Source organism: Caballeronia sp. RCC_10 (assembly GCF_041360715.1).
Taxonomy (GTDB): domain Bacteria; phylum Pseudomonadota; class Gammaproteobacteria; order Burkholderiales; family Burkholderiaceae; genus Caballeronia; species Caballeronia grimmiae.
This window is the reverse complement of the sequence record NZ_JBFUPT010000006.1, coordinates 57,037-113,807: the sequence shown is the minus strand read 5'-3', so window position 1 is coordinate 113,807 and position 56,771 is coordinate 57,037. Positions and strand designations below refer to the sequence as shown.

The 56,771-nt window shown below is 62.6% G+C and carries 51 protein-coding genes and 2 pseudogenes (2 of these 53 only partly in view); 34 read left to right on the top strand and 19 right to left on the bottom strand.

The window, feature by feature from the left end; translation table 11 throughout:
• Together AB6804_RS13830 and AB6804_RS13825 are read right to left on the bottom strand one after the other, a co-directional pair.
• Positions 1–781 carry the 5' portion of a dihydrodipicolinate synthase family protein gene (locus AB6804_RS13830; protein ID WP_370886907.1) on the bottom strand. 143 nt of this gene lie to the left of the window's left edge, so the window shows 781 of its 924 coding nt (coding positions 1–781); its start codon is at positions 779–781; its stop codon lies beyond the left edge, outside the window.
• Positions 782–836: 55 nt separating this feature from the next.
• Positions 837–2,420, bottom strand: a complete 1,584-nt coding sequence (locus AB6804_RS13825) for a UxaA family hydrolase (protein WP_370886906.1) — start codon at positions 2,418–2,420, stop codon at positions 837–839.
• 113 nt (positions 2,421–2,533) lie between these two features.
• Between AB6804_RS13825 and AB6804_RS13820 the strand changes: the two genes are divergently transcribed.
• Positions 2,534–3,466 (top strand): LysR family transcriptional regulator, encoded by a 933-nt coding sequence (locus AB6804_RS13820; RefSeq protein ID WP_370887041.1) that lies wholly within the window; start codon positions 2,534–2,536, stop codon positions 3,464–3,466.
• A 36-nt stretch (positions 3,467–3,502) separates the two neighbouring features.
• Here AB6804_RS13820 and AB6804_RS13815 read toward each other — a convergent pair whose 3' ends face one another.
• On the bottom strand, positions 3,503–4,033 hold the full coding sequence (locus AB6804_RS13815) for a hypothetical protein (protein WP_370887040.1): 531 nt from the start codon (positions 4,031–4,033) through the stop codon (positions 3,503–3,505).
• A 181-nt stretch (positions 4,034–4,214) separates the two neighbouring features.
• Between AB6804_RS13815 and AB6804_RS13810 the strand changes: the two genes are divergently transcribed.
• The gene (locus tag AB6804_RS13810; RefSeq protein WP_370886905.1) at positions 4,215–4,847 is read left to right on the top strand and encodes a YceI family protein; all 633 of its coding nucleotides are present in this window, start codon (positions 4,215–4,217) and stop codon (positions 4,845–4,847) included.
• Positions 4,848–5,003: 156 nt separating this feature from the next.
• On the opposite strand, the gene tdh is transcribed toward AB6804_RS13810, so the two are convergent.
• Together tdh and AB6804_RS13800 are read right to left on the bottom strand one after the other, a co-directional pair.
• A complete protein-coding gene (tdh, locus tag AB6804_RS13805; protein ID WP_370886904.1) occupies positions 5,004–6,035 on the bottom strand; it encodes an L-threonine 3-dehydrogenase in 1,032 nt (343 codons plus the stop codon).
• Between the two features lie 76 nt (positions 6,036–6,111).
• Entirely contained in the window at positions 6,112–7,314 is a 1,203-nt protein-coding gene (locus tag AB6804_RS13800; protein WP_370886903.1) for a glycine C-acetyltransferase, read from the bottom strand.
• A gap of 133 nt (positions 7,315–7,447) precedes the next feature.
• Here AB6804_RS13800 and AB6804_RS13795 point away from each other — a divergent pair, with 133 nt between their 5' ends.
• Entirely contained in the window at positions 7,448–8,050 is a 603-nt protein-coding gene (locus tag AB6804_RS13795; protein WP_370886902.1) for a helix-turn-helix domain-containing protein, read from the top strand.
• Positions 8,051–8,187: 137 nt separating this feature from the next.
• On the opposite strand, the gene AB6804_RS13790 is transcribed toward AB6804_RS13795, so the two are convergent.
• Positions 8,188–8,376 (bottom strand): CsbD family protein, encoded by a 189-nt coding sequence (locus AB6804_RS13790; RefSeq protein ID WP_035962850.1) that lies wholly within the window; start codon positions 8,374–8,376, stop codon positions 8,188–8,190.
• Between the two features lie 252 nt (positions 8,377–8,628).
• On the opposite strand from AB6804_RS13790, the gene AB6804_RS13785 reads away from it, so the two are divergent.
• A complete protein-coding gene (locus tag AB6804_RS13785) occupies positions 8,629–8,985 on the top strand; it encodes a DUF2471 family protein (protein ID WP_035962849.1) in 357 nt (118 codons plus the stop codon).
• A gap of 48 nt (positions 8,986–9,033) precedes the next feature.
• On the opposite strand, the gene AB6804_RS13780 is transcribed toward AB6804_RS13785, so the two are convergent.
• Complete coding sequence (locus AB6804_RS13780) at positions 9,034–10,470, bottom strand: DUF2252 domain-containing protein (RefSeq protein ID WP_370886901.1); 1,437 nt, start codon at positions 10,468–10,470, stop codon at positions 9,034–9,036.
• A gap of 199 nt (positions 10,471–10,669) precedes the next feature.
• Between AB6804_RS13780 and AB6804_RS13775 the strand changes: the two genes are divergently transcribed.
• Positions 10,670–11,695, top strand: coding sequence for a tyrosine-type recombinase/integrase (locus tag AB6804_RS13775; protein WP_370886900.1), 1,026 nt, complete (start codon positions 10,670–10,672; stop codon positions 11,693–11,695).
• A 30-nt stretch (positions 11,696–11,725) separates the two neighbouring features.
• Here AB6804_RS13775 and AB6804_RS13770 read toward each other — a convergent pair whose 3' ends face one another.
• A complete protein-coding gene (locus AB6804_RS13770; RefSeq protein ID WP_370886899.1) occupies positions 11,726–12,922 on the bottom strand; it encodes a DNA-binding protein in 1,197 nt (398 codons plus the stop codon).
• Between the two features lie 1,730 nt (positions 12,923–14,652).
• Between AB6804_RS13770 and AB6804_RS13765 the strand changes: the two genes are divergently transcribed.
• Positions 14,653–16,017 carry a replication initiation protein gene (locus AB6804_RS13765; RefSeq protein WP_370886898.1) on the top strand — a complete coding sequence of 455 codons (1,365 nt, stop codon included), beginning with the start codon at positions 14,653–14,655 and terminating at the stop codon, positions 16,015–16,017.
• Positions 16,018–16,043: 26 nt separating this feature from the next.
• Here AB6804_RS13765 and AB6804_RS13760 read toward each other — a convergent pair.
• The 3 genes and pseudogenes from AB6804_RS13760 to parA all read right to left on the bottom strand — a co-directional run.
• Positions 16,044–16,925 (bottom strand): annotated as a pseudogene (locus AB6804_RS13760) (ParB/RepB/Spo0J family partition protein); the annotation flags it as partial.
• A gap of 77 nt (positions 16,926–17,002) precedes the next feature.
• Positions 17,003–17,108: pseudogene (locus AB6804_RS13755) on the bottom strand (chromosome partitioning protein ParB); the annotation flags it as partial.
• Between the two features lie 27 nt (positions 17,109–17,135).
• Positions 17,136–17,795, bottom strand: a complete 660-nt coding sequence (gene parA / locus AB6804_RS13750; RefSeq protein WP_035962842.1) for a ParA family partition ATPase — start codon at positions 17,793–17,795, stop codon at positions 17,136–17,138.
• Positions 17,796–18,058: 263 nt separating this feature from the next.
• Here parA and AB6804_RS13745 point away from each other — a divergent pair, with 263 nt between their 5' ends.
• Entirely contained in the window at positions 18,059–20,488 is a 2,430-nt protein-coding gene (locus AB6804_RS13745) for a GNAT family N-acetyltransferase (RefSeq protein ID WP_370886897.1), read from the top strand.
• Here the strand turns inward: AB6804_RS13745 and AB6804_RS13740 are convergent.
• Positions 20,485–21,030, bottom strand: coding sequence for a hypothetical protein (locus AB6804_RS13740; protein ID WP_370886896.1), 546 nt, complete (start codon positions 21,028–21,030; stop codon positions 20,485–20,487). The genes AB6804_RS13745 and AB6804_RS13740 overlap by 4 nt on opposite strands.
• 101 nt (positions 21,031–21,131) lie before the next feature.
• Positions 21,132–21,932: an IclR family transcriptional regulator gene (locus AB6804_RS13735; protein ID WP_370886895.1), complete on the bottom strand. Its 801-nt coding sequence runs from the start codon at positions 21,930–21,932 to the stop codon at positions 21,132–21,134.
• 214 nt (positions 21,933–22,146) lie between these two features.
• Here AB6804_RS13735 and AB6804_RS13730 point away from each other — a divergent pair, with 214 nt between their 5' ends.
• Genes AB6804_RS13730 through AB6804_RS13715 form a run of 4 tightly spaced genes read left to right on the top strand, consistent with a single transcriptional unit; the run spans position 22,147 to position 25,741 of the window.
• Positions 22,147–23,196 (top strand): aldo/keto reductase, encoded by a 1,050-nt coding sequence (locus tag AB6804_RS13730; protein WP_370886894.1) that lies wholly within the window; start codon positions 22,147–22,149, stop codon positions 23,194–23,196.
• Entirely contained in the window at positions 23,193–24,041 is an 849-nt protein-coding gene (locus AB6804_RS13725; protein ID WP_370886893.1) for an amidohydrolase, read from the top strand. Before AB6804_RS13730 ends, AB6804_RS13725 begins: the two co-directional genes overlap by 4 nt.
• Positions 24,042–24,092: 51 nt before the next feature.
• Complete coding sequence (locus AB6804_RS13720) at positions 24,093–24,836, top strand: SDR family oxidoreductase (RefSeq protein ID WP_370886892.1); 744 nt, start codon at positions 24,093–24,095, stop codon at positions 24,834–24,836.
• A gap of 56 nt (positions 24,837–24,892) precedes the next feature.
• Positions 24,893–25,741, top strand: coding sequence for an ureidoglycolate lyase (locus tag AB6804_RS13715; RefSeq protein WP_370886891.1), 849 nt, complete (start codon positions 24,893–24,895; stop codon positions 25,739–25,741).
• Between the two features lie 69 nt (positions 25,742–25,810).
• Here AB6804_RS13715 and AB6804_RS13710 read toward each other — a convergent pair whose 3' ends face one another.
• On the bottom strand, positions 25,811–26,248 hold the full coding sequence (locus AB6804_RS13710; RefSeq protein ID WP_035962834.1) for a PaaI family thioesterase: 438 nt from the start codon (positions 26,246–26,248) through the stop codon (positions 25,811–25,813).
• 227 nt (positions 26,249–26,475) lie between these two features.
• Between AB6804_RS13710 and AB6804_RS13705 the strand changes: the two genes are divergently transcribed.
• A complete protein-coding gene (locus tag AB6804_RS13705) occupies positions 26,476–28,017 on the top strand; it encodes a methyl-accepting chemotaxis protein (RefSeq protein ID WP_370886890.1) in 1,542 nt (513 codons plus the stop codon).
• Here the strand turns inward: AB6804_RS13705 and AB6804_RS13700 are convergent.
• Positions 28,005–29,126 (bottom strand): AGE family epimerase/isomerase, encoded by a 1,122-nt coding sequence (locus tag AB6804_RS13700; RefSeq protein ID WP_370886889.1) that lies wholly within the window; start codon positions 29,124–29,126, stop codon positions 28,005–28,007. The genes AB6804_RS13705 and AB6804_RS13700 overlap by 13 nt on opposite strands.
• Before the next feature lie 103 nt (positions 29,127–29,229).
• Between AB6804_RS13700 and AB6804_RS13695 the strand changes: the two genes are divergently transcribed.
• From AB6804_RS13695 to AB6804_RS13665, 7 genes are all read left to right on the top strand, one after another.
• Positions 29,230–29,913: an MgtC/SapB family protein gene (locus tag AB6804_RS13695; protein ID WP_035962831.1), complete on the top strand. Its 684-nt coding sequence runs from the start codon at positions 29,230–29,232 to the stop codon at positions 29,911–29,913.
• A gap of 134 nt (positions 29,914–30,047) precedes the next feature.
• Positions 30,048–30,746 carry a hypothetical protein gene (locus AB6804_RS13690; protein ID WP_370886888.1) on the top strand — a complete coding sequence of 233 codons (699 nt, stop codon included), beginning with the start codon at positions 30,048–30,050 and terminating at the stop codon, positions 30,744–30,746.
• A 162-nt stretch (positions 30,747–30,908) separates the two neighbouring features.
• Positions 30,909–31,061: a hypothetical protein gene (locus AB6804_RS13685; RefSeq protein ID WP_167569254.1), complete on the top strand. Its 153-nt coding sequence runs from the start codon at positions 30,909–30,911 to the stop codon at positions 31,059–31,061.
• A 253-nt stretch (positions 31,062–31,314) separates the two neighbouring features.
• Positions 31,315–31,932 carry a flavin reductase family protein gene (locus AB6804_RS13680; protein ID WP_370886887.1) on the top strand — a complete coding sequence of 206 codons (618 nt, stop codon included), beginning with the start codon at positions 31,315–31,317 and terminating at the stop codon, positions 31,930–31,932.
• 241 nt (positions 31,933–32,173) lie between these two features.
• The gene (locus tag AB6804_RS13675; protein ID WP_244795429.1) at positions 32,174–33,352 is read left to right on the top strand and encodes a glycine betaine/L-proline ABC transporter ATP-binding protein; all 1,179 of its coding nucleotides are present in this window, start codon (positions 32,174–32,176) and stop codon (positions 33,350–33,352) included.
• A complete protein-coding gene (choW, locus tag AB6804_RS13670) occupies positions 33,345–34,247 on the top strand; it encodes a choline ABC transporter permease subunit (RefSeq protein ID WP_244795430.1) in 903 nt (300 codons plus the stop codon). Before AB6804_RS13675 ends, choW begins: the two co-directional genes overlap by 8 nt.
• Before the next feature lie 7 nt (positions 34,248–34,254).
• A complete protein-coding gene (locus tag AB6804_RS13665; protein ID WP_035962824.1) occupies positions 34,255–35,247 on the top strand; it encodes a GlxA family transcriptional regulator in 993 nt (330 codons plus the stop codon).
• Positions 35,248–35,260: 13 nt separating this feature from the next.
• On the opposite strand, the gene AB6804_RS13660 is transcribed toward AB6804_RS13665, so the two are convergent.
• The 3 genes from AB6804_RS13660 to AB6804_RS13650 all read right to left on the bottom strand — a co-directional run bounded on the left by AB6804_RS13660 (position 35,261) and on the right by AB6804_RS13650 (position 37,593).
• Positions 35,261–36,022 (bottom strand): class II aldolase/adducin family protein, encoded by a 762-nt coding sequence (locus AB6804_RS13660; RefSeq protein WP_370886886.1) that lies wholly within the window; start codon positions 36,020–36,022, stop codon positions 35,261–35,263.
• A gap of 47 nt (positions 36,023–36,069) precedes the next feature.
• Positions 36,070–37,161, bottom strand: coding sequence for a GlxA family transcriptional regulator (locus AB6804_RS13655; RefSeq protein WP_370886885.1), 1,092 nt, complete (start codon positions 37,159–37,161; stop codon positions 36,070–36,072).
• A 117-nt stretch (positions 37,162–37,278) separates the two neighbouring features.
• Complete coding sequence (locus AB6804_RS13650; protein ID WP_370886884.1) at positions 37,279–37,593, bottom strand: hypothetical protein; 315 nt, start codon at positions 37,591–37,593, stop codon at positions 37,279–37,281.
• 382 nt (positions 37,594–37,975) lie between these two features.
• Here AB6804_RS13650 and AB6804_RS13645 point away from each other — a divergent pair, with 382 nt between their 5' ends.
• The 8 genes from AB6804_RS13645 (at position 37,976) to fdhA (ending at position 46,646) form a co-directional block, all read left to right on the top strand.
• Complete coding sequence (locus AB6804_RS13645; RefSeq protein WP_370886883.1) at positions 37,976–39,370, top strand: L-serine ammonia-lyase; 1,395 nt, start codon at positions 37,976–37,978, stop codon at positions 39,368–39,370.
• 28 nt (positions 39,371–39,398) lie between these two features.
• Positions 39,399–40,643: a sarcosine oxidase subunit beta family protein gene (locus tag AB6804_RS13640; protein ID WP_035962815.1), complete on the top strand. Its 1,245-nt coding sequence runs from the start codon at positions 39,399–39,401 to the stop codon at positions 40,641–40,643.
• Positions 40,644–40,657: 14 nt separating this feature from the next.
• Positions 40,658–40,957 (top strand): sarcosine oxidase subunit delta, encoded by a 300-nt coding sequence (locus AB6804_RS13635; protein WP_035962813.1) that lies wholly within the window; start codon positions 40,658–40,660, stop codon positions 40,955–40,957.
• Entirely contained in the window at positions 40,954–43,956 is a 3,003-nt protein-coding gene (locus tag AB6804_RS13630) for a sarcosine oxidase subunit alpha family protein (RefSeq protein ID WP_370886882.1), read from the top strand. Before AB6804_RS13635 ends, AB6804_RS13630 begins: the two co-directional genes overlap by 4 nt.
• Positions 43,946–44,599: a sarcosine oxidase subunit gamma gene (locus AB6804_RS13625; protein ID WP_370886881.1), complete on the top strand. Its 654-nt coding sequence runs from the start codon at positions 43,946–43,948 to the stop codon at positions 44,597–44,599. The genes AB6804_RS13630 and AB6804_RS13625 overlap by 11 nt, the downstream gene beginning before the upstream one ends.
• Entirely contained in the window at positions 44,596–45,030 is a 435-nt protein-coding gene (locus tag AB6804_RS13620; RefSeq protein ID WP_370886880.1) for a dihydroneopterin aldolase, read from the top strand. Before AB6804_RS13625 ends, AB6804_RS13620 begins: the two co-directional genes overlap by 4 nt.
• Positions 45,027–45,290, top strand: coding sequence for a hypothetical protein (locus AB6804_RS13615; RefSeq protein WP_370886879.1), 264 nt, complete (start codon positions 45,027–45,029; stop codon positions 45,288–45,290). Before AB6804_RS13620 ends, AB6804_RS13615 begins: the two co-directional genes overlap by 4 nt.
• A 159-nt stretch (positions 45,291–45,449) precedes the next feature.
• Positions 45,450–46,646, top strand: coding sequence for a formaldehyde dehydrogenase, glutathione-independent (fdhA, locus tag AB6804_RS13610; protein ID WP_370886878.1), 1,197 nt, complete (start codon positions 45,450–45,452; stop codon positions 46,644–46,646).
• A 54-nt stretch (positions 46,647–46,700) separates the two neighbouring features.
• Here fdhA and AB6804_RS13605 read toward each other — a convergent pair whose 3' ends face one another.
• Entirely contained in the window at positions 46,701–47,696 is a 996-nt protein-coding gene (locus tag AB6804_RS13605) for a GlxA family transcriptional regulator (protein ID WP_035962800.1), read from the bottom strand.
• A gap of 416 nt (positions 47,697–48,112) precedes the next feature.
• Between AB6804_RS13605 and AB6804_RS13600 the strand changes: the two genes are divergently transcribed.
• The 7 genes in view from AB6804_RS13600 to AB6804_RS13570 are tightly spaced (at most 45 nt apart) and all read left to right on the top strand, a layout consistent with a single transcriptional unit that may run on beyond the window.
• Positions 48,113–49,387, top strand: coding sequence for a serine hydroxymethyltransferase (locus AB6804_RS13600; protein WP_370886877.1), 1,275 nt, complete (start codon positions 48,113–48,115; stop codon positions 49,385–49,387).
• A 19-nt stretch (positions 49,388–49,406) separates the two neighbouring features.
• Positions 49,407–50,378, top strand: a complete 972-nt coding sequence (locus tag AB6804_RS13595; RefSeq protein WP_188885365.1) for a dipeptidase — start codon at positions 49,407–49,409, stop codon at positions 50,376–50,378.
• Between the two features lie 22 nt (positions 50,379–50,400).
• On the top strand, positions 50,401–50,943 hold the full coding sequence (locus AB6804_RS13590) for a DUF5943 domain-containing protein (protein WP_370886876.1): 543 nt from the start codon (positions 50,401–50,403) through the stop codon (positions 50,941–50,943).
• Between the two features lie 45 nt (positions 50,944–50,988).
• Positions 50,989–53,052, top strand: coding sequence for an FAD-dependent oxidoreductase (locus AB6804_RS13585; RefSeq protein ID WP_370886875.1), 2,064 nt, complete (start codon positions 50,989–50,991; stop codon positions 53,050–53,052).
• Positions 53,053–53,064: 12 nt separating this feature from the next.
• Positions 53,065–54,978, top strand: coding sequence for a (Fe-S)-binding protein (locus tag AB6804_RS13580; RefSeq protein WP_370886874.1), 1,914 nt, complete (start codon positions 53,065–53,067; stop codon positions 54,976–54,978).
• Between the two features lie 3 nt (positions 54,979–54,981).
• Positions 54,982–56,145, top strand: a complete 1,164-nt coding sequence (locus AB6804_RS13575) for an electron transfer flavoprotein subunit alpha/FixB family protein (RefSeq protein ID WP_370886873.1) — start codon at positions 54,982–54,984, stop codon at positions 56,143–56,145.
• Positions 56,142–56,771, top strand: the 5' portion of a protein-coding gene (locus tag AB6804_RS13570) for an electron transfer flavoprotein subunit beta/FixA family protein (RefSeq protein ID WP_370886872.1). 129 nt of this gene lie beyond the right edge of the window; only the first 630 of its 759 coding nucleotides appear in the window; it begins with the start codon at positions 56,142–56,144; its stop codon lies beyond the right edge, outside the window. Before AB6804_RS13575 ends, AB6804_RS13570 begins: the two co-directional genes overlap by 4 nt.

The following is a 56,771-nucleotide window of genomic DNA, read 5'->3' as shown; positions in this document are numbered from 1 at the left end:
AAGCGGCCAGCCCGCACTGGCGATTCTCGTAGTTGATGAGCGGAAGCCATTGCTGATAGAGCGCCGCCGCGCTTTCCTTGTCACCGCTCAGGTAGGCATCCACGATCTTGCGGATGCCGTCGGGATAGCCGCCGCCCGTCATCGAGCCGGTCGCGCCTGCTTCGAGATCGGGATACAGCGTGATGGCCTCTTCCCCATCCCACGGACCGACGATGCTCTCGCCGCCCAGTTCGATCAGCTCACGCAGCTTCGATGCGGCCTGCGCCGTCTCGATCTTGAAGTACGCGACGTTCTCGATCTCGCGCGCCATGCGGGCGAGGAACGGCGCGGACAGCGGCGTGCCGGCAACGGGCGCGTCCTGGATCATGATCGGAATGCCGATCGCGTCCGACACCTTGCCGTAGAACTCGTAGATGCCCTTCTCCGTCACGCGGATGGTCGCGCCGTGATACGGCGGCATGATCATCACCATTGCGGCGCCGGCGGCTTCTGCGGCGGCGCTGCGGCGCGCGCAGACTTCCGAACTGAAATGCGTCGTCGTGACGATCACGGGCACGCGGCCCGCGACATGTTCGAGCACGGCGTGCATGACGGTATCGCGCTCTTCATCGGACAACGCGAATTGCTCGGAGAAGTTGGCGAGGATGCAGAGGCCGTTGGAGCCGGCATCGATCATGAAGTCGACGCAGCGTTTCTGTCCTTCGAGGTCGAGCTTGCCGTCTTCATCGAAGATGGTCGGCACGACAGGAAATACGCCGCGATAGGGTCCGGTATTTGGCATGGTGATTCGTCGCAAAGGTTGAGAGTGTGAAGCGGCTTCGACGCCTGAATCGCGTTCAGGTGATCGCGCCGATCTGCCAGGGCACGAACTCGTTCTGCCCGTAGCCGTGAATTTCGCTGCGGCTGCGCTTGCCCGATGCGGTGTCGAGCATCAACTGGAACAACTCCGCGCCCATTTCTTCGATGGACCGCTGGCCGCTCAGAATTGGACCGCAGTTCAGGTCCATGTCTTCCTGCTGGCGATTCCACAATGCGTCGTTGGTGGCGATCTTGAGCGACGGCGTCGGCGCGCAGCCGTATGCCGATCCGCGCCCTGTCGTGAAGCAGATGAGATTGGCGCCGCCCGCGACCTGTCCGGTCGCGGAGATCGGGTCGTAGCCGGGCGTGTCCATGAAGACGAGGCCCTTCGCCGTCACCGGTTGTGCGTATTCGTAGACTTCGACGAGATCGCTGTTGCCCGCTTTCGCGATGCCGCCAAGCGATTTCTCCAGCACGGTCGTCAAGCCGCCCGCCTTGTTGCCCGCCGAAGGATTGTTGTTCATCGCAGCGCGGCTGCGCTCGCAATAGTCTTCCCACCAGTGGATGCGCGCGACGAGCTTTTCTCCGACTTCGCGGCTCACCGCGCGCCGCGTGAGCAGGTGTTCCGCACCGTAAATTTCAGGCGTTTCGGAGAGAATCGCGGTGCCGCCGTGCTTCACGAGCAGATCGACGGCTGCGCCCAGCGCGGGATTGGCCGAGATGCCGGAGTAGCCATCGGAGCCGCCGCATTGCAAGCCGACGATCAGGTTCGATGCCGGCACCGGCTCACGCTTGACGCGGTTCGCCGCCGCGAGCATGCCCTTCACCAGTTCGATGCCATGCGCGACGGTCTTCGCCGTGCCGCCCGTCTCCTGAATGTTGAAGGTCTTCAGGAACGATGCTTCGGTGAGACCTTGCGTCTCCATCATGCGAGCAATCTGGTTCGTCTCGCAGCCGAGGCCGATGACCAGCACGCCCGCAAAATTCGGATGCACCGCATAGCCGCCGAGCGTGCGTTGCAACAGTGCGAGTCCTTCGCCTTCGGGATCGACCGCGCAGCCGACGCCGTGCGTCAAGGCGACGACGCCATCGACGTTCGGATACGCCTCGAGGCTCGCGGGATTCGTGTCGCGGCGAAAGTGATCGGCAATGGCGCGAGCGACTGTCGCCGAGCAATTCACCGAAGTTAGGACGCCGATGTAATTTCGCGTGGCGACACGGCCATCGTCGCGCACGATGCCATCGAACGTGGCGGGCGTGTCCGAGTACTGCGTGGGGCGTGAGCTTTCGCAGTACGCGTAATCGCGATCGAACTCGCCCATCGCGATGTTATGAACGTGAACATGTTCGCCCGGCGCGATTGGCTTGCTCGCGAAGCCGATGATCTGGCCATAACGCCGCACCGTCTGCCCTTGTTCGATGGCGCGCGTCGCGACTTTGTGACCAGGGGGAATGAGTCCGGATACCGTGATGCCCTCGTCGGGCAATGTCGTGCCGCCGACAAGCTGCTCGCGTGCGATGACGACGTCGTCGTCGCGATGAAGGCGAATCACCAGGGGTCGCGGCCGCGCTGCGGCCGGTTCGTCGAGCCGGCCGGCTTCGATTTGGCTTGCGTTCTGCATATTGTCACCCGTGTTCGGGCCGATCGTTTGTTGTCTCCGAAGCCGACTATACGTCTGCAGTCTGCAGCCTGTATATTGAATTGTTTCCATCCCCCGATCACTTTTTCTACTCGCTGATGAACACCGTCCAGACGCTGCTGTCGAGGCTCAGAATGAAGCAGTTGCAATTGCTGATTGCGCTCGACGAGCACAAGTCGCTGCACAAGGCGGCGGCTGTCATGGCGGTCACGCAATCGGCGGCGAGCAAGGCGCTGCACGAACTCGAGACGATGTTCGATGCCGAGCTTTTCGAGCGATCGGCAAGCGGCATGATCCCGAATCAATACGGCCGGCGCGTCATTCAATACGCGCGTCTGCTGACGACGGATCTCACACTGCTTTGTCAGGACATCAACGAGATTCAGTCAGGACGCGGCGGCCGGCTTGCGATCGGCGCGATCATGGGCGCGATACCGGCAGTCGTCGTGCCTGCGCTCGAAGCGCTGCAAGCGGAGCTGCCGAACGTATCGATCGAAATCGTCGAGGACACGAGCGCGCGCATGTTGCTGCAACTCGATGACGGCCATCTCGATCTGATCATCGGCAGATCGGCGGTGAGTGCGCAGCCTTCGAAGTATCGATACGTCAAGCTGGCGGATGAACCGCTTTCGGTGGTCGTGGGATATCGGCATTCGGCCAGATCGAAAGGCCCGATCGAGATGCACGATCTTGCCCATTGCCGATGGGTGACCTACCCGAGCCAGATGCCGTTGCGCGAATTGCTGGAGCGGGAGATGGACCTTGCGGGCATGAGCATGCCGCGGAACACCATCTCGACGGCTTCCACTTTCGTTACCGTTGCGTTGCTCAACCAGAGCAAGGATCTTGTTTCAGTACTACCAACTGATATTGCCGAGATGTTCGCGCAGCACAAGATGCTGCGCATTCTTCCGGTGAGCATGCGATCGCCTTCGCAAACCTTCGGCGTGGTGACGCGTCGAAGCGGCGTGCTGTCGCCGATGGCGGAGCGGTTTATCGAATTGTTGCGTGAGCGGATGCCGCAGTAATTTTTAATAGTTCGGTTTCCTGATCGATTGGAGATTCTAGAATCTCACTTTGACCTGGAAGCCGATGGTGAACGGCAGGTCGCTCGAAGGAATAGGCGGAATCAGGATCAGGTTGGCTCCCACACGCTTATACGCGAGCATGACGAGCGGTGCGGCAACCGGTCCGACCATGTGATCGTGTCCGATGCCCCAGCGGCCATAGTCGTAACCGGAGATGAGCCCGCCCATCGCGGCGAGCCGGAAAAATCCCCAATGCAGGAATTCGGGCGCCCATATGCCGCCGCCATAGAACGAGGGCTTTGACAGCGAGTTCCGGAAGTAGCCCGCCGTCACCGCCCATTGCGGAGCGATCCAGCATTCCGCGCCGATGCCCGGGTTGAACTGCTCGAAATGCTTGTCGGGATGGAAGTGATGCGAGCCGATCATCGCGTCGACCCAGAGTCCATCGTCGCACAAGGCCGCGTTGGCGGATGGCGCCCACGACAGCGCGCTGAAGGCGAGCGACACCGCCACGGCGGGCCAGAGGCGGATCGGTCGAGAACGCGAAAGCGACTGCCAGAAGCGCATGGGTTTCTCCGCCATCGCGCAATGCCATGGCGCCCTTTTAAAGATGAAATCGAGGCGAACTCTACCTGATCACGTCATCTTCGTGTGCGCTTGCGAAAATGGCGTGACGGTCGTTTCTGCGTGCAGTCCGTTTGTCGGCGAAACTGAGCGTATCGGTGGGCTGACTTTCAGGTATCGCGCGATGAAATCGACTATCTCCTTGCTGAGTCTGCTGGCGTCGCTGGCGCTGGTTCTTTCCGGCTGCACGCCGTTGCAGGTCGTCACGCATCGGGTGTCCACGAGCGAATCGACCGTGCCCGCGGGGCGGTATGCACTCGATCCGCATCATTGGAACGTCAGCTTCGACATCGACCATTTGCATTATTCGCGGTTCGTGATTCGCTTCGACAAAGCGACGGCACAGCTCGACTGGGGCGCTCGCGGCATGGACGACAGCACCGTGCGCGCGACGATCGATGCGTCGAGCGTCAATACGAACGTACCGCTGTTGGATCGAATGCTGAAGGGACCGGATATGTTCGACGTCGCGCGTTATCCGCAGATCGAGTTCGCCAGTGCGCATTTTCAGCGGACGGGAGAGGATCGCGGCACGCTTACCGGCGACCTGACGATTCGCGGCACGACCCATCCGGTGACGTTGGACGTGACTTTCAACGGTCACGCCGTCAATCCGCTCACCAAGCAGGAAACGTTGGGCTTTTCCGCCGATGGGCATTTCAGCCGGGCGCAGTTCGGTTTGACGACGTGGTACCCGGCGGTCGGGGATGATGTCCACGTCGCGATTCAGGCGGAGTTCGAGAAGGGGCGCGAGTGAGGCGGGCGGCGGCCGCGCGACGTCAGGCGTGCGTGGTTGCGATGGGTTTCAGGCGCGCTTGCGCGCGTTAGGCCGAGAACCTCTTCGGCCCGGACATGTGCTGCGCAAACTCATTCGCGTGTGCGACGTCCGGCGAAGCATCACGCCAAGTAGACCTTAAACGCCAGTCCAGTCGAGAACGACCTTGCCGCTGTTGCCGGAGAGCATCGTTTCGAACCCTCGCTGATAGTCATCGACCGGGAAGGTGTGCGTCAGGATCGGCGACAAGTCCAGGCCGCTCTGCAACATGGCGACCATCTTGTACCAGGTCTCGAACATCTCGCGACCATAAATTCCCTTGATCTCAAGCCCTTTGAATATGACCTGATTCCAGTCGATGGCGGTCTGAGCGGGCGGAATGCCGAGCAGCGCGACTTTGCCGCCGTGGTTCATCGCTTCGAGCATCGACGTGAACGCGCTCGGCACGCCCGACATTTCAAGGCCGACGTCGAAACCCTCGGTCATGCCAAGCTCGTGCATGACGTCGCGGAGGCTTTCGCGCGTTACGTTGACGGCGCGCGTGGCGCCCATCTTGTGCGCGAGGTCGAGTCGATAGTCGTTGACATCGGTGATGACGACGTTGCGCGCGCCGACATGCCGCGCGATAGCCGCCGCCATCACGCCGATAGGACCGGCTCCCGTAATCAGCACATCCTCACCAACGAGGTTGAACGAAAGCGCCGTGTGGGTTGCATTGCCGAAGGGATCGAAAATCGCGGCGAGGTCATCGGAGATGTCTGGTGGGATCTTGAAGGCGTTGAAAGCGGGAATGACGAGGTATTCGGCGAAAGCGCCTTCGCGATTGACACCGACGCCGACCGTATTGCGGCAGAGATGACGCCTTCCAGCGCGGCAGTTCCGGCAAAAGCCGCACGTGATGTGACCTTCGCCCGACACGCGATCGCCGATGGAGAACCCGCGCACTTCCTGCCCGATCTCGACGATCTCACCGACATACTCATGCCCGACGTGCATCGGCACCGGGATGGTTTTTTGGGCCCAGTCATCCCACTTCCAGATGTGGATGTCGGTGCCGCAAATCGCGGTCTTGCGAATGCGGATGAGGACGTCGTTGTGGCCGACTTCCGGACGCGGTACGTCGGTCAACGTAAGGCCGGGTGCGCGTTCGAGTTTTGCAAGGGCTTTCATGCTAGCGTTCCAGAAGGTTGCTCATTCACTACTTTGGCCGTCCGTCAGGTCGGCCGACTTTATGCGCATAAAGGCCTCAGCGAATGACGCCCTGCGCCCGTCCTACCCGCGCAAACGCGTCCACCGCTCGATCGATTTGCTCTGGCGTATGAGCCGCGCTCATCTGTGTGCGGATACGTGCGCGTCCCTTCGGCACGACGGGATACGAGAAGCCGATCACGTACACGCCTTCGTCGAGCAATGCCTCGGCCATTTTCGATGCGACTTGCGCATCGCCGAGCATGACCGGAATGATCGGATGTTCGCCGGGCACGAGGTCGAAGCCGAGGGAGGTCATCGCCTGGCGAAAGCGCGCACCGTTCGCGCCGACGCGCTCGCGTAATTCGGCGCCTTCGTCGCTCGCTAATAATTCGAGCACTTTCAGCGACGCCGCGGCGATGCTTGGCGCAAGCGTGTTCGAGAAAAGATATGGCCGGCTTCGCTGCCGCAGCAGTTCGACGACTTCCTTTCGCGCGGCGACGTAGCCGCCCGATGCGCCGCCCAGCGCTTTTCCGAGCGTCCCGGTGATGATGTCCACGCGATCCAACACGCCGCAGTGCTCCGGCGTGCCGCGTCCGTTTTCGCCGATGAATCCAACGGCGTGCGAGTCGTCGACCATCACCGGCGCGTCGTAGCGGTCGGCGAGATCGCATATGCCGGCGAGGTCGGCGATGATGCCGTCCATCGAGAAGACGCCATCCGTCGCGATCAGCTTGAAACGCGCGCCTGTGGCATCGGCTTCCTTGAGACGCGCTTCGAGGTCAGCGAGGTCGTTGTTTTTGTAGCGCAGCCGTCGAGCCTTCGAGAGACGAACGCCATCGATGATGCTCGCATGATTTAGTTCATCGCTGATGATGGCGTCTTCGTCAGTCATGAGCGTTTCGAACAGGCCACCGTTCGCGTCGAAGCAACTCGAGTAAAGAATCGCGTCGTCCGTTCCAAGAAAGTCCGCGACCGCGCGTTCCAGCTGCTTATGCACTGTCTGTGTACCGCAGATGAAGCGCACCGACGCCATCCCGAAGCCGTCCGCGTCGAGTCCCGCCTTCGCGGCTTCGACGAGACGCGGGTCGTCCGCCAGTCCCAGGTAGTTGTTTGCGCAGAAGTTAAGCACTTCTGCTCCGCTGTCCAGCCGAATATCCGACGACTGCGGACTCGCAATTACGCGTTCCGTCTTGTAAAAGCCGGCCGCGCGAATCTCGTCGATGGTCTCGCTCAAATGTCTCAGAAATCGGTCGTTCATCAGCAGCATCCTTTGATTGCGGGAATCGGTGTGCAGCCCCTAGCCCTGTTATAGTCCATGCATCGCATTGAACGTGTTCGATATTTCGAACACGTTTCCGATATGCCGAACACTGTAAAGGATCGAAGAAGTCATGGCAAGCGTTCGCTCTGCGCAGGTGACCGGAGAACCAGCATCGTCCGTGACGGCGCCGCCGCGCGTCGGCGAGCAGATTCAACGGTTGCGAAATGAAAGAAAACTGACGCTCGATGACCTGTCGCGGGCAGCAGGTGTGTCCAAATCGATGTTGTCGGAGATCGAACGCGACAAGGCGAATCCGACCATAGCGGTCGCGTGGAGACTGACAAATGCGCTCGGCATCAGCCTCGACCAGTTGTTCGCGCAACAACGGCCGCTGGAAGCGATCCGCGTGGCCGGTCCGCACGAAATCCCGACGCTAAGTGGGGATAACGGAGGGTATCAATTGCGCGTCTGGGGGCCGATCGAACTGGCTGGCAAGTTCGAATGGTACGAACTTACCTTGCAGGCGGGCGCCGCGCTCAGATCGAACGCGCACGAACCGGGCACGCGAGAACACGTGACGGTCCTGAACGGGACAATCGAAGTGGAGGCGTCAGGTACGACGCGACGTCTGAAGTCAGGCGAGACGGCACGCTACGCCGCGGACGACGGACACGCCATCCGAAATGCGGGCAGGTCAGAAGCGAAGGCGCTGTTGGTGGTCATTCACGGTTGAGCCGGCTGACTGCCAGGCTGCGAGCCCGCGGAACTTTATGCGCATCAAGTCGAGCGGTGCGCGCCAAGAAGTAAAAACGGGACGCCACTGGGCGTCCCGTTATACGCGGAGCGACGTTTGCCGCTTCGCTAACCCCGTTACGGGTTCTTCTTCACGCTGTCCTTTAGATCCTCGCGGACATCACCGGCACCCTTTTGGATCTTCCCGGCTGCTTGCTGCATGTCGCCCTTGGCTTCCTGCGCCGGGTCATCGGTTGCGTTACCGACGACTTCATTGATTTTCCCCTTCACCTGCTTGCCAACGCCTTCGACTTGGTCCTTATTCATCCTGTTTCTCCTTTCGTTTCGCGCTTAGGCTGCGCGCGATGCTACGTTAAAGATGCCCGCATCGTGACGCGGGATGTCGCGTAAGCATGGCTCTAGAATGCGCCTCCCGGGCGCACCCGCGTAGCAGCGGATGTCTGAATCGCACGTAGGCGGAATCGCACATACACGGCGATCGAACGGCGCGACGCTATTTTCATCGGAGCTAGTACTGTATATTTATACAGTACTAAGAGACCGCTGGAAGGGGTGACTATGGATTCGAATGGCGAACATCTCAGCAAGAAGCAGTTCGAGCGCGCGGTTCGTGACCTCGAGCGCATCACGCGACAGATCGCAGGGCGCTATATCGAGAAGGGCGTGCCGCTCACTTGGCGGCTGCTGCACGCGATCGAGGCTGAAGCCGTTGCAGACCTTGGGTTCGCCGGGCGGCACGAGGCCGCGCTGCGCGAACTCTTCGCTCGGCCCGACGGTTTCCAGTTCCCGGAGACCGACGATGTCGTCGACGTCGCATCGTCGGACGCGTTGCCTGCCGTTTTTGCGTTTGCAGTCGACGCCTACGAATGCGCCGCCCGGCAGGGCAAACCGAAACTTTCCATCGCTGCACACTAAGGCGTCGATACGGCTCGATCGCGCGTACTTGGCCGCCGAGCGACGCCATCAGACGGCGAAGTCGGCGGCCATATCGGCGTCGGTGCGCGCGTGCAGCTCCCCGGTTCGGCATGCGCGGCGGAATCGCTCGTAGTCTTTCTCGACCTGATCCGCGTAAGCGCGGCCATAGGACACGAGCGCTTCCGGCAAACGCGGGCCGTTGCCGATATATCCCGATATCTCCAGCGAAAGGCCGCTAGCCTTCGCGTGCGCCCGGGCGAGCGCCCAGCCGCATAGCGCGGCGTAACTGCGCAGGGCTTCGTCGTCGAACGTGTCGATCTGGACCGAAAGCTTCATGTCGCGCAGTTGACGGATGTAGAACGTGCGGCCGAGCGCACCGGTTGCGAAACCGAGAAACGGATCGCTGGCCGCCTGCATCAGGCGTTGCCCGTGCACGACGCGCTGTCCATCGTGCTTGTTTTCCGGAGCGGCTCCGTGTGGACGCGTGTAGCGCGCGACGACCGACATCGACGCCTCTTTCAACTGCAGGAACAGCGGCCTGCCATGATGATCCGTGAAAAGCAGCACCACACAGCGCGTGCCGACGCTGCCGACACCGACCACCTTGAACGCAACGTCCTGCAGTTGAAACTGCGAAAGCAGCGCCGCGCGTTCCGGCGTCAGGGACGTCATGTAGTCCGCCATCAGCGACCCGAGAAGCGTCGCCCGATCGCCCGACAGCGCCGCCCACTCGTCCGCGCGGTCGATCAGCGTGCTCTCGCCGCGGATGTGAAACACGGCCGGCGGCGCATCGCGGATGCGCCAGCCATCGCCGTGCTTGTCTGCGAGCTTCGGCAGCACACTGTCGTGCGTTCGGCGCGACGCGCGTTCGATACTTCGACGGATGCGGCGTCGAGCCGCGTCGCTCTGAACCAGACCGTACAGTTGCGCAAAGGTGATCCGCTCGTACCAGAGATCGAGCACACCCATCTCGGCGTACTCGCGCATGTGCCGCTGATAGCTTTCGGCGGCCCGGTACGCGAGTTCGTCCGCGGCCAGGTCGCCCATGCCCAGGTGTCTGCCTGCGACGGTGAAGCTTGCGATCAGGCGCTTGAGATCCCACTCACAAGGCCCGCGCGCGGTCTCGTCGAAGTCATTGAGATCGAAGATAAGCGTACGCTCGGGCGTCGCGAAGCCGCCGAAGTTGGCGAGATGGCAATCGCCGCAAATCTGGATCGTAATGCCGCTATCGGCTGTGCCGGCCAGATCGTGCGCCTGTACGATCGCGCTGCCGCGATAAAACGCAAATGGCGATGCGAGCATCCGCCCGTAGCGCAGCGGAACCAACGTCGCGACGCGTCGTTCGCTGCTGACCCGCAGCAATGCGATGGGGTCGCGATCAACGTTTCCAATCATTGCGTGAGCGCCGCGCGAGGTGCGCCGTCGAGCGGCCCGTCCGTTGGCACGCCGTTCCTGCCATGACTGAACGTCTCGTGAATGCACCATCGATCGCCCCTCGCTGCTCTCGGTCTTATATCGAACGGAAGCTTCCGCCCAGACAGTAGACGATTGAGTGCGTACGCGGCAACACAATCCTTCTGACACTTCGACACATTTGCCCGCCGGTGTGCTCTTGACGCCGGCCGCACGAAGCCCGACTCTTTGCCCAACGCAATACGGCGCTGTCAGACGCCTCTCGAACACCATGCCGAACACTTCCGATCTCTTCGACCAACACCGCGCCGACTGGCAGGCCGACCCGCACGCCGCCTTCGATGCATGGCTCGCCCAGCAGGACTTCCGGGCCTCATCGGCCGATGTCTATCGCGCGCAGTGGGGAAACTTCCTCGAATGGCTGAGCGCGAAACGGACGACGCTGCATGCGGTGCAACGACCCGTCATCGAGCAATTCATATCGCAGCTCGATATCCGGCGCCCGCAGCGCATGCGCTATCTGCGATTGATTGAGCGTGTGCTGGATTATGTGCGTGAGGTCGAATCGGCGGCAACGAATCCCGCGCGATTCATCGCGCAGGACGGTGATGCTGCTTGGCGCAAGGCGCGCGATAACGAGCCAACCGGATTTCTGACGCACGACGAACGCGCGGTGCTGATCGCGCACCTGTATTCTCCGCTCGGAGACCTGGCGACCGGCCAGCGCTGGAGGGAGCGGCGGGATCGGGCGCTCGTTGCCGCGTTTCTCGGGGCGGGCGTGAAAACGGGAGAGGCGGCGCAGCTGACCGTCGACTGTTACGCGCCCGGTGCGCCGTACGTCACCGTGGACGCGTCTAATCCGTTGCTGATCAGACAGGCGCGGCTGGCACCGTTCGCCGTCGAGTTGCTTGACGGCTGGATCGCGGAACGCAAGGCGGTCGGGCTCGCGGGCACGTTGTTGTTCCCGGCGGCGCAGTCCGGCCGCCCGATGCACAAGGCGACGATGCTGCGCGCCATCGATGCCGTCGTGGCGGCTTCCGGCATCGCGGCATCGCGGGTCGCACGCGCCAGTCCGCAGACGCTGCGCAATACGTACGCTGCTAAATTATTCGACGATGGCACCGACCCGGAGCGCGTCGGCCAGTGGCTAGGCTTTCAGCAATCGATCTCGGTTCATCGGCTGCATCGGGCTTGGCAAGAGTGGATGGGTGAGCAAATACGGGAGCGCGATGTTGCTCGCGCCCGCGCGGATACGGACGACAATTCGGGTCCCGAAAACGCTCACCTTCCGCATTGACGGCAGCGGCGACCGTCGCAGCGGTACGGATCAGGCGCGCACGGCCGCTGTTTTCAGGAACGCTTGTACCGCAGCCAGCTTGGAGGCCACCGCACCCGAGCTTCGCTCGCAGTTCGGGCACGACAGTTCGAATTCGTCTTCGTGCCGCTGCAATTCCGGTTCGGCGCTCTCGCAGGCCGGACAGTCCAGCGGCGCAGCGACGTACGCGTCGACTTGCGTGCCAAGCGTCTCGATTTCGGCTGCAGTCAGCCGGCCGTCCAGCGCCAGCGACGCGATCAGGCCGCCCACCTCGGCGCTCATGCCGACCCGAACGCGATGCGCATCGCGTTCACGCGTCAGTGCGTCGATCTCGTCGGATTGCTCCCGCACCTGCGATTCCAGCCGGTTCGCACGCGTTTGTGCCGCACTAAGTTGTTGAAGGAAATCGAATTCCTTCTGTCCAGCTTCTCGCACCTTCGTCTGATACGTTGCGGCCATGCCGCGCAGTGAGTCGAGCTCGACGAGCATCGGTTTGACGCGGCGTTCGGCGTCCTTCACGGCGTCCTTTATTTGCTGGGCGTAATGCTCGGTGTTGTGTCGCAGTTCGCTCTGTAGTTCGTCGATCCGATCGCGAAGACGCGCGGCATCGGCCTGTTCGCGGGCAATGCGCTCGGACAGCGCCCTGTTTTCTGCCTCCAGCCGCGTGACGACGTCGCGTAAGTCGTTTTGCACGTGCGACTCGCGGGCAAGCGAGGCCTTCAGCTCTGCCTCCAGCGAGGCAATCTGTGCGACGGCCGCTTCCGCACGAAGCTCGGCGCGCCGCTGCGCCTGCTCGATGGCCTGGCAACGGATTTCGGCATCGCGGGTTGCGGCCTGGGCGGCCCCCACGCTTGCATCGACCTTGGCTCTGTCCACGCTCAGCGCGGCATCGGCGTGTCGACGGGCTTCTACGAACAGTTCAGCGAGCAATTCGCCTGCGCGCTGGCGTAGTGCGTCAGGAATTTCGCCGGCTTCCACGCGGACATGCAGCGTCGACCTGACTGTTTCCCAGAAAGATTCGATATCGCGAGGGATATCGCTCGCGCTGCCCGTTTGAGTCAATTCGCGCACGGTAGTGACCGAGGGACGCAGCCCTAAATCAAAAAACAGGCGTTTGCAGGCATGATGCGAAAGTTCTTGGCGACGCGCACCAGCGCTGCGCATGGCGTCGAGCTCTTGGCGGAGAGTATCGCGGAGTTGTGTGTCCATAGTCTATCGATGCGTTGAGCGTATCGATCATAACGCTTTACGTTTCGGGAAAGACAGAATTACTCGTAAACTGTGCCAATTCGGTAGTTTTAGCGCGAGCTGACATAACAGTTGCAAATCCACCAGAGTTATAGTCGATTTCTGTGAAACGTGTTTAGGTGCCGACGATAAATAGTTGTCCCCAAAGTGTTTTTTCTGTGCGCCGTCGTTTTGGAGATGTTTCACGATCTGCGGACCAGTGTGCTTCGCTGCATGGACATGTTGAGGTTGGTTGGATGCTCTGTGATGGGAAGCTCGCGGGGCTTCTAGAGAGTAGTAAAAGTTAACACCTTTGAACCTTATTAAAAACGTTAACGCTCTACCACAGCCTTACGCAGCAAGGGTTTCAGAGCCATTAGGTGAGATGCTTCGGGATACATGGTGAGGCGTTGCAGGGCGCCGCGGTGACGGCTTTCGGGATCATGCGTGAGGACCATCGGGATAGGTAGTGAGCGGATTCGGGGCGCTAGCGTTTTGGATGAGTGAGGAGATCCGGGACACGCCCGCGCACAGAGCCTTTGCGGGCTTGAGTTGTCATCCCGTGTCTCCGTCCCGGAAGGTGAGCGATTACGGGAAGGTCAGTTTGACCGCAAATTACGCCGAAAAATCGCCGAATTCACTTGATGGTGAGGCTATTCAGGTAAGAATGCCGACCGCCGGTGAGGTTTTTCGGGAAGCGGACCGCCCTCTGCCGTATTTGCCGTGTGCTCAAGCCGCTAAGGTGAGCGTTTGCGGGAGCACTGCCCCAACGTGCCGCGCGTTGAGGAATGGCCGATCTCGTCGAAGCTTGCATTTGGGGCTTCGAAACCCCAAAAGGTGAGCCTTTGCAGGAGCCGATTTAGGAGGCGAGTCGCTGGACAGGGCGGCTGCAGGGGCTTGGTGAGCCTTTTCGGGACCTCGCGCGTTATTGGATGGAGCCTATTCCGGGCTGACGGGCATTAAGGTCTATCACGACAGAAACGCACCGCTGAGGCAGATTGGTCGCTCCATAGGTGAGCTAGTTCGGGACCCGATCGACTCGGTGATCCGTAAGGGTGAGGGTTTTCGGGACGCAACCGACCTAGTGCGACGGCTTGCGATGCATCCTAAGTGGCTGTAAATCAAAGCTTTCTGCCTGCGCTTTACGATAGGTGAGTCTTTTCAGGAGCATATAAGTGAGCTTGTACGGGAACCGCTGGCAGACCCGCTGGGGCGAAAAGGTGAGCGTATGCGGGAGCCGATCGTCAGAGCCATTAGACGTTCAAAGCCCGCGAAGAGGCGACGCGGTGCTAAACGACGCACGACAAGGTGAGCCTTTGCAGGAAAAAGCGCGACTGAGAACGCCTGGTAGCTGTTGGAAGGGCGCTGTTAGCCATAAGTTCGTGTCTTGCAACTGGCGAAAATGGTAGGCCAGAGGCGGCGTCTTCGCTGCACAACAGTGCGAGTTCGACCAAAAAAAAATTTGGGTGAGCCTTTTCGGGAGCAGATGTCCGCCCCAGAACCGGGCGCGTTAACCGTCCAGAACCGTTAACCCGCATGGCTTCTGGTTAGATGCGACAGCCGGCTTTGGTGAGTGGTGAGAGTTTACAGGAGCGCACTGCAGTGAGTTCGAGCCCTTCCACCAGAGTCACCGTCCAATGGTGAACGCGCCCCCGTTTACTCGCTTCACCGCGCCCGGTATGCTCTCTCGCAATATCGTTCCTCTCAGACGCATGGCTACCAAGCGCGCCAAGAAAACCGACGTCGTTAGCCCTAGCTCGGCCGAATTGCGCAAAGCTGTCGAAGCCATCGCAATTCAGCCCAAGAGCGGGAAGATCACGCTGCTTACCCGCAAGCTTTTCAATGTTCTGCTTGCGGTCGCGCAGCAGGCAGATGAGTCGGGCGATACTTATCGCGCGCTACTGTCGGACATTGTCGCCAATTCGGCGTTCGACTCGAACGACACGGCCCTCGTCAAAGAGCACTTGCGCCGGATGGTGTCCGTGCAAGTCGAGTGGAGCACGGGCACGTCGAGCCAGAAGCCGGGGCGCAAGTGGGGCATCTCGACGCTGATCGCCGACGCCGAAATTCTCGAAGATCCGACGACGCGCCGCGTCTGGGTTGAATTCTCGTTCGCGCCGAAGATCAAGAAGAAGCTTCTCGACCCGGTACAGTATGCGCGCCTGAGCCTTCAGTTTCAGAGTCAGCTGCGCAGCAGCGCGGGCCTCGCGTTGTACGAAATCTGCGTGCGTTATCTGACCAACCCAAGCCATCTGACGATGCGCGAAACCTGGGAGTGGTGGAGGCCGATTCTATCCGGGACGCCCGATACGGAAGCCGGCGACGAGGCCAAACGGGAGTACAAGTATTTCAAGCGCGACTATCTGCGTCCCGCGATCGCCGAAGTCAACGCGGTGACCAACATTTTCGTCGAACTGGTGGAGCACCGCGAGGGACGTCGTGTTGCCGAGATCCAGTTCCGGGTGACGGAGCGCAAGCAGCCGATGCTCGCGCTCGACGAGCACCCGAACGTCTTCGATAGCACGCTCGTCGATCGCATGGTGAAAATTGGCATCCCGCTCAAGGAAGCGCAGACGCTGTACGCCGATAGCGAGGAAAACCGGATTCGTGCCGCGCTGCAGATGACCGAGCAGCGTATGCGCAGCACGACGCTGCCGCCGGTGCGCTCTGCCGCCGCCCTCTTCAAGGACGCGCTCAAGAAGGGTTACGCGCCGCCGGTCGAGGCATTGCCGACTGCCGCAAACGGAACGCCGGCGCGTGTTGGCGCAACGGGCGCGTCTGCGGCGGACGATCTGAAGGCTCGCTTGTTGAGCGAGTTCTCGGCCTATCGACGCAAGGAAGCGCGAGCGTTATACGACGAGCAGGGTGAGGAAGAACGGGAACTCGCACGGCAGACCTTCGAGGAAAACGTCCTGCCGGAGTTGGGTTCGCACATGCGCGACGACTGGCGCAAGCGCGGTCTGGATTCGAAGTTAGCGGAGACGTCCTTCTTCGACTGGCTCGCCCGAAAAACGTGGGGCGAGCCTACCGATGGTGATTTGCTGGCTTTCACATTGAGTCAGTCGCGCGCCGCCTAGCGTTGGCAGCACGACCGGCAACGCGCTCAATCGTTGGCTTGCTCCGACTGAAGTATCGTCTCGATCTGATGCAGCAATTCGTCCCGTCGCTCCCGAGATAGTCCGCGCAGCCGCAGTTCGAGCCGGTCTTCGCCGTATGACTTCAAATCGCCGACGGAGACGCCATCGAGTTTGATCTCCAGGCGCTGCGCGTACCGCTGACGACCAGCGGGCTTCGGCGTTTCCTGAGGGCTCGCACGTCCTTTGACGATATCCGCGACCTGACGCGTGCTGAGATCGTCGGAAGTGATCTTGTTGATGAGCCGCAGCGTCGCGTCACTTCCACGCGCCGTGTGATACCGCGATATTTGATACGCCATATTCGAGCCGAATCGATCTGGCCGGGCGACCATCTCCTGCATTACATTTTCGGGCAGCTTGGCGATCGACAAAGCAACTGCGATCGTCGATTCGTCGAGGCCGAGATGGTCCGCTAATTCGCGTTGGCTCTGGAAATGCTGCTCGTCGAGAAAGCGCCGCCAGACGACAGCGTTGTCGAACACGGTCTGCGAATCACGTTGAACGTTAAGGTCGTAACCCAGCTTGTAGCTCTCGATGCCCACCGGCAGGTCGACCACCACAGCCTTGACCGTTTCCTTGTTCGCTTCTTTCAGCGCGCGCACGCGCCGGCCGCCATCGCTGACGAAGAAAGTGCCCGGGTTCTCGTAGTCCGGAATCACGTGAATCGCCTGCTGCTGGCCTTGTTTTGCAAGATTAACGGCCAGCTCGGCAATCGACGCCTTTAGATAGAAATGGCGGGGATTGAAGGGACTAGGTTTGATTGCCTTCAGAGGCAAATCAATGACCTGCCCTGCGGTATAACGATTCGCCCGGCGCCAGGCGCGATACTCATCCGACTCGGCGCCAGCAATTGCGTCCGCCTGGTCTTCCGCGACGAAAGCGCTGGATCGACCGTTCGCGGCGTTTTGGGAAACCTGCTGTATGTCGACGATACCGTCGATCGCATTGAGCCGATCGAGCGCAGTCCGTTTTTCGCTGCTGGTCGTGTCCGGGCGAGCCTTGAAGCCCTTGGCAAATTGCGACGGTTTCATTCAGTGTCCTTTATGCGCATAAAGTCGTCAGAGCATGGCAAGGATTTCATCGGCGCAGCTGCGAATCTCTGCCGCAGCCAGCCGTGCTCCCCGATCGCTCATCTGCAAAACGGTCTGGCCGAGAGCCATCGCCTGCTTGTAGCACTCGCGTGTCGGAATTTGCGTCTTGAGCAACGGGAAACCCAGCTCTTCGAGCGCTACTTTGAGCTCGCGCGTCAGCATGCGCTTCTCTTCGGTCTTGTTCAGCAGGAACACGGCACGCAAGTCTTCATTCATAACCTGCGCCTGCTGCACGAGCTTCACCAGTCCCACACTCGACCAATAATCGGCTGGCGATGACGAAGTCGGAATAACCGCGACACTCGCGGCCAACAGGACGACGCCCGACACCTTTTCTGTAATTGACGGCGGGCAATCGACCACGATGATGTCGTAATCGTTGACGAACTTCTTGATCTCGCGGTGTATTTGCCCGCCCGCTTCGGACAGATTGACAACAGGAAACGGGATGCCGCTGTTGTCATCGGAAGCAGCGCTCGACCAATGGATAAGCGTATTTTGGCCGTCTGCGTCGACCACGAGCACGCGCTTTTTCTTTTCGTGAAAGGCGGCGCCAAGGTGCATCGCGATGGTGCTTTTGCCCACTCCGCCTTTCTGCTGCGTGATCGCTATGATTTCCGCCGCCACAGTTAGCTCCGAAATTGATTGCGTTTCGAATTCTACATTGCGCGCGATTATTTTCCAGTTGTATTAATGAAATGTTGCGGACGTTAGCCATTCGGACAAGGCTTTATGCGCATAAAGTGGCTGGCCTCCTTCGTCGGACCGCGCCACACTTTATGCGCATAAAGCGCTGCCGCGACGCCGCGACGCCGCGACGCCGCGACGACCGACAGACGCGCATTCATCGCCTATGCTTATCGGTGACCTGCAATGTCCAAGAGTCGCCCATGACCGTTCGCAACCTCGACATTCTGCTTGCCCCTAAGTCAATCGCTGTAATCGGTGCGTCGCCGCGCCCCGGGAGCATCGGCGCGATGGTCTGGGAGCGCGCACGATGTGCCGGATACAAGGGCCCCGTCTGGCCGATAAATCCTCGTCATGAGTCGCTGAACGGCGCGCGGGTGTACAAGAATGTTGACGACCTGCCGGACGCGCCGTCTGTCGCCGTCATCTGCACGCGCCCCCAGACGTGGCCGTCACTTGTCGAACAGTTGGGGCGCCGAGGAACGAAGGCCGTCGTCATCGTTGGCGAGGCGCGGCGGCGCACAGGCAGCGATCATCGTGATGAGCCCCCCACTTCTGACGACGCGGCTGAATGGACCGCTCGGACGCTGGCCGCCGCGCGGCCGTTCTTGATTCGAATCGTCGGACCCGCAAGTCTCGGCGTGGTGACGCCATCGATTGGCGCATGTCTCGGTGCTCCCGCGTGCACCGTCAAGCCCGGCGGCGTTGCCTGGGTGTCCGGCTCCAACGCACTGACGAACGGCGTGCTTGGCTGGGCACTCGCACGGGGCCTCGGCTTCTCGCGAATCGTCGCGCTTGGCGATGAAGCCGACGTCGATTCCGGCGACATGCTCGACTTCCTGGCGAGCGACGCATCGACGCGAGCGATCCTGCTTGCAATCGAACACGTCAGCTCAGCGCGCAAGTTCATGTCCGCCGCTCGCGCCGCCGCTCGGAACAAGCCCGTCCTGGTGTTGCGCACGGGTCGCGACGATCCGTTCGATCGGCTCTACGCTGCCGCTTTCCGCCGCGCCGGATTGGTCCGCGTGGAATCTCTCGACGACCTTCTCGATGAGATAGAAACGCTTGGAATCGGCCGTGTCGCGACGAGCGATACAGCCACCGTGCTCACGAGCGACCGCGGCGTTGCCGCCTTGGCGATGGACGCGTTCGCCGCCGCCGGCGATGGTCTTGCGCCGTGGCCCGTCGCTGCACGCGACGCCGTCGCCGCCGCGTTGCCACGCGCGCAGTCAGGAAATCCGCTGCTGCTTGGCGACGACGCGTCCCCTTCCGACTTCGGCGTCGCGCTCCAGGCGCTCGCGCCGCATCGCGAAACCGGGACCGTGTTCGTCGTGCATGCTCCGACGCACAGCGCGCCGGTCGCCGACGTCGCGCGCGTGTTGATCGCCGAGCGACGGCACGCTTATCGTGGTCTGCTTGCGTGCTTCTTCGGTTGTGCGGATGCGGCGACTCGCGACGAACTGCATGCCAACGGCATTCCCGTGCACACGACGCCGCATCGCCTTGCGCGCGGCTTCGCGCGTCTGGTCGATTTCCGGCAAGGACGCGAGTTGCTCATGCAGACTCCGGACGGTCTTCCCGCCGATGTCCCCAAAGACATCGACGACGCGCAGCGCGAAATTCGCACCGCGTTGGACCGCGGCATCACGGAGCTGGATGGCGAGCGAGCCGCCCAGATATGCGCTCGCTTTGGCCTTGTGGTGAAGCCCGGCCCGCCGGACCCGACTTCGGGCGATGCCATTGATATCGACACGCGGCTGATCAATCACCGCGTCTTCGGCCCGGCATTCGAATTCAGGGCTGCGGGCGCGCTCGGGCTTGCTGATTCGCTTCACGAGTTTGCGCTGCCGCCGCTCAATCCGGTGCTCGCCCGCGACCTCGTCACAACATCGCCGCGCGCGCGCGAATTACCCGCCGAGCTTCTGCTCAACGCACTGACCGCGCTATCGCAACTCGTTTGCTACATCGAGGAAATCGTTGCGTTGAAGCTGACGTTCCGCGTGACGCGCGATTCTGTCGTCGTCTACGAACCGAAACTCACACTCGGCGCGCATCGCAAGCCGCTCGCGATCGTGCCGTATCCGCGTTCAATGGAGGAGACGCTCGACTGGCGCGGCATGCGCATCACGGTGCGGCCGATTCGTCCGGAAGACGAAGACGCGCATCGCGCGTTCGTCGCCGCAAACACCCCCGAAGATCTGCGCTTGCGATTCTTCGGCGCCGTGCGCAGCTTCGACCATTCGCAACTCGCACGGATGACACAGATCGATTACGACCGTGAGATGGCGCTCGTCATCACGCGTGCAAAAGAGGATGGCACGTACGAGACGCTGGGCGTGGCGCGCGCAATCGCTGATCCGGACAACGAGACCGCAGAGTTCGCGCTGGCCGCGCGTTCGGACATGAAAGGGCAGGGTTTGGGTTGGCTGTTGCTCTCGCGAATCATCGATTACGAGCGAAAGCGCGGCACCCGATGGATGATCGGCGAAGCGCTACGGGAAAATGCAGGCATGATCGCACTCGCGCGAAAGGCCGGATTCGAGCTCATCAAAACGGAGGATCCCGGCGTCGTCGGTTTCAGGATGCGCCTCTGCGATGCGCCGGAACCTCCATCGCAAACCTCGCGGGACTAGGCCGCGAGTTTGGCGAGCGCGTCGTCGACTTGCGCGCGCGAGAGCGACAGTTCGCTCAATAATGTTTCGGCATACGAACTTCCCGTTTCGCGTTCCAGCCGGGCGATGGTCAGCGCGCAGCGCGCCGCGTCTTTCGGCGTCGCGATGAACGTCTTCACGGACTGTCCCGACGTGAATGCTTCGAAAAGCGGCTCGCGGATCTCATCGGGCAGCGCGCGCGACGTCCACTGATACGGCTTGCCGTTGTACGTCAGTTGCGGCGGGAGGGTGCGCTCCTTTTTCGCAGCGGGAATGAGCCCGTAGGTGCGCGCCGCTTCGCCGATCTGCTCGGGCGAGAAAAGCTCGTCCGGGCCGATGTCGAATTGTGCGATATGCGCTTCGATGGCTTGCATCGCTGCGGCGCGGTCATCGCGCTTCTTCTGTGCGCGCGCGACGATATCGCGGAGTTCGTCCGCTTCATCGGTGGAAATTGTGAAGCTTGCCTGCTTTTGCTGAAGTTCGGAAAAACGCTGGAATTCGGAATCGGAAAGAAGTTTCGCCATGAGTGATGCGTAGTAATGCGTCAGATGAGGTCGGCGGCTCACCAATACGATGGCCGTCTTTTTGAGAGGGCCGCTATTCTAACGCGCGATGCTTTCGCCGCTCAGTCGCGCGTCATCGAAAGCGAGGCGGCGGCGTCCTTCAGCAGCGCAGTGACATCGTCGACGGACGGCGCCACGTACTCGTCGATGCGCCGCATAAAAGGACACGTCAGCGCGGCGATGGCCTGCCCCGACGGCCCGAGCAGCGGAAACGCCACGTCTATGACGCCGAAGGTCTGCTGACTGTCCTTCTTCCAGTAGCCGAGATCGCGGATGCGTCGATGTTCCGCATCGAGCACCGCATCATCGACTGCGAGTTCGCCTTTCACCTTGGTGTGCTCGGCCAGCATGTGCGCGCGCTGTTCGTCCGTCTGGAACGCGAGCATCACGCGGCCCGATCCCGTGTCGATCAGGCCGACGCGAGATCCGAGGCGCACCGAAATGCCCCAGGTGCCCGGCCCGTCCACCTGGGCGATGACGAGCAAATTGCCCCGATCGTAGACGGCGAGATGAACGGACTGCTCGGCGGCATCGGCGAAACGCTGCATCACGGGCAACGCCTCCGCAATCAGCCGGTGCGTCGGCGGATGCCGGTGCGCGAGCGCATATAACTTTAGCCCGAGCGAATAGCGGTCGCCCTCGGGGGAGCGCACGACGTACTGCCGCGCGACGAGCCGCTCCAGCATGCGATACATCTCGCTCGCATTGCGCCCGAGCATCTTCGTGATTTCAGCGCGCGTGAGTCCCGATTTCTGCTCGGACAGCAATTCGAGAATGTCGAGTCCCTTATCGAGCGCGGGCGCGCGATAACGGTCGGCGTCGTTCTCTGCGGATTCCGGAGAAATTGGCGTGCGTCGATTCATGAATGAGGAATGCGCTAGGGGAAATCACCGACAAAGCCGCCCGTCGCTTACCTTGACTTAGCTTTGTGCGAATATGAATAATACGTTCATTGATGAACCGTCACATAGAGGGTTTTTCCATCTTAGTGACGTCGACTTCGCTCGCCAGAATCACTCGCCAGCCGCAGAAAGCGGCTCCGCCGCAGCCACCGTAACCTTTGATCGAGGTTTGCAGATGAGCGCAGCAATGCAGGAGGTCGTCCTACGCCGACGCACGATCGGGCGCACGCCGCTCGAAGTCACGGCGCTATCGCTCGGCACCGCGCCGCTCGGCGGTCTTTACCACGAGTTGACGGAAGAAGAAGCGCGCGCCACCGTCGACGCCGCGTGGCAGGCAGGCATCCGCTTCTTCGACACCGCGCCGCACTATGGGCATACGAAGGCCGAGCATCGGCTAGGCGATGCGTTGCGGAGGTATCCGCGTAGCGACTTCGTGTTGTCGACGAAAGTGGGCCGGCGCTTCGTCCCGCGCACGACGCCGGACGACGGCAGCGAAGGTTGGGCGAATCCGCTGCCTTTTCAGGCGATTTACGACTACACCTACGACGGCATCCTGCGCTCCTTCGAGGACAGCCAGCAGCGCCTCGGCATGATCGACGTCGATATTGTGTTGATTCACGATATCGGCCGATACACGCACGGCGAAAAGAACGCCCATTACTGGCGGCAACTGACGAACGATGGCGGCTTTCGCGCGCTCGATGAGTTGAAGCAATCGCGCGGCGTGAAAGCGGTCGGGCTGGGCGTCAACGAAAGCGCGGCAGTCATGGAAGCGATGGCCGAATACGACATCGACTGTGCGCTGCTCGCCGGTCGCTACACGCTGCTCGAACAGAATCCCCTCGACGATCTGTTGCCTGAATGCGAGAAGCGCGGCGTGAGCATTCTGCTGGGCGGCGCATTCAACTCGGGCATTCTCGCGCGAGGTCTCGACAGTCACGCGCATGGCGATCTCAAGTTCAACTATGGCGACGCGCCGAAGGAAGTCATCGAGCGCGTCGGCAAACTCGAACGCGTGTGTCGGGAACATGGCGTCGCGCTATCGAGCGCCGCGCTCCAGTTTCCTTATGCGCATAAAGTCGTGGCTACCGTGCTGATGGGCGCGCGCAATGCGGGTGAAGTGCAACAGAACGCTGCATCGTTCGGGACGCCGATTCCGTCTGCGCTCTGGGAGGCGTTGCGCTCGGAGGGCCTGCTTCACGAGAACGCGCCGGTGCCGCAATGAACATAGACGAAAGAATCGACGCGCATCAGCACTACTGGGACCCGGCGCGCGGCGATTATGGCTGGCTCTCGCCCGATCTCGAGCCTCTTTACCGCGTGTTCGGCCCGAATGATCTTGCCCCGTTGCGTCACGCGACCGGCATCGCGCGCACCGTCGTCGTTCAGGCTGCGCCGACCGTCGATGAAACGCGCTATCTGCTGAAGCTTGCGCAGGACGACGATTCCATCGCGGGTGTCGTCGGTTGGGTCCCGCTCGATTCCGTCGACGCCGTCGATCTCATCGCAGAGTTTTCGCGCGACTCGAAGTTCAAAGGCGTGCGCCCGATGTTGCAGGACTTGCCCGACGACACCTGGATCGCCCACGCCCCGCGCCCCGAGGCAATCGAGCGTCTGATCGAACGCGATCTGGCCTTAGATGCACTGATCTTCGCGCGGCATGTCCCGTCGCTGACCGAGTTCGCGCGTCGTTATCCGAAGCTGCGAATCGTCATCGATCACGGTGCGAAGCCGCCCATCCGCGATGGCGTCGATGCAGCGTGGCAACCGTGGGCCGACGGCATCGTGCAGCTCGCTGCGTTGCCGCAGAAACCCTTGTGCAAGCTTTCAGGCCTCGCCACCGAAGCATCAAAAGGCTGGACCGACGCGACGCTTCAACCCTATGTTGCGCATCTCATCGCGCATTTCGCCCCTGAACGGCTGATGTGGGGCAGCGATTGGCCGGTACTGAATCTCAACGGCGGCTACACTGACTGGCACGCCGCCGCGACGCGTCTCACCGCGCATTTGGATAAAGCCGGACAGCAGGCGATCTTCGGCGCGAACGCCCGTGCGTTCTACCGCCTTTGACGTCCTCCTATACCGGGCATGTCTCAAAAACAACTTCGACTGGAGCAGTGGATGGTACAAAGACTGGCAGGCAAGACCGCGCTGATCACGGCGGCGGGGCAGGGCATCGGGCTTGCGACGGCGAAGGCGTTCGCGGCGCAAGGCGCGCGCGTGATCGCGACGGACATCCGCGTCGAAGCGCTCGACGGCAAGCCGTTCGAAGTGCGCAAGCTAGATGTGCGCGATGCCCAGGCCATCGACGCTCTCGCGAAGGAACTCGGCCCGATCGACGTGCTGTTCAACTGCGCGGGCTACGTGCACGCCGGCTCGATTCTCGAAGCGAGCGAAGCGGACTGGGACTTTGCATTCGACATCAACGCGAAGGCGATGTACCGGACCATCCGCGCGTTCCTGCCGGCGATGCTGGAGAAGGGTGGCGGCTCGATCATCAACATGTCGTCGGCGGCGTCGAGCGTAAAGGGCGTCGCGAACCGCTTCGTTTATGGTGCGTCGAAGGCGGCGGTGATCGGACTCACGAAGTCGGTCGCGGCGGATTTCGTCACGCGTGGTGTCCGCTGCAATGCGATCTGTCCGGGCACGGTCGAATCGCCGTCGCTGAAAGAGCGCATTGCAGAGCAGGCGCAAGCGCAGGGCGCGAGCGTCGATCAGGTGCAGGCCGCGTTCGTCGCGCGTCAGCCGATGGGGCGCGTCGGCCGCGCTGAGGAAATCGCGGCGCTCGCGCTGTATCTCGGCTCCGATGAGTCGTCGTTCACGACGGGTCAGATTCACATCATCGATGGCGGCTGGTCCAATTAACGGACTCGCCGCGCATCGCTTTTCAACTTGCTGCAGAAATACGAGGATCAAACCAGATGAAGCTGCTTCGTTACGGCCCGAAGGGTCAGGAAAAGCCGGGTCTTCTCGACGCGGATGGGCAAATTCGTGACCTGTCGGCAGTCGTGGACGATATCGCCGGCGCGACGCTGACCGAAGCAGGCCTCGCGAAAGTGCGCGCCGCCGATCCGGCATCGCTGCCGGTGGTCGAGGGCAATCCGCGCATCGGGCCGTGCGTCGCCCGCGTGGGCAAGTTCGTGTGCATCGGCCTGAACTATGCGGATCACGCTGCCGAATCGAACCTGCCGGTGCCGACCGAGCCGGTCATCTTCGGCAAGTGGACGAGCGCGATTTGCGGCCCGAACGACGACGTCGAGATTCCGCGCAATTCGAAGAAAACCGACTGGGAAGTCGAGCTGGGCGTGGTGATCGGCCGCGAAGCGAAGTACGTCGATGAAGCCAACGCGCTCGATTACGTCGCGGGCTATTGCGTCATCAACGATGTCTCCGAGCGCGAGTGGCAGCTCGAGCACGGCACGCAGTGGGACAAGGGCAAGGGCTTCGACACGTTCGGACCGATCGGTCCGTGGCTCGTCACGAAGGACGAAATCGCCGATCCGCAGAAGCTCGATCTGTGGCTCGAAGTGGACGGCCATCGCTACCAGAACGGCAACACGAAGACGATGGTCTTCACCGTCGCGCAACTGGTTGCTTACCTGTCCAAAGTGATGAGCCTGCAGCCGGGCGACATCATTTCGACCGGCACGCCGCCGGGCGTCGGCATGGGCGTGAAGCCGAACGCGGTCTATTTGAACGCGGGCCAGACGATGCGCCTTGGCATTCAGGGCCTGGGCGAGCAGCAGCAGAAGACCGTCGCCGCGCAATAAGCGCAGACGAACGAAAAGCCTCGCCGCTGCGGCGAGGCTTTTTCATGGGCGATACAACCGCGAAACGCATCAGGCGTGATAGAACGCCTCGATCGCGCTATCGCCGATGCGCGCAACCGTTCCCTGCGCAACCGCGACCAGCCGCTCGGTGTTGCCATCGGTGACAAAGACATCGCACTGACACGTCGCCTGCGTCATCCCCGCATGAACGACGCGCGCCCGCGCCATCAGCGTGCCTGTCACCGCCGGACGCAGATGATTGATCTTGTATTCCCCCGTGACCACCTTCGGGCCGAGCCGCAGCGCGCCCGCGAAGGTCAGCGCATTGTCGACCAGATAACTCACCACGCCGCCGTGTACGAAGCCGTGCTGCTGCCTCAGCTCGTCGCGGATCGGCAGACACAGCGTGAGACTCGCTGAATCGACCTGCATCAGCTTGGTGCCGAGCAAGGCGCTGAACGGTTGCGCATTCAGCGCACCGCGTGCGATATCGACGATTTCGGCCATTCAGACACTCCTTCGATGGGTTCGGCGCAGTCCTGCAAAGACAATAGGTAGCGAATGCGCGGTGCGCAAGCAGGTTCGGCGGAATTCGTGCAATGGTGCATTTCGGTGCAGCGAACTGCCATAGACAGACTTTCCGCCAAACCATTCAAGCTCCCGGTTGCCGCTGCCGTAAACCCGCAGTGTCGCCGCGAGTTAAAGCGGCTCAATTCGTTAGTCGGGTGAGAGTGATGTTGGGAAAAATAAGAGTTTCATCGGGTTTGCTCGCTGTATTGGTGGTGTTCTGTGTGTTTCAGCTCGTGACCGAAGGGCTCGGGTTCTGGTCGCTCTCGCGCACGCACGACGATGTCGGCAACCTGTCCAACATCGCACTGAAGCAAGTCAACGCGGTCAACAAGACCACGCAGCACTTGATGGACGCGCGCATCAACCTGTCGCGCGCAGGAACGCGCATGGTGCGCGGCGGCGCCGAGCCGGTCGAGATCGTGCAGCATGCGCGTGAAGAGATCGCACTCGCCGACAAGTCGTTCTCCGCGTTCCTCGACGCGCCGAAGACCGGCAACGAGAACGTCGAGCGCACGACCGCGCTGAAGGCGAAGTACGCCGAATACGCGAAGGCGTTGTCGGAACTCGTGCAATATCTCGATTCCAATAACCTGCAGGCGTTTCTGGACCAGCCGACGCAAGGCTTCCAGGACCGCTATCTGGCCGAGCAGCAGAAGTTCGTCGATTTCGGCAATGCATCGAGCAATGCGTATCTCGAATCAATCGATACGCGCTACGGATTGTTCCGCGCAGTGGGTTTCGCAATCGCCCTGGCGCTCATCGCGGGTGTTGCGCTCGTGCACGTCGCGCTGCGCCGTGGCGTGATCGCGCCGCTCGAGGAAGCGGGCCGTCACTTCGAACGCATCGCGCAGGGACGTCTGGACGAGCGCATCGCGGATCGCGGAACCAACGAAATCGGCCGTCTGTTCGCGGGCCTTGCGGCAATGCAGGCGAGCGTCGCGAGCACGGTGAAGACCGTGCGCGAAACGTCGGAGTCGATCAACTTCGGCGCGGATGAAATCGCAAGCGGAAACGCCGATTTGTCGGCGCGCACCGAAAACCAGGCCGCATCGCTGGAAGAAACCGCATCGAGCATGGAAGAGCTGACGGCGACCGTGCGACAGAACGCCGATCACGCCCGCGAAGCCAACACGCTCGCCGGCGATGCGCTCGAAGCCACGTCGCGCGGCTCCAGCGTCGTCGATGACGTGGTCAAGAAGATGCGCGGGATCGCGCAAAGCTCGGACAAGATCGCCGAGATCATTTCGGTGATCGACGGCATCGCGTTCCAGACCAACATTCTCGCGCTCAACGCGGCCGTCGAAGCCGCGCGGGCGGGCGAACAGGGGCGCGGCTTTGCCGTGGTCGCGGGTGAAGTGCGCGGGCTTGCGCAACGCTCGGCGCAATCGGCGAAGGAAATCAAGGAACTGATCGGGGAATCGGTCGCGCAGGTCAGCGACGGCTCGGTGCTCGTCGAGCGGGCCGGCGCGGCAATGCGCGATGTGTCGTCGTCGATTTCCCGCGTGACGCAGATGATGGCGGAGATCAGCGCATCGTCGCTCGAGCAGAGCGTCGGCATCGAACAGGTCAATCAGGCCGTCACGCAGATGGACGAGATGACGCAGCAGAACGCGGCGCTCGTCGAAGAGGCCGCGGCCGCCGCGTCGTCATTGCACGAGCAGACGCGGCAACTGAAGGCGGCGGTGTCCGTGTTTCAGATTGCCTGAAGCGGCAGGCAGGCGTACGCCGTGGCGAGATGATACGGCGTCGTCGAAGGCATGTCCGCGCGGCTGATGTCACCGTCGGCCGAGCGGCACTCGACCCAGCCTTGCTCGTTAAGGAACCGCGTGCGGAAGCGCGCGATTTGCGCGCCGTGCGCATCGCCGCGCGTCGCCAGCGCGCGCAGATATTCGGTCTGCGCCCAGATGCGCTCCGTGCCGTCGATCACGGCGCCGCTTTCGTCCAGCGCGGCGCACACACCGCCCGTCTTCTCGTCGATGCCGTGCTTCTGCGCGAACACGAACGCGCGCTCGAGCGGTTCGTTCAGCCCCGCCGATGCGAACGCCGCGTGCCCGCTGCCGATCGCCAAAAAGTACCATTCGAACTGATGCCCCGGCTCAAGCCGGTTGTCCGCCGCGCCGATCGGCAATTCGGCGATGCAGCCGGTCGGCTCGTGCACGAATGTGCGAGCCACCGATTCGGCGAGCGTCGCGAGGCGTGCGTCGTAGGCGGCGTCGCCGGTGGCTTCGCGCGCCGCGAGCCATGCTTCGGCAAGGTGCATCAGCGGATTCTGCAGCGGTCCTTCGAGCGTCGTCGCGAAGTCCTCGGATAACACGGCGTTCAGGATCGTGCCGCCTATTGCGAAGCGCGTTTCGACCAGCTTCGACGTTTCTTCCAGCAGCGCCAGCGCATCTGCCGAACCGCTTGTCCGCGCGTAATGTGCGCACGCGAAGATCACGAACGCGTGCGTGTACAAGTCCTTTTGGCGCTCGAGCGGCGCGCCGTTTGCATCGACGCTATAGAACCAACCGCCGTTGCGCGTGTCCCGAAAGTAGTGCCGCAACGATTCGAACAGCGTCTTCGCGTGGTCGAGTTCGCCCGCATCCGCGAAAACGAAAAGCTGACGCGCGCACGCCATCGCGCGATAACGCTTCGGCGGCAACGGCGCATGGTCGGCGGGCGCGACGGCTTCGAAGGGCAGGCGCAGGGCCGCGTTGAAGCCGGGGCCGCGCCATATCGGCAGGACGACGTTCGCAAAATGCGCGCGCAACGCGGCGCCGGAATCCGGATTCGTCGATGGCGTCGCGGGTGCGCCATGCTTGGGTCGATTTTGCATACGACTACTCTGTGAAAATGTTCTGGAAAGCTACCAGTAGCCGCTGAAGCATAGCAAACCCCGCCCCGCGCACCAGGGACTCTCAACGACAGGAGGGAAGAAGATGTTAAGCAATGTCGAACTCGTTTCGCGGCTCATCATGGCCGCGGCGTTGGGCAGCGTGATCGGCTTCGAGCGCGAGCGCCTTTCATGGGCGGCGGGGCTGCGCACGCACATGCTCGTGTGCGTCGGATCGGCGCTGATCATGATGGTGTCGGCGTTCGGTTTCGCGGACGCGCTGAAAGGCGATCACGTCGTGCTCGATCCGTCGCGGGTGGCGGCGCAGGTCGTGTCGGGCATCGGCTTTCTGGGCGCGGGATCGATCCTGATGCGCGGCGAAATCGTCCGGGGACTGACGACCGCCGCGAGCCTGTGGTCCGTCGCGGCGATCGGGCTGGCGGTCGGCGGCGGGCTGTACACGGCGTCGATTGCGGCGACGGCGATCATCCTCGTCATTCTCGCGGGCCTCAAGCCGCTGGAACGACGCTTCATCACCGTGAGACAGCGCCGCCAGTTGACGATGCTCGTCGATCGCGGCTCGCTTTCGTTTCACGGCCTGCACGAGGCGCTCGGGCCGGGCAGCGTGCGCGTGAAGCAGTTCGTCGTGCAGCAAAGCGAGGACACGCCCGAGCTGGATGAGGTGCAAGTCGAGCTCTCGCGCGTGTCGTCGCAGGAATATCGGGCGATCTGCGAACGTCTGCGGCAACTGCCGGTCGTGCGGGAGTTTCGCGAGGAGGACGCCAATTGAGCGGCGGCACGCGCATTCCTTGCAAATGCCCGCTGGATAAGGCGCGCAGCCGTGCGACAATGCGACCTCTCGAAAATTATCGCCAGACCGCATGACTGCTGCGCGCCGGCCGTCTCGCCGCAGCCTTTCGACCTATGCCAGATCCCGCTGTACCCCGAAATCCGGATGCCGACGCGTCGTCGGCGAAGTCCAGGCAACGCGCCGAGGCCGACGCCGACGCGCAGAAGAAGCTCGCGCGCGCCGCGCGGCCGGCGCAACGCGCAGCGGAACCGGGCGATGGCCCGCGCTACGGCGAGACGCTCGATCTCTTCGCCGAGGACGCCGAACGCGCCACGCTTCAGGCGCTGAACACGGATATCCGTCAGGGCACGTTCGAGGGTTTCGAGTTGCCGGAAGTGTTTCTGGCTGCGGTGGAGTCGTCGGCTAGGCGGCGCGCGGCGCGAACCGATGCGGCTCCGCGCGAACCGGCGGACGCGCCGGAGCAGGGCGATCTGATCGCGGATGCGCTCACGATTCCGTCGCCGACGTCGAGCAAAGCCGCCGCCATCACATCGCAGGCAAGCGTGGCCTGGATCGCCCCGCCCGCTTTGCGCATCAACGGTGAGGTCCATCCCGCGAGCGCGTTGGCCCATACCGTCCGCGCGACGATCGGCGGCCAAAGCGCAACAACCGTGGCCCATGCCTGCCGCACCAGGTCGATGCTGACCGTCACGCTCTGCACGATGCTCACGACGCTGGCGGCTGGCATCGCGCAGACGATCGCGTTGTTGCACGCCGGGCACCAGGCGACGCTCGCCTTCCAGTCCGACACCGACCCTAACTCGACGCACTAAGCGATTGCCCGCCGTTGCCGGCGAACAGGTCATTTCGACCGGTCATGTAGAAAAACTACAACATTTCTAGCCAAGAAATGTTGCATTGCACTAGAAATCCGGGAGGGGTATCCCTATAATGATTGCTAAGGGAAAACCCTCAATCACTAACCGGAGTCAGACATGAGCTACCTCTTCGCCCTGCTGCAAAAATTTGCTTCGATCTTCGAATCGCCGCATCTGCCGATGGACTCGGATTACTCGTATCAAGCGCGTTTCCGCGAAGCAGAGCGCCAACGCAAGGCACGCAGCACCGCATTCGGCATCCGTCTGTAATGCGTCGCTGAGGGCGGCGCGGGTCATACCAAGTCAGCAATATCCGACGGCAAGACGTCGATTACCCCGCCCGCCAGCTTGCACCGATTCTGTAGTTTTTCTAGCAGTTCTCCTTCGTCGTTGTACGACGAATCCCGCTCCACGCCCCGCAGCGTGCGACGCATCAAGTCTCCTCGCCTGTCCACCGTCCGTTGCCTGATCGGCCGACGCGGTATTCTTTCGTCTCTCCCACTCTGACGCATCGAGCGCCCCTATGATCGGCGACGTCCATTTCTACGACCCCAACGAAGGCCACGGCCTGCCCCATGACCCGTTCAAGGCGATCGTCGCGCCGCGCGTCATCGGCTGGATATCGAGCCGCGACGCGGACGGCAGCGTAAATCTCGCGCCGTACAGCTTTTTCGGCGCGTTCGCGACTTTCCCTTACGTGATCGGCTTTTCGAGCGAAGGCCGCAAGGACAGCATCAGCAACATCGAGGCAACCGGCGAATTTGTCTGGAACATGTCGACGCGTCCGCTCGCCGAGCGCATGAACCGGACGTCGGCGCCAGTGGCGCGCGGCATCGACGAATTCGAGCTTGCGGGCCTGACAAAGGCGCCGGGGCGCAATGTCGGCGTGCCGCACGTGGCCGAATCCCCTGCGGCGCTCGAATGCCGGCTGCTCCAAGTCGTCCGCCTGCACGACCTGGACGGCCAGCCGATGAACAACTGGCTCGCGCTCGGGCAGGTCGTCGGCGTCCATATCCGCAGCGAGTATCTGAAAGACGGTCTCTTCGATACCGCCGCCGCCCGCCCGATCATGCGCGCGGGCTATCGTGCCGACTATGCGGAAATCGGCGAAATGTTCCAGATGCTGCGGCCTAGCGCCTGAACATCGAAAAACGCGCCGGGACTTGTTCCCACGCGACACGCCGCACACTGCCCGCTTTTCTCTTCGCGTTCGCGCAAACCCTTGTCGCACAAGGGTTGCGCCGTCACGCCAGCCGATCCGCCTTTTTCCCTTGTCGTATTTCTTCATGTAGCTGTCGCAAATAGTCGGCTCAGAGCACTTTTTTCTGGCAACTATGTATGCACAGCGCGGACGGCGTCCGCCACGCATCATGGAGAACTCAATGAATTCCCCCAAGGTGGTAGTCGAAGGGCTGTGCAAGGTGTTCGGCAATAGCCCCAAACAGGCGATCGACATGCTGGCCGGCGGCGCGACGAAGGAAGAAGTCTTCGCGCGCACCGGGCAGATCGTCGGTGTTCATAACGTCTCTTTCGATGTGCAGGAAGGCGAGATCTTCGTGCTGATGGGCCTGTCCGGTTCGGGCAAGTCGACACTGATCCGGCTCATCAACCGGCTCGTCGATCCGACCGCCGGCAAGGTGCTGATCGACGGACGCGACGTCGCCGCCGTGCCGCGCTCGGAACTGACCGCGCTGCGCCGCAAGGACATGAGCATGGTGTTCCAGTCGTTCGCGCTGATGCCGCAACGCACCGTGCTGTCCAACGCGGCGTTCGGGCTCGAAGTCGCGGGCGTCGGGCGCAAGGAACGCGAAAAGCGCGCGATGACCGTGCTCGAGCAGGTGGGCCTCGCGCCCTTCGCGCAGAAGCTGCCGGCGCAACTCTCGGGCGGCATGCAGCAGCGCGTCGGGCTGGCGCGGGCGCTTGCCGTCAATCCGTCGCTGATGATCATGGACGAAGCGTTCTCCGCGCTCGATCCGCTCAAGCGCAAGGAAATGCAGAACGTCCTGCTCGACCTGCAACGCGAGCAGCGCCGCACGATTCTTTTCGTGTCGCACGATCTGGAAGAAGCGATGCGCATCGGCACGCGCATCGCGATCATGGAAGGCGGCCGGGTCGTGCAAATCGGCACGCCGCAGGAAATCATCACGAATCCCGCCGACGACTATGTGCAGGCGTTCTTCGACGGCATCGACACGAGCCGCTATCTGACGGCCGGCGATCTGATGCAGACCGACGCCGTCCCGCTGATGAAGCACTCGCCGCAAATCGACGCATCGAGCGTCGCGGCGACGCTCAATGGCAGCGCCGACTATGCGTTCGTGCTCGACGCGCAGCGCCGCATTCGCGGCTTCGTCGGCCGCGATGCGAACGGCAACGTCGTGCCCCAGATCAATCACATCGAATGCATCGAGCGCAGCATGACGCTCGACGACGTCGTGAACCGTGTCGTCGCGAGCCGGGCGCCGCTGCCTGTCGTCGATGCGGACGGTTCATATTGCGGTTCGGTCAACAAGACGAACGTGCTGCAGGTTCTAACGCGCCATCGAGGTTCCCATGTCTGAAATTATTCCGCTCGGTAGCTGGGTCGATCAGGGCGTCCACTATCTGCTCGACCACGACGCGAAAACCTTCGATGCCATCGGCAAGGTCATCGAGAGTTTTGCTGCGGTCATCGAACATGGCTTGCAGGCCATTCCGATGTGGGCGCTCATGGCGCTGTTCGTCGGCATCGGCTTGTGGCGGGTCGGCTGGCGCTTCGCGGCGTTCACGCTGCTGTCGCTTCTGCTGATCTACGCGACCGGCTTCTACGACCAGATGGTCATCACGCTGGGTCTTACGTTATCCTCAACGTTAATCAGCCTGCTGATGGGCATCCCGCTCGGCATCTGGACCGCGAAGAGCAAGTATGTCGAGATGACCGTGCGTCCCGTGCTCGACCTGATGCAGACGATGCCGGCCTTCGTGTACCTCATCCCCGCCGCGATGCTCTTCGGCCTTGGCCGCGTGCCCGGCATTCTTTCGACCGTCATCTTCGCGATGCCGCCCGCGGTGCGCCTCACGTCGCTCGGCATCAAGCACGTGAACCGCGAGATCGTGGAAGCGGGCCAGGCGTTTGGCTGCACGTCGTGGCAGTTGCTCTATAAGGTGCAGATTCCGAACGCGCTGCCGTCGATCATGACCGGCGTGAACCAGACGATCATGATGGCACTGTCGATGGTCATCATCGCGTCGATGGTCGGTGCGGGCGGTCTCGGCAACGATGTGCTCGCAAGCATTCAGCGGCTCGATATCGGCCTCGGTTTCGAAAGCGGCTTGTCGGTGGTGCTGCTTGCGATCATCCTCGATCGCATCACGGAGAGCTTCGGCCGTTCGCCGGGCATGGCGCGCGCTCCGCTGTTCTCGGGTCTGCGCAACGTGATGCGCGTGCGCCGCGCGCCGGCTGCGCAACAGGGTTGATGCGCCCATGAAGCGTGATGCGATCGTCCCGGCGGCAGCGGAATCGCCTCTTGCGAATCTCGCGCACTTCGGCTTCCTGACGCTGCCGAATTTCTCGATGATCGCATTCACGAGCGCGGTCGAAGTGCTGCGCATGGCCAACTACGTGGGCCGCGCGCAGCACTACACGTGGTCGGTCATCACGCCGGACGGCGAGCCGGCGCGAGCAAGCAACGGCATCACCGTGAAGCCGACGACGACGCTCGACGAGGCCGGCATGCCCGATGTGCTGATCGTCTGCGCGGGCTGGCACGTCGCCGATTATGTCGACGACACCGTCATCGCCCTGTTGCAGCGTGCGCACGACGCGGGCATTCCGCTCGGCGGCATCTGCACCGGTCCTTATGCGTTGCTCGCGGCCAAGCTGCTCGATGGCTATCGCTGCACGGTGCATTGGGAAGACATGTCGCCGTTGAACAAGCGCTTCCCGCATGTGCGTTTCGCCGACGAACTCTTCGTGATCGACCGCGATCGCGTGACCTGCACGGGCGGCACCGCACCGCTCGATCTGATGCTCAACCTCGTCGGCCTGAGACTCGGGCAACCGGTAGCCGCTCAGGTGTCCGAACAATTCATCGTAGAGCGCATACGCGGTTCGAGCGACTATCAGCACATACCCGTCGATGCGCGCGTCGGCTTCTCGCGTGCGGAGCTGGTTGAAGTCGTCCGGCTGATGGAGGCCAACATCGAAGAGCCGCTATCGCTCGATGAACTTGCGCGGCTCGTGCATCTGTCGCAACGTCACTTGCAGCGCATGTTCAAGATGTTCCTCAACGTGTCGCCGACGCATTACTACCTGACGCTGCGCCTGCGACGCGCCCGTGATCTGTTGCGCAACACCGATGCGTCCATTGCGCGCGTGACGAGCATCTGCGGATTCCATTCGCCTTGCCATTTCAGCAAGGCGTATCGCGCGCAATACGGTCATGCGCCGAGCATGGAGCGGCGTCTTTCCGCGTGACGCCCGTCGAAAGCTAGGTTCGATAGTCTGTCTTGCCGCCCTCGATCATCCGCAACGCGGCCTGCCATTGCAGCGCGGTCACGCCTTCGATTTCGTCGCTCCGATACTGCCCGGCGGTGATTTCGCACACTCTGGCGGACGGGATATTCAGTTCCACGCCGCCCGCGAGCGCGCGCAACTGGATCTCGCATGCGCGCTCCAGAAAGTACATCTCCTGAAACGCAGTCGGAACCGAATTGCCGCACGCGAGCAGGCCGTGGTTGCGCAGGATCATCGCGTTGTGCGGGCCGAGATCGTTGACGAGACGGTCGCGTTCGGCGAGATCGAGCGCGATGCCCTCGTAGTCGTGATACGCGAGATGCCCGTAATACTTCAGCGCGTGCTGGCTGATCGGCAGAAGGCCCTGCTTTTGCGCCGATACCGCCGCGCCGGCGGGCGTATGCGTGTGCACGACGCACACCACATCGGGCCGCGCCATGTGAATCGCGGAATGAATCGTGAAGCCGGCCGGATTGACGAGATACCGCTCGGGATGCGCGGCATCGGCATTCACGGGGCGGCCTTCGCTGTCGATACGCACGAGATCCGACGCGCGCATTTCATCGAAGAGCACGCCGTATCGGTTGATGAGAAAGTGATGCTCCGGTCCCGGCACGCGCGCGCTGATGTGCGTGAAGATCATGTCGGTCCAGCGGAAATGCGCGATCACGCGATACAGCGCCGCCAGATCGCAACGCAATGCCCATTCTTCCTGCGAATAACCTTGAGTCTCCATGCCGCTTCTCCTATAGGTGAGGCCGCGGGCAACGTGGAACAGGTGCGCTAGATTGCTTGCGCGCGGCCGGGGAAAGTCTCGTCGTAGTCCATTGCGTGATGCGCTGTCTCTTCGGCGTCCTGTGCGCCGCGCTGCTCACGATACATCATCGGCGGAAGGCCGAATTGCTTGCGAAACTCGCGGCCAAGATGCGATGCATCCGAGAAGCCGCAACTCGACGCGATATCGGCCACGGTTTTATCCGAACTCGTCAGCAGCCACGCGGCCGTGCGCAGACGCACCTGTTTCGCGTACGCCTGCGGCGCCTTGCCGGTCTCCGCCTTGAAGAGGCGTTCGAGCTGACGCGTGGACATATCGAGCTTGTGCGCGAGTTCGTCGAGCGTCAGCGTGCGGCCAACGTGCTGTTCCATCAGCAGGATCGCGCGCTTGACCTTCGGATGCGTAGCCGGCGCGAGACCCGGCGGATGCGGCTGCGGCGCGTTGCCCTTCTGCATGTCGTCGACGAGCAGGATGCGCAGCGCCTTCTGCACCGTCGCGGTCTCGAAGTGACGCAGCAGAATGGCGGCGGCCACGTCGATGGACGCGCGCCCGCCCGAACACGTAATGCGCCTTCTGTCGATGACGAAGAGCCGGTCGGCGACGAGCATCTGTTCGTCCGCATGCGGGAATCGCTCCACGAAGTCCCAGTAGTGGAACCAGCTCACGCACACGCGATGGCCGTCGAGCACGCCCGCGCGCATCAGTGTGAACACGCCCGTGCACATGCCGACGATCGTCGCGTTGGCTGCGGCGGCGCGGCGGATGAACTGCAGCGTGACTTCGCTCGCGGACGGTCCCGAGTGCAGCAAGCCGCCAACGACGACTACGTAATCGTACGGCTCCGCCTTCTCGAAGGTTTCCCACGGCGTGATCTGAATGCCGCAACTCGCGCGCACGGGCGCAAGCGTTTCGCCGATCACGCTCCATGAGCAGCGTACCGGGCGGCTGAAATCGCCTTCGTCGGCGGACAGACGCAGCAGATCGACGAAACCGGAAAACGCGGTCAGCGTGAAGTTCGGCAACAGCACGATGCCGAAGCGAATACGTGATTTCGACTGGCCGTCGATGGAGAGCGGCGGAAGGGAATCGGCGGGGTTCATGCGTGTGACGTGCGGCGGCTGGACGTTATGCAGCGAGCATAACACCGGGCGCGCGCCATGCACGCATGATCAGAAACGGGAGAGCGCCACGCTGCGTGGCGCGGCGTAGAGGAGAATTCAGCCGCCGAGAACGGCGAAGGCCCAGGCGAACACGCCGCCGAGAAGCGCGCCCGTCGAACGGCCGAGCACACTGGCGATGGTGTAATCGCCCCAGCGTTGCTCGATTTCGGCCTTCAATACGCCGAAGTAGCGCAGGGCGGGATCGATGGAGCACGCGATGACCAGTGCGCCCCAGAGCGGGACGTATCGCGTGAGGATGTGATCCGGGGAGACCAGGCCGACTGCCTGAAGCGCGCCGACGACACTCGCGCCGATCACGAACGCGAGAACCCAGGACTTGAAGAACTGATCGGGAAGAGCGTGACTATCCATTGCTGTGAACCGGTGAAGGGAAGATCGAGAAGGAGAGGCTGCGGGTCTTGGGTCGCCGGCCACTCGCGGACCTAGGGAATATACCGAGACGCGCCTTTTCAGCCTCTCGGACCAGTCTCAAAAACATCCGGTTTTGCAACGAATCGGCGCAGAAACGCGCCGCGATCGAATCGCTCTGTTACGCGCCGACCTTCGATGGCGCGTCGGGAATCGTAGGAAATCCGTCATGGGCGGCGCTTCCAAAAAATGGCTGACGCCGCCATCCCATTTCGATGCCGTTTTTGTTCTATCAGCCGGAATTGCGGTTTGGTGCAATGTGCCCATGTCGTGATCGGGTCTTTGCCCGGTCACGCAACCGAACCGCCAAGCCTGAGGGCACGCCATGAATGTCAGCGTTTTCGATCTGTTCAAGATCGGCATCGGTCCTTCCAGCTCGCACACGGTCGGCCCGATGATCGCGGCATGCCGCTTTGCATCGCATATCGAAGACGCGAATCTGCTGGGTTTCGTCACGCGCGTGCGGGCGGAACTGTTCGGCTCGCTCGGTGCGACCGGCAAGGGCCACGGCACGGACAAGGCCGTGCTGCTCGGCCTCGAAGGGAATCTGCCCGATCTGATCGATCCCGACATGATCGCGCCGCGTCTCCAGGAGATCCGCGAAACGCGGCGCCTGATGCTGCTCGGCAAGCACGCCGTTGCGTTCGAGGAGCGCGAGCACATCGGCTTCTATCGGAAGCTGATGCCGGGTGCGGCGGGATCGAGCATCGTGCATCCGAATGGCATGCGCTTTCAGGCTTTCGACGAACACGGCCAGTTGCTCGTGGAGAAGGAGTATTACTCGATCGGCGGCGGCTTCGTGGTGAATCGCGAAGGCGATCGCGTGAACGGCGTGCGCGCCGGCGGCAACGTGCCGTATCCGTTTCGCACCGGCGACGACCTGATGCGCGTCTGCCGGGAGACAGGTCTGTCTATCGCCGATATCGCGATGCAGAACGAATGCGCGAATCGCAGCGAAACCGAGGTGCGCGAAGGCATGCTCGCCGTGTGGCGCGTGATGGCCGCGTGCGTCGAGCGCGGCTGCAAGGAACGCGGCGAATTGCCCGGCCCGATGCATGTGAAGCGCCGTGCCGCCGATCTGAGCGCGCAATTGCGTTCGCGCTCCGAGGAATCGCTGCGCGATCCGCTTTCGATGCTCGACTGGGTCAATCTCTATGCGATGGCCGTCAACGAAGAGAACGCATCGGGCGGGCGGGTCGTGACCGCGCCGACCAATGGCGCGGCTGGCGTGATTCCCGCCGTGCTGCACTACTACGTCAAGTTCATGCACGGCTCGAACGACGAAGGCATCGTGCGCTTCCTTCTGACGGCGGCGGCCATCGGCATCATCTACAAGGAGACGGCGTCTATCTCGGGCGCGGAAGTGGGCTGCCAGGGCGAAGTGGGCGTCGCGTGCTCGATGGCCGCCGCCGCGCTCGCAGCCGTGATGGGCGGCACGCCCGCGCAAGTCGAGAACGCCGCTGAAATCGGCATGGAACACAACCTCGGCATGACCTGCGATCCGGTCGGCGGCCTCGTGCAGATTCCATGCATCGAGCGTAACGCGATGGGCGCGATCAAGGCGATCAACGCCGCGCGCATGGCGATGAAGGGCGACGGCACGCATTACGTGTCGCTCGATTCGGTCATCAAGACGATGCGCGAAACCGGCGCCGACATGAAGACGAAATACAAGGAGACGTCGCGCGGCGGGCTGGCCGTGAACGTCATCGAGTGCTGAAACACCGCTACGAAACAAGGGAAACACCATGAGCCGCTATTCGATATTCAGCCTGCTGCGCAACGGCATGTCGTATCACGAGAACTGGGAGCGTCAGTGGCGCAGTCCCGAGCCGAAGCGCGAATACGACGTGGTCATCGTCGGTGGCGGCGGGCACGGCCTCGCGACTGCTTACTACCTCGCGAAGGAGCACGGCATCACCAATGTCGCGATCCTCGAGAAGGGGTGGATCGGCGGCGGCAATACGGCGCGCAACACGACCATCGTGCGTTCGAACTATCTGTGGGACGAGTCCGCTGCACTGTACGAGAAGGCGATGAAGCTGTGGGAAGGGCTGTCGCAAGACCTCAACTACAACGTGATGTTCAGCCAGCGCGGCGTGATGAATCTCGCGCATACGCTGCAGGACGTGCGCGATACCGAGCGCCGCGTGAACGCGAACCGTCTCAATGGCGTCGATGCCGAATTCCTCACGCCGGCGCAGATCAAGGAGATCGAGCCGACCATCAACCTCAATAGCCGTTATCCGGTGCTGGGTGCGTCGATTCAGCGTCGCGGCGGCGTCGCGCGTCACGATGCGGTCGCGTGGGGCTATGCGCGCGGCGCGGACCAGGCGGGCGTCGACATCATTCAGAACTGCCAGGTCGTGGGCATCCGGCGCGAAGGCAATCGCGTGACCGGCGTCGATACGACCAAAGGCCATATCAAGGCGAAGAAGGTCGCGGTCGTCGCAGCGGGCAACACGACGACGATCGCCGACATGGCGGGCGTGCGTCTGCCGATCGAAAGCCATCCGTTGCAGGCGCTGGTATCGGAGCCGATCAAGCCCGTGGTCAACACCGTCGTGATGTCGAATGCCGTGCACGCGTACATCAGCCAGTCCGACAAGGGCGATCTCGTGATTGGCGCGGGCGTGGATCAATACACAGGCTTCGGTCAGCGCGGCAGTTTCCACATCATCGAAGGCACGCTGGAAGCCATCGTCGAGATGTTCCCCGTGTTCTCGCGCGTGCGGATGAACCGGCAGTGGGGCGGCATCGTCGATGTGTCGCCGGATGCATGCCCAATCATCAGCAAGACCGACGTCAAGGGCCTGTACTTCAACTGCGGCTGGGGCACGGGCGGCTTCAAGGCGACGCCCGGTTCGGGCTGGGCGTACGCGCACACCATCGCGAAGGACGAGCCGCACGCGCTGAATGCGCCGTTCTCGCTGGATCGTTTCTATACCGGTCACCTGATCGACGAACACGGCGCTGCCGCCGTCGCGCACTAAAGGGAGTTGCAAACATGTTGCTGATCGAATGCCCCTGGTGCGGGCCGCGCGCCGAAACCGAGTTTTCCTGCGGCGGCGAAGCCGACATTGCGCGTCCGCTGGATACCGAGAAGCTCACCGACAAGGAATGGGGCGACTACCTCTTCATGCGCCGCAATCCGCGCGGCGTGCATCGCGAGCAATGGATGCACGCGCAGGGCTGCCGCCGCTGGTTCAAGGCTCAGCGCGACACGGTGTCATACGAGATTCAGGGCTACGAGACGTTCGACCGTCCGCTGGCTGCGATGGACAACAAGGAGGGAGCGTCGAAATGAGCCAGAAAGACCGACTCGCCACGGGTGGGCGCATCAATCGCGCGATCGCGCTGACCTTCACGTTCAATGGCAAGACGTATCAGGGCTATCAGGGCGATACGCTCGCCTCCGCGTTGCTCGCGAACGGACAGCACTTCGTCGCGCGTAGCTGGAAGTATCACCGGCCGCGCGGCATCGTAACGGCGGGCGTCGAAGAGCCGAATGCAGTCGTGCAGCTCGAAACCGGCGCTTATACGGTGCCGAACGCGCGCGCCACGGAAGTCGAGCTGTATCAGGGCCTCGTCGCATCGAGCGTGAATGCGAAGCCGAACATCGAGAACGATCGCATGGCGGTCAATCAGAAGATCGCGCGCTTCATTCCGGCAGGCTTCTACTACAAGACGTTCATGTGGCCGCGCAAGCTGTGGCCGAAGTACGAAGAAGTGATTCGCGATGCAGCCGGCCTCGGCAAAGCGCCCGTAGAGCGCGATGCCGACCGCTACGACAAGTGCTTCGCGCATTGCGACGTGATGGTGGTCGGCGGCGGGCCATCGGGTCTTGCCGCAGCGTATGCGGCGGGCATGTCCGGCGCACGCGTGATCCTCGTCGACGATCAGCCGGAACTCGGCGGCTCACTGCTGTCGTGCCGCGCGGAGATCGACGGCAAGCCGGCGCTGCAATGGGTTCAAAAGATCGAAGGCGAACTGCGCAAGATGCCCGACGTGAAGATCCTTTCGCGCAGCACGGCGTTCGGCTATCAGGATCACAACCTCGTCACCGTGACGCAGCGCCTGACCGAGCATCTGCCCGTGTCGACTCGCAAGGGCACGCGCGAACTGATGTGGAAAGTGCGCGCGAAACGCGTGGTGCTCGCGACCGGCGCGCACGAGCGCCCCATCGTGTTCGGCAACAACGATCTGCCGGGCGTGATGCTGGCGTCGGCGGTATCGACGTATCTGCATCGGTATGCGGTGCTGCCGGGACGCAACGCGGTGGTGTTCACGAATAACGACGACGCCTACCAGTGCGCGCTCGATCTTAAGGCCGCAGGCGCGAACGTGACGGTCGTCGATCCCCGTCCGATGGAATCGAAAGGCGCATTGCCCGCCGCCGCGCGGCGCTATGGCGTGCGCGTGCTGAACGACGCGGTGATCACGGCGGCGCATGGCAAGCTGCGCGTGTCGTCGGTGGAAGTTGCTTCGTTTGCGAAGGGCCAGGTCGGCGCGAAGCAAACGGACCTGCAATGCGATCTGGTCGCGATGTCGGGCGGCTGGAGCCCGGTGCTGCATCTGTTCGCGCAATCGGGCGGCAAGGCGCACTGGCACGACGAGAAAGCGTGCTTCGTTCCCGGCAAGGCGATGCAGGCCGAAAGCAGCGTCGGCGCATGCGCGGGCGAATTTACGCTGGCGCGCGGCATTCGCTTCGGTCTCGATGCCGGCGCGGAAGCGGCGCGTGCGGCGGGTCATATCGTTGCGCGGCCGGCGCCGGTGAAGGTCGCGGAAATCGCGGAAGCGCCGCTCTTGCCGCTGTGGCTCGTCGGCGGCCGCGAACTTGCAACGCGCGGTCCGAAGCAGTTCGTCGACTTCCAGAACGATGTCTCCGCCGCCGACATCTTCCTCGCGGCGCGTGAAGGCTTCGAATCGGTGGAGCACGTCAAGCGTTATACGGCGATGGGCTTCGGCACGGATCAGGGCAAGCTCGGCAACATCAACGGCATGGCGATTCTCGCGCAGGCGCTCGGCAAGACCATTCCCGAGACGGGCACGACCACCTTCCGCCCGAACTACACGCCTGTGACCTTCGGCACGTTCGCGGGCCGCGAGCTCGGCGAGTTCCTCGATCCGGTGCGCAAGACCGCGATTCACGAATGGCACGTGCAGAACGGCGCGATGTTCGAGGATGTCGGCAACTGGAAGCGCCCGTGGTATTACCCGCGCGGCAACGAGGACATGCACGCGGCGGTCGCGCGTGAATCGCTGGCGGTGCGGCAGAGCGTCGGCATTCTCGATGCATCGACGCTCGGCAAGATCGACATTCAGGGTCCGGACAGCGCGAAGCTGCTCAACTGGATGTACACGAATCCGTGGAGCAAGCTCGAGGTGGGCAAATGCCGTTATGGTCTGATGCTCGATGAAAACGGCATGATTTTCGACGATGGCGTGACCGTGCGCCTCGCCGAACATCACTACATGATGACGACGACCACCGGCGGCGCGGCGCGCGTGCTGACGTGGCTCGAACGCTGGCTGCAGACGGAGTGGCCCGACATGCGCGTGCGGCTCGCATCCGTGACGGATCACTGGGCGACGTTCGCCGTCGTCGGCCCGAACAGCCGCAAGGTGCTGCAGAAGGTGTGTCAGGACATCGACTTCGCGAATGCCGCTTTCCCGTTCATGAGCTATCGCGATGGCACGGTGGCGGGCGCATCGGCGCGTGTGATGCGCATCAGCTTCTCGGGCGAGCTTGCCTACGAAGTGAACGTGCCGGCCAACGTGGGCCGCGCGGTGTGGGAAGCACTGATGGAAGCGGGCGCGGAGTTCGACATCACGCCGTACGGCACCGAGACGATGCACGTGCTGCGTGCGGAGAAGGGCTACATCATCGTCGGCCAGGATACCGACGGTTCGATGACCCCGTATGACCTCGGCATGGGCGGGCTCGTCGCGAAGTCGAAGGACTTCATCGGCAAGCGTTCGCTCACGCGCTCGGATACGGCGAAGGCCGGGCGCAAGCAGTTCGTCGGGCTGCTGACGGATGATCCGTCGGTCGTGCTGCCGGAAGGCGCGCAGATCGTCGCGGGTCCGTTCCAGGGCGATACCGCGCCAATGCTTGGCCATGTCACGTCCAGTTATTTCAGCCCTGTTTTAAAGCGTTCGATTGCGTTGGCCGTCGTGAAGGGCGGTCTCGACAAGATCGGCGAAGCGGTCATGATCCCGCTTGCGAACGGCAAGCAGGTCAATGCGAAGATCACCAGTTCTGTGTTCTATGACAGCGAAGGAGCACGTCAGCATGTTGAATGAGATCAAGGGTTCCTCGACTGTCGTCGATCGGGTGACGGTCGGGCAGGGCGTGTGGCAGGAGTCGCCGCTCGTGGGTGCGGATGCGTTGTTGAAGGCGCATCAGGCGGGCGCGTCGAAGGCGTTTCGTTTGACGGAGCGGCCGTTCCTTCAGCTCGTGAACGTGCGCGGCGATACGCGCGATGCCGCCTTCTTGCGCGCCGTGGAGGCCGTGATTGGATGTGCACCGCCGGAGAAGCCGAACACGGTCGCGAAAGGCAACGGCTATGACGTGCTGTGGCTCGGCCCGGACGAGTGGCTCGTGGTTTCCGAAGCGGCGCACGACGCATCGCGTGCCGCGCCGCTGGAAGCGCGGTTGCGTGAAGCATTCGCGGGTGCGTTCGCAGCGGCGGTGGATATCGGTAGCGGCTACACGGTGCTCGACATCGACGGACCGCGCACGCGCGAGGTCCTGTCGCGCGGCTGTCCGCTCGATCTGCATCCGAAGGTATTCGGTGCTGGACAGTGTGCGCAGAGCCATTACTTCAAGGCGTCGCTGACGCTGGTGCCGCTCGGTGGCGATCGCTTCGAACTCATCGTGCGTCGCAGCTTTGCGGATTACTTCGTGAAGATCATGCTCGATGCCGCCGAGCCGCTGTTGTCGTGAAGCCGTTCGAGCCTCTGAATGCCGGCGGGCAGGGCTGGCGCGTCGTCGTCGATGAGCTCGTCGTGATGACGCGCATTGGCCTGTACGAGCATGAGCATCGCGCGCCGCAGGCTGTGTCGATCGATGCGAGCCTGCGGTATCGCGGTACGCCGCATGAAGCGTGCGATGGTCTCATCGATTACGAAGCGTGGTGCAATCGGGTCACGGCATATTTGCATGAGAAGCCGCATACGCGATTGCTCGAGACGCTGGCGGTGGAAATTGCGGCGTTGTCGTTCGACGCATGGCCCGCGCTCGATGCGCTCACGCTGACGCTACATAAGCCGAAGATTCGCGAGGGCACGCGGCGGCTTGCGCTCGAACTCGACTGGCGTCGTGCCGATTACGATGCCTGGCGCGCGCATCGTGCCGTGGATGCAGTGAGCGCATGAACGCATCGCGCGATACGGCGGCGCGGCTGTCCGAACGCGCGTATAGGGATCGCGACGCGCGTGCCGCGCTTGCTTTGCTTGAGCGGAGCATTGCGTTGAAGCACAGGCGAATCGCGCTGATTCGCTATCTGCACGCGCAGTATCTCGATGCACCGCTGGAAGCGCGGCATCACGAGTATGTCAAGACGATTGCCGCCAGACTCAGTGCCGACGCGTTGATGCGCGTAGCGGCGGCGGCGAGGGGCAGGGTCGGGGGGTGAGGGCGTTCAACGAACTCAGAAGTCGCTCTCAACCAACCTCACGTCGCATTCCCCCCATCGAACGCCGCTGAAACCCCCTACTCTCCCTTCAGGGCCGCGAGCATCGCACGCAGAGAGAAAGCCCGCGCCTGCCGTTCACGAATCCAAGGAGACGTATCAATGAGCACCAATCGCGGCGTCGTATATCTCGGTCAGGGCAAGGTCGAGGTCCAGTCCATCGACTATCCAAGAATGGTCGATCCGCGTGGCCGCGACATCGGCCACGGCGTCATTCTCAAAGTCGTCAGCACCAACATCTGCGGGTCCGATCAACACATGGTCCGCGGCCGCACGACCGCCGAAGTCGGCCTCGTGCTCGGACACGAGATCACCGGCGAAGTCATCGAAATCGGGCGCGACGTGGAGACGCTGTCCATCGGCGATCTCGTCTCCGTGCCCTTCAACGTCGCATGCGGACGCTGCCCCACGTGCAAGGCGCAACACACGGGCGTGTGCCTCAACGTGAACCCGTCGCGCGCAGGCGGTGCGTATGGCTATGTCGACATGGGCGGCTGGATCGGCGGACAGGCCGAGTACGTCATGGTCCCGTACGCCGACTTCAACCTCCTCAAGTTCCCCGACAAGGCTCAGGCGATGTCGAAGATCCGCGACCTCACCTGCCTCTCGGACATCCTCCCGACGGGTTACCACGGTGCGGTCATGGCAGGCGTGAAGCCGGGCGCAACGGTTTATATCGCGGGCGCGGGGCCTGTCGGGATGGCGGCAGCCGCATCGGCGCGTTTGCTGGGCGCGGCATGCACGATCGTCGGCGACATGAACGAGGAGCGCCTCGCGCATGCACGCAAGATGGGCTTCGAGACGATCGATTTGTCGAAGGACGCGACACTCGCCGAACAGATCGAGCAGATTCTCGGCAAGCCCGAAGTCGATTGCGCCGTCGATTGCGTCGGCTTCGAAGCACATGGTCATGGCAACGAACACAACGAGGAAGCGCCGGCCACGGTCCTCAATTCGCTGATGGAAATCACCAAGGCAGCAGGCGCGATCGGCATTCCGGGTCTCTACGTGACCGACGATCCCGGCGCCGCCGATGCCGCCGCCAAACGAGGCAGCCTGAGCATCCGCTTCGGCCTCGGCTGGGCGAAGTCGCATTCGTTCCATACGGGCCAGACGCCGGTGATGAAGTACAACCGTAACCTGATGCAGGCGATTCTGTGGGACCGTCTGCCGATCGCGGATATCGTGAACGTGTCGGTGATTTCGCTCGATGAAGCGCCGGATGGTTATCGCAAGTTCGATGGCGGCGCGCCGCGCAAGTTCGTGCTCGATCCGCACGGCTTGCTCAAGGCGGCCTAAGAAAGCAAAAGCGCCTCTGAAAAGAGGCGCTTTTTTTTGCAGCGGCGCAAGTCGTCAGGCCGCCATTACCGGCACCGCGCTCAGGGACGGCGCCTGCTTCCTTCGCTCGCGCGTCGGCGCAGTGCCGAACGCATCGCGATAACTCTTCGAGAAATGGCAAGCTGACTGAAACCCGCAAGCCATCGTGATGTGCATGATGGACATATCCGTCTGTAGCAGCAACTCGCGCGCGCGGCGCAGGCGCAGCGTCAGATAGTAATGCGTCGGCGTCATGCCGAGATGCTCGCGGAAAAGCCGCTGCAACTGCCTTTGCGACATGCCGGCCAGCCGCGCGAGTTCTTCGCGCGAAAGCGGCTCTTCGATGTTGTTCTCCATCAGCGAAATGACTTCGAACAAGGACTTGTTCGCTGATCCCAACCTTGCGACGAGCGGCATGCGTTGCTGCGCGCTCGTATCGCGCACGTGTTCGACAATGAACTGCTCCGCAATCTGCGTCACGCGCGCTGTGCCGACGCGCGCCGCGATCAGGTTCAGCATCATGTCGAGCGGTGCAACGCCGCCCGTGCACGTCACGCGATCGCGGTCGATGACGAACAGTTCCTTCAGGAAACGCGTATCCGGAAACTCTTCCTTGAGCGCGGACATGTTCTCCCAATGAATCGCGCATGCATAGCCCGCCAGCAAGCCGGCGCGGGCGAGCGCATACGTTCCGGTGCAAAGGCTGCCGAGCATGCTGCCCGTGCGCGCAAAGCGTCGCAATGCGGACAGATGAGCGGGCGTCGTTGCACGCTGCACGTCGATGCCGCCGACCACGAACACGATATCCGGCTGTCCCACGCATTCCACCGGCCCCGTATCGACGGATAGCCCGTTGCTGGCCGTCACCGGCCCGCCTTCGGGACTGACGATAGACCACCGATACAACGGCTGCCCCGTCAGATAGTTCGCCATGCGAAGCACTTCGATCGCGTTGGTGAACGCCATCATCGTGAAGTTGGGCAGCGGCATGAACGCGAAGTGCGTCAGTGCCGCCGTGCGATCGGAAGACATGGGGAAATTGATTCCTTGGAATCGAATCTATTGTTTAACGCCGTGGCTGCGGCCTTGTGCCACTCCTGCATTGTGATAACGAGTGCAACTTGCATGCCATCGGGCTAAACCCTGAATAGGCGGGGCGGCGCCTTCGTTTGGCTGAAGGCGACGCACTAGGGCGGCGCGCACGGTCGTGCACAAGCACTGACTCGGCGCACGATCGTTCCGCCAGCGTGCAGCGCGAGCGTACTAAAAACGCCACTACACCCAAAGCTGATTCGGCACTTGTCGAAAACAGACGCGCATGTCGGAAAAGGTAAAGAACGCGTCTAAATTCATAAATTGACCGGGAAGACGAAGGTCAAGAATAGACGCAACGATGAAAGCGCGAGCTTCATCCACCGACCGTTCTTCTACTGACCCCGGACCTCTCAATGTCTAACTCGAATCCCTTCTTCGACGCGCCGCTCGCGACGCGGGACGCCCCAGTGCGCGGTGCGATCCTGCGCGAGCTGGAACGACAGCAATCGCAAGTCGAGCTGATCGCGTCGGAAAACATCGTGTCGCGCGCCGTGCTGGAAGCGCAAGGTTCCGTGCTCACGAACAAGTACGCGGAAGGGTATCCGGGCAAGCGCTACTACGGCGGCTGCGAATTCGTCGATGAAGTGGAAACGCTCGCAATCGACCGCATCAAGCAACTGTTCAACGCGAAGTTCGCCAACGTGCAGCCGCATTCGGGTGCGCAGGCCAATGGCGCGGTGATGCTCGCGCTCACGAAGCCGGGCGATACCGTGCTCGGCATGTCGCTCGATGCAGGTGGGCACCTGACGCACGGCGCGAAGCCGGCGCTGTCGGGCAAGTGGTTCAACGCGGTGCAGTACGGCGTGAATCGCGACACCATGCTGATCGACTACGAGCAGATCGAAGAGCTCGCGCAGCAGCACAAGCCGTCGCTCCTCATCGCGGGCTTCTCGGCGTATCCGCGCAAGCTCGACTTCAAGCGCCTGCGCGCCATCGCCGACGCGGCGGGCGCGAAGCTCATGGTCGATATGGCGCATATCGCGGGCATCATCGCGGCGGGCCGCCATGACAATCCGGTCGATCATGCACACGTGGTCACGTCCACGACGCACAAGACGCTGCGCGGCCCGCGCGGCGGCTTCGTCCTGACGAACGACGAGGACATCGCCAAGAAGATCAATTCAGCCGTGTTTCCGGGGCTGCAAGGCGGCCCGCTGATGCACGTGATCGCGGGCAAAGCCGTCGCGTTCGGCGAAGCGTTGCAGCCTTCATTCAAGACATATATCGACGACGTGCTCGCCAATGCACAGGCGCTCGGCGAAGTGCTGAAGGCAGGCGGCGTCGATCTTGTCACGGGCGGCACCGACAACCACTTGCTGCTCGTCGATTTGCGTCCGAAGGGCCTGAAGGGCAATCAGGTGGAACAGGCGCTGGAACGCGCGGGCATCACGTGCAACAAGAACGGCATTCCGTTCGATACGGAAAAGCCCACGGTCACATCGGGCATTCGCCTCGGCACGCCCGCCGGCACGACGCGCGGCTTCGGCGTGAACGAATTCCGCGAAACCGGCCGCCTCATTCTCGAAGTATTCGACTCGCTGCGTGAGCATCCGGAAGGCGATCCGCAAACCGAACAACGCGTGCGCCGCCAAATTTTTGCGCTGTGTGAGCGCTTCCCCATCTACTGAGAACACGGAGCAACAAGCGATGAGCACTTTGCACGACGACAGCATCATCATCGACGGTCTCAACATCTCGAAGTTCGAGCGCTCCGTGTTCGAGGACATGCGCAAGGGCGGCGTCACGGCCGTCAACTGCACGGTCTCGGTATGGGAAGACTTCCAGAAGACCATCGACAACATCGCGGAAATGAAGCAGCAGATCCGCGAATACAGCGAGATTCTCACGCTGGTGCGCACGACCGACGACATCCTGCGCGCGAAGAAGGAGAACAAGACCGGGATCATCTTCGGCTTCCAGAACTCGTATGCGTTCGAGGACAACCTCGGCTATATCGAAGTGTTCAAGGAACTGGGCGTGAACGTCGTGCAACTCTGCTACAACACGCAGAATCTCGTCGGCACCGGCTGTTATGAGGCCGATGGCGGTCTCTCGGGCTATGGCCGCGAAGTGATCCAGGAGATGAACCGCGTGGGCATCCTGGTGGATCTCTCGCACGTCGGCGCGAAGACGTCATCGGATGCAATCGCGTGTTCGAAAAAGCCCGTGACGTATTCGCATTGCTGCCCGTCGGGGCTCAAGGAACATCCGCGCAACAAGACCGACGAGCAGCTGAAGGAAATCGCCGATGCCAACGGCTTCGTCGGCGTGACGATGTTCGCACCGTTCCTCAAGCGCGGCGCGGAGGCGAATGTCGATGACTATCTCGAAGCGATCGAATACGTGATCGATGTGATCGGCGAAGACAAGGTCGGCATCGGCACGGACTTCACGCAAGGCTACAGCACTGAGTTTTTCGACTGGATCACGCACGACAAGGGCCGTTATCGCCGGCTGACGAACTTCGGCAAGGTCGTGAATCCGGAAGGCATTCGAACGATCGGCGAGTTTCCGAATCTCACCGCCGCAATGCAGCGCGCCGGGTGGAGCGAGTCGCGCATCAAGAAGGTGATGGGCGAGAACTGGCTGCGCGTATTCGGCGAAGTGTGGCACGTCTAAACAATTAATAAGGGAACCCGCGATGCAACCGCAACTGCCTATCGACGTCGACGCGCAAACCGGCGTCTGGACCACCGACGCGCTGCCGATGCTGTACGTACCGCGCCATTTCTTCACGAACAACCACGTGGCCGTCGAAGAAGCGCTCGGACGCGAGACGTACGCCGAGATTCTCTACAAGGCCGGCTACAAGTCCGCGTATCACTGGTGCGACAAGGAAGCCGCGAAGCACGGCATCGCCGGCATGGCGGTGTTCGAGCACTACCTGAAGCGTCTTTCGCAACGCGGCTGGGGTCTCTTCGATATCGTCGAATCGGACCCGCAAAGCGCGATGGCGCGCATCCATTTGCGTCATTCGTCTTTCGTGCTCGCGCAGCCGGGCAAGCAGGGCAAGCTCTGCTACATGTTCGCCGGATGGTTCGCGGGCGCGATGGACTGGGTGAACGACACCGCACCCGACAGCACGAAGAAGGGCCCGCGCTCGCGTTCCATCGAAACGCAATGCGCGGCGGAAGGCCACGACCATTGCGTGTTCGAAGTGTCGCCGATCCAGCTTCACGCATAGCACGCACAGCAAGCATTAACGCATATCAATTCGAGGTCTCCCGTCATGCGTTACCCGAACCTTTTCAAGCCACTCACGCTGAACAAGCTGACCCTGCGTAACCGCATCGTCAGCACCGCGCACGCGGAGGTGTATGCAGAACCGGGCGGCTTGCCCGGCGACCGCTACATCCGCTATTACGAGGAAAAGGCGAAGGGCGGCGTGGGACTCGCCGTCTGCGGCGGATCGAGCCCGGTGTCCATCGACAGCCCGCAAGGGTGGTGGAAGTCGGTGAACCTGTCGACGGACAAGATCATCGACCCGCTCGCGCGCCTGGCTGAAGCGATGCATCGTCATGGCGCGAAGATCATGATCCAGGCGACGCACATGGGCCGCCGCTCGGCATGGCACGGCGAGAGCTGGCCGCATCTGATGTCGCCATCGGGCGTGCGGGAGCCGGTGCATCGCGGCAACGCGAAGATCATCGAAATCGAAGAGATTCGCCGCATCATCGAAGACTTCGCGGCGGCTGCGAAGCGCGTGAAGGATGCGGGCATGGACGGCATCGAGATATCGGCGGCGCACCAGCATCTGATCGACCAGTTCTGGAGCCCGCGCACCAACTTCCGTACCGACGAATGGGGCGGCTCGCTGCAGAACCGCCTGCGTTTCGGTGTCGAAGTGCTGAAGGCCGTGCGCGAAGCGGTCGGCGCGGACTTCTGCGTGGGCCTGCGCATGTGCGGCGACGAGTTTCACGAAGACGGTCTCGATCACGAGCAACTCAAGGAAATCGCACAGGCGATGGCCGAAACCGGCCTTATCGATTACATCGGCGTGATCGGTTCGGGCGCGGATACGCACAACACGCTCGCCAACTGCATGCCGCCGATGGCGCTGCCGCCCGAGCCGTTCGTGCATCTTGCGGCGGGCATCAAGTCGGTGGTGAAGCTGCCGATCATGCACGCGCAAAGCATCCGCGATGCGGGCCAGGCCGAGCGCCTGCTCGCGAATGGCATGGTCGATCTCGTCGGCATGACGCGCGCGCAGATTGCGGACCCGCATATGGTCATCAAGATTCGCGATGGCCGCGAGGACGAGATCAAGCAATGCGTCGGCGCGAACTACTGCATCGACCGCCAGTACAACGGACTCGATGTGTTGTGCGTGCAGAACGCCGCGACCTCGCGTGAAGCGACGATGCCGCATGTCATCGAGAAGTCGCGCGGGCCGAAGCGCAAGGTGGTCGTCGTCGGGGCCGGCCCGGCGGGACTCGAAGCAGCGCGCGTGGCAAGGTCGCGTGGCCACGATGTCGTGCTCTTCGAGAAGAACGATTACGTCGGCGGGCAGATCATGCTCGCTGCAAAAGCGCCGCAGCGCGAGCAGATGGCGGGCATCGTGCGCTGGTTCGACATGGAAACGAAGCGCCTTGGCGTGGACCGCCGTCTGGGTGTGGCAGCGGACGACAAGGCAATCATGGCCGAGAAGCCGGACATCATCGTACTTGCAACGGGCGGTTCATCGTTCACGGATCAGGTGCCCGCTTGGGGCGTCGATCAGGGACTCGCCGTGAGTTCGTGGGACATTCTTTCGGGCAAGGTCGAGCCGGGCAGGAACGTGCTCGTCTATGACGGTGTGAGCACGCATGCGGGCGCGGGCGTCGCGGACTTCATCTCGTCGCGTGGATCGAATGTCGAGATCGTGACGCCCGATGTGAAAGTGGCGGACGACGTCGGCGGCACCACGTTCCCCATTTTCTATCGACGTCTCTATGCGCAAGGCGTCATTCACACGCCGAATTACTGGCTCGACAAGGTGTACGAGGAAGACGGCAAGAAGATCGCCGTGCTGCGCAACGAGTACACGGAAGAGCAGGAAGAGCGCGCGGTGGATCAGGTCGTGATCGAAAACGGCAGCACGCCCAACGATGCGCTGTACTGGAAGCTCAAGTCCGAGTCGCTCAATCGCGGACAAGTGGATGTGCACAAGCTCTTTGCATCGGAGGCGCAGCCGTGCCTGTCCGAAGAACTCGGCAACGGGCGATTCCTGCTGTTCCGCGTCGGCGACTGCATCTCGATGCACAACATCCACGGCGCGATCTACGACGCGCTGCGTCTTTGCAAGGACTTTTGAGGGCATTGCGCGATGAATCCCGTGTTTGTCATCACCGTCTTGCTGTGGGCCTCGGTTGCGGGCCTCGCCTTCGCCATCATGAGGCGCGCGGCGTACTGGCGCGAAGGGCGCGCGACCGTTGCGGGCGCTTATGGATGGGGCAACCTCCTGACCATCCCCAAGCGCTATTTCGTGGACCTGCATCATGTCGTTGCGCGCGATCCGTATATCGCAAGAACGCACGTCGCGACAGCGGGCGGCGCGATCCTCGCGATGGCGCTCGTGTTCCTCAACTACGGCCTCGCCATCTATTCGCCGTGGCTCGACAAGGCAATCTTCGTCGCGGCGCTGATCATGTTCGTTGGCGCGGTGTTCGTGTACCGGCGCAGACACAGTGCGAAGGCGGTGCCCGCGCGTCTGTCGCGTGGACCGTGGGACAGCCTGCCGCTTCTGCTCGGCTCGTTCGCGCTCGGCCTCGCGCTGTTCATGCTGTTGCCTGCAACGTGGATGTCCGGTGCGCTTGCGATCATCGTCGCATTGCTGATCGGCGCGGGCGCCTACACGATGACCTTCGGCGCGGCGCGCGGCGGACCGATGAAGCACGCGATGGCCGGCCTCCTGCATCTCGCGTTTCATCCGCGGCAGGAGCGCTTCAAGGCGAAGCACGATCAGGACGTGGTGCCGCCCACGGCACTGAAGATGCCCGTGCTCGATGCGAAGGAGTATGGCGTCGGCAAGCCGATCGAGTTTCGCTGGAATCAACTGCTGAGCTTCGATGCGTGCGTGCAGTGCGGAAAATGCGAAGCCGCATGCCCCGCGTTTGCATCGGGTCAGCCGCTCAATCCGAAGAAGCTGATTCAGGACCTGGTGACGGGCATGGTCGGCGGCACGGATGCCGCGTATGCAGGCAGTCCCACGCCAGGCATTCCGGTCGGCAAGCATGCCGGCGCGCCCGGCAAGCCGCTCATCTCGAGCATGATCGAAGCCGACACCATCTGGTCATGCACGACGTGCCGCGCTTGCGTGCAGGAGTGCCCGATGCTGATCGAGCATGTCGATGCGATCGTCGACATGCGCCGCAACCAGACGCTCGTCGAAGGCAACGTGCCGGGCAAAGGCCCGATCACGCTCGCGAATCTGCGCGAGACGGGCAGCGCGAACGGCTATGACATCGGCGCGCGCTATGACTGGTCCGTCGATTTGCAGGTGCAGGTCGCACAGCCGGGCCGCATGGTCGACGTGTTGCTCATAGCAGGCGAAGGCGCGTTCGACATGCGCTATCAACGCACACTGCGTGCGTTCGCAAAGGTGCTGAACAAGGCGGGCGTCGATTACGCGGTGCTCGGCAGCGCGGAAACCGATACGGGCGACACGGCTCGGCGTCTCGGCGATGAAGCCACGTTCCAGCAATGCGCCGCGAAGCTCATGGACACGCTCTCGCGCTATTCGTTCAGGCGCATCGTGACGGCGGACCCGCACGTGCTGCATAGCCTGCGCAACGAATATCGCGCGCTCGGCGGCTTCTACGAAGTGCAGCATCACACGGCGTTCATGGCGGAACTGGTCGCGAGCGGCAAGCTCACGCCGAAGGCCGCAGCGGTGCTCGCCGACAAGAAGATCACGTATCACGATCCTTGTTATCTCGGCCGCTATAACGGCGAAACCGAAGCGCCGCGCAAGCTGCTGAAGACCATCGGTATCAAGGTGGTCGAGATGGAGCGTCACGGCATGCGTGCGCGATGCTGCGGCGGTGGCGGCGGTGCGCCGTTGACGGATATCCCCGGCAAGCAGCGCATTCCGGACATCCGCATCGCGGATGCGAAGGCGACGGGCGCGGAAGTGGTCGCCGTCGGTTGCCCGCAATGCACCGCGATGCTCGAAGGCGTGGTCGGTCCTCGTCCCGAAGTGCTCGACGTGGCGGAGCTGGTCGCCGCAGCGCTGGAGTAACGCATGAACACGATCAAACGAATCGATCCGCGCCGGCCTTTCGTCGTCACGACGGCAGGACTCAGGCGCATCACGCTCGGCGAGATCGGCACGGGCGCGATGCTCGACTTTGCGTCGACGCATGCCGCGCATCACGATGCGGTCAAGCCGCGCCGCACGGCGAAGCCCGCGCGCCGTGTTTTGCTCGTCGCGGCGCACACCGATCGCGGCGCGCTCGACGATCACGCGCGCCAGGCGCTCGCCGCAGCCGCCTTGCTTGCGGACGATGAAACCGAAGTCGTGCTGATCGCGTTCGGCGCGTTCAGCGATGATGCTGCATCGCTCGGTGCGGACCGCTATATCGAACTCGAAGCGTTCGATCGCCGCCGCTATGCGCCCGATGATGAAATGCGTGCGCTTGCGGCATGCGTCGCGGCGTTTGCGCCCGCGCATGTCTTCATGCCGGACAACGCAACCGGCGATGGCGACCTCGGCCGCCGCTACGCCGCGCACGCGGACGCCAGCATCGCTACGCATGTCGTGGAGCTGGATGCGTCGCATGTTGCATCGTATGCGCAGGCGGGCCGTGCAATCGCATCGCGCGCATTGCCCGATGTCGTTCTGCTCGCGCCGAACTCGGTGGATGCGAAGCTGCCTTTCGTCGGCGCCGGCGAACGCGTGCAGAGCGAAGGCATCGTGCCCGCTGCCGTCGAGAGCGCTTACGTCGATCTCGGCATCGAAGAAATGGATGCCGCGCAAGTCGCGCTCGAAGAAGCGGACTTCATCATCTCGGCGGGCAATGGCGTGTCCGATATCCCCGCGTTCGAAGCGTTGGCCTCGACGCTCGGCGCGGCGATCGGTGCGAGCCGTGTCGCCGTCGATGATGGCAAATTCACGCGCGACAAGCAGATCGGCGCGACCGGCAAGACCGTCGAAGCAAGCGTGTATATCGCGTTCGGCATCTCGGGCGCGGTGCAGCACTTGCAGGGCATCAAGGATTGCCGGCATGTGATCGCCGTGAATCTGGATGCGAGCGCGCCCATCGCCAAGCGCGCGAATCTCACGATCGTCGCGGATACGCAAGAGACCATCAAGGCGCTGACCGATGCAGCCGCTGCCGCGCGTGCATCGCGTGCGAACGGGGCGTCGATCGTCGAAACATCGCTGGCGGAAGGAGCGTTCGCATGAAGATCGCCGTACTCGTATCCGTGGGACGCCATCCCGTGAGCGGCACGGCGCGTTACAGCCGCAACGATGCAGCGGCGCTCGCCATCGCCCTCGATATCGCCAAGCAACACGGCGCGCAACTCGATGTGCTGCATGCCGGCGATCCGGGCAGTCCGGCGCTTGCCGAATATCTCGCACTGGGCGCACCGCGCGTCGAAGTGCTCAACACATCGGGCGATGCCTCCGCTGCGCTCGCCCAACGTCTCGCAGGCTATGACCTCGTGTTTACGGGCACGCGTGCCGAAGGCGCGTTCGATAGCGGCACGCTGCCCTACAAGCTTGCGGATGCGCTGAACGTTGCGCTCGTCGGCTCGGCAGTGGATGTCAGCGTAACAAGCGAAGGCGTCGAAGTGCGGCAGTTCATGCCCAAGGGCTTGCGCCGCCGCGTGCGGGTGCAACTGCCCGCGCTCGTCGCGGTTCATCCGCTGGCGAACGCCGCACCGCGTTATGCGTATGCGCGCATGAAGGAAGGGCGCGTCGCGCCGGTCGCGGCCAACGCGCCGGTGGACAACGAACAGAGCGCGTGGACGCTCGGTCCAGTCACCGCGAAGCCGAAGCGACTCGCCGCGCCGGAGAAGCGCACTGGC

Coding starts and splice junctions, on each gene's coding strand:
- AB6804_RS13740 (WP_370886896.1), bottom strand. CDS start 21,030: ATGGCGAAACTTCTTTCCGATTCCGAATTCCAGCGTTTTTCCGAACTT.
- AB6804_RS13810 (WP_370886905.1), top strand. CDS start 4,215: ATGAAATCGACTATCTCCTTGCTGAGTCTGCTGGCGTCGCTGGCGCTG.
- AB6804_RS13780 (WP_370886901.1), bottom strand. CDS start 10,470: ATGGTGCATTCACGAGACGTTCAGTCATGGCAGGAACGGCGTGCCAAC.
- AB6804_RS13645 (WP_370886883.1), top strand. CDS start 37,976: ATGAATGTCAGCGTTTTCGATCTGTTCAAGATCGGCATCGGTCCTTCC.
- AB6804_RS13705 (WP_370886890.1), top strand. CDS start 26,476: ATGTTGGGAAAAATAAGAGTTTCATCGGGTTTGCTCGCTGTATTGGTG.
- AB6804_RS13770 (WP_370886899.1), bottom strand. CDS start 12,922: ATGGACACACAACTCCGCGATACTCTCCGCCAAGAGCTCGACGCCATG.
- AB6804_RS13650 (WP_370886884.1), bottom strand. CDS start 37,593: ATGGATAGTCACGCTCTTCCCGATCAGTTCTTCAAGTCCTGGGTTCTC.
- AB6804_RS13795 (WP_370886902.1), top strand. CDS start 7,448: ATGGCAAGCGTTCGCTCTGCGCAGGTGACCGGAGAACCAGCATCGTCC.
- AB6804_RS13800 (WP_370886903.1), bottom strand. CDS start 7,314: ATGAACGACCGATTTCTGAGACATTTGAGCGAGACCATCGACGAGATT.
- choW (WP_244795430.1), top strand. CDS start 33,345: ATGTCTGAAATTATTCCGCTCGGTAGCTGGGTCGATCAGGGCGTCCAC.
- AB6804_RS13725 (WP_370886893.1), top strand. CDS start 23,193: ATGAACATAGACGAAAGAATCGACGCGCATCAGCACTACTGGGACCCG.
- AB6804_RS13720 (WP_370886892.1), top strand. CDS start 24,093: ATGGTACAAAGACTGGCAGGCAAGACCGCGCTGATCACGGCGGCGGGG.
- fdhA (WP_370886878.1), top strand. CDS start 45,450: ATGAGCACCAATCGCGGCGTCGTATATCTCGGTCAGGGCAAGGTCGAG.
- AB6804_RS13660 (WP_370886886.1), bottom strand. CDS start 36,022: ATGGAGACTCAAGGTTATTCGCAGGAAGAATGGGCATTGCGTTGCGAT.
- AB6804_RS13630 (WP_370886882.1), top strand. CDS start 40,954: ATGAGCCAGAAAGACCGACTCGCCACGGGTGGGCGCATCAATCGCGCG.
- tdh (WP_370886904.1), bottom strand. CDS start 6,035: ATGAAAGCCCTTGCAAAACTCGAACGCGCACCCGGCCTTACGTTGACC.
- AB6804_RS13825 (WP_370886906.1), bottom strand. CDS start 2,420: ATGCAGAACGCAAGCCAAATCGAAGCCGGCCGGCTCGACGAACCGGCC.
- AB6804_RS13685 (WP_167569254.1), top strand. CDS start 30,909: ATGAGCTACCTCTTCGCCCTGCTGCAAAAATTTGCTTCGATCTTCGAA.
- AB6804_RS13775 (WP_370886900.1), top strand. CDS start 10,670: ATGCCGAACACTTCCGATCTCTTCGACCAACACCGCGCCGACTGGCAG.
- AB6804_RS13680 (WP_370886887.1), top strand. CDS start 31,315: ATGATCGGCGACGTCCATTTCTACGACCCCAACGAAGGCCACGGCCTG.
- AB6804_RS13640 (WP_035962815.1), top strand. CDS start 39,399: ATGAGCCGCTATTCGATATTCAGCCTGCTGCGCAACGGCATGTCGTAT.
- AB6804_RS13585 (WP_370886875.1), top strand. CDS start 50,989: ATGCGTTACCCGAACCTTTTCAAGCCACTCACGCTGAACAAGCTGACC.
- AB6804_RS13600 (WP_370886877.1), top strand. CDS start 48,113: ATGTCTAACTCGAATCCCTTCTTCGACGCGCCGCTCGCGACGCGGGAC.
- AB6804_RS13765 (WP_370886898.1), top strand. CDS start 14,653: ATGGCTACCAAGCGCGCCAAGAAAACCGACGTCGTTAGCCCTAGCTCG.
- AB6804_RS13615 (WP_370886879.1), top strand. CDS start 45,027: ATGAACGCATCGCGCGATACGGCGGCGCGGCTGTCCGAACGCGCGTAT.
- AB6804_RS13635 (WP_035962813.1), top strand. CDS start 40,658: ATGTTGCTGATCGAATGCCCCTGGTGCGGGCCGCGCGCCGAAACCGAG.
- AB6804_RS13700 (WP_370886889.1), bottom strand. CDS start 29,126: ATGCAAAATCGACCCAAGCATGGCGCACCCGCGACGCCATCGACGAAT.
- AB6804_RS13575 (WP_370886873.1), top strand. CDS start 54,982: ATGAACACGATCAAACGAATCGATCCGCGCCGGCCTTTCGTCGTCACG.
- AB6804_RS13690 (WP_370886888.1), top strand. CDS start 30,048: ATGCCAGATCCCGCTGTACCCCGAAATCCGGATGCCGACGCGTCGTCG.
- AB6804_RS13590 (WP_370886876.1), top strand. CDS start 50,401: ATGCAACCGCAACTGCCTATCGACGTCGACGCGCAAACCGGCGTCTGG.
- AB6804_RS13595 (WP_188885365.1), top strand. CDS start 49,407: ATGAGCACTTTGCACGACGACAGCATCATCATCGACGGTCTCAACATC.
- AB6804_RS13675 (WP_244795429.1), top strand. CDS start 32,174: ATGAATTCCCCCAAGGTGGTAGTCGAAGGGCTGTGCAAGGTGTTCGGC.
- AB6804_RS13815 (WP_370887040.1), bottom strand. CDS start 4,033: ATGCGCTTCTGGCAGTCGCTTTCGCGTTCTCGACCGATCCGCCTCTGG.
- AB6804_RS13625 (WP_370886881.1), top strand. CDS start 43,946: ATGTTGAATGAGATCAAGGGTTCCTCGACTGTCGTCGATCGGGTGACG.
- AB6804_RS13745 (WP_370886897.1), top strand. CDS start 18,059: ATGACCGTTCGCAACCTCGACATTCTGCTTGCCCCTAAGTCAATCGCT.
- AB6804_RS13580 (WP_370886874.1), top strand. CDS start 53,065: ATGAATCCCGTGTTTGTCATCACCGTCTTGCTGTGGGCCTCGGTTGCG.
- AB6804_RS13695 (WP_035962831.1), top strand. CDS start 29,230: ATGTTAAGCAATGTCGAACTCGTTTCGCGGCTCATCATGGCCGCGGCG.
- AB6804_RS13715 (WP_370886891.1), top strand. CDS start 24,893: ATGAAGCTGCTTCGTTACGGCCCGAAGGGTCAGGAAAAGCCGGGTCTT.
- AB6804_RS13665 (WP_035962824.1), top strand. CDS start 34,255: ATGAAGCGTGATGCGATCGTCCCGGCGGCAGCGGAATCGCCTCTTGCG.
- AB6804_RS13710 (WP_035962834.1), bottom strand. CDS start 26,248: ATGGCCGAAATCGTCGATATCGCACGCGGTGCGCTGAATGCGCAACCG.
- AB6804_RS13735 (WP_370886895.1), bottom strand. CDS start 21,932: ATGAATCGACGCACGCCAATTTCTCCGGAATCCGCAGAGAACGACGCC.
- AB6804_RS13790 (WP_035962850.1), bottom strand. CDS start 8,376: ATGAATAAGGACCAAGTCGAAGGCGTTGGCAAGCAGGTGAAGGGGAAA.
- AB6804_RS13785 (WP_035962849.1), top strand. CDS start 8,629: ATGGATTCGAATGGCGAACATCTCAGCAAGAAGCAGTTCGAGCGCGCG.
- AB6804_RS13655 (WP_370886885.1), bottom strand. CDS start 37,161: ATGAACCCCGCCGATTCCCTTCCGCCGCTCTCCATCGACGGCCAGTCG.
- AB6804_RS13605 (WP_035962800.1), bottom strand. CDS start 47,696: ATGTCTTCCGATCGCACGGCGGCACTGACGCACTTCGCGTTCATGCCG.
- AB6804_RS13730 (WP_370886894.1), top strand. CDS start 22,147: ATGAGCGCAGCAATGCAGGAGGTCGTCCTACGCCGACGCACGATCGGG.